Annotated in this window: 57 protein-coding genes, 2 rRNA genes and 1 pseudogene (2 of these 60 only partly in view); 41 read left to right on the top strand and 19 right to left on the bottom strand. The window is 45.4% G+C overall.

Features of this window, described 5'->3' with window-relative positions; genetic code table 11:
* Nucleotides 1–179, bottom strand: the 5' portion of a protein-coding gene (locus ACMX2I_RS17620) for a WXG100 family type VII secretion target (RefSeq protein ID WP_289346704.1). The gene continues 136 nt to the left of window position 1, outside the view; the window shows 179 of its 315 coding nt (coding positions 1–179); its start codon is at nt 177–179; its stop codon lies off the left edge, out of view.
* A 335-nt stretch (nt 180–514) separates the two neighbouring features.
* Between ACMX2I_RS17620 and glvA the strand changes: the two genes are divergently transcribed.
* From glvA to ACMX2I_RS17560, 12 genes are all read left to right on the top strand, one after another.
* The gene (gene glvA / locus ACMX2I_RS17615; RefSeq protein ID WP_414957713.1) at nt 515–1864 is read left to right on the top strand and encodes a maltose-6'-phosphate glucosidase; all 1350 of its coding nucleotides are present in this window, start codon (nt 515–517) and stop codon (nt 1862–1864) included.
* Between the two features lie 65 nt (nt 1865–1929).
* Nucleotides 1930–2694 (top strand): MurR/RpiR family transcriptional regulator GlvR, encoded by a 765-nt coding sequence (gene glvR / locus ACMX2I_RS17610; RefSeq protein WP_202328276.1) that lies wholly within the window; start codon nt 1930–1932, stop codon nt 2692–2694.
* A gap of 16 nt (nt 2695–2710) precedes the next feature.
* Nucleotides 2711–4297: a PTS maltose transporter subunit IIBC gene (gene malP / locus ACMX2I_RS17605; protein WP_087992584.1), complete on the top strand. Its 1587-nt coding sequence runs from the start codon at nt 2711–2713 to the stop codon at nt 4295–4297.
* Between the two features lie 105 nt (nt 4298–4402).
* A complete protein-coding gene (locus ACMX2I_RS17600; protein ID WP_414957711.1) occupies nt 4403–6124 on the top strand; it encodes an ABC transporter ATP-binding protein in 1722 nt (573 codons plus the stop codon).
* Nucleotides 6118–7932 carry an ABC transporter ATP-binding protein gene (locus tag ACMX2I_RS17595; protein ID WP_414957709.1) on the top strand — a complete coding sequence of 605 codons (1815 nt, stop codon included), beginning with the start codon at nt 6118–6120 and terminating at the stop codon, nt 7930–7932. Before ACMX2I_RS17600 ends, ACMX2I_RS17595 begins: the two co-directional genes overlap by 7 nt.
* Before the next feature lie 153 nt (nt 7933–8085).
* On the top strand, nt 8086–8490 hold the full coding sequence (gene catD / locus ACMX2I_RS17590) for a DoxX family oxidoreductase CatD (protein WP_414957708.1): 405 nt from the start codon (nt 8086–8088) through the stop codon (nt 8488–8490).
* Between the two features lie 17 nt (nt 8491–8507).
* Entirely contained in the window at nt 8508–9365 is an 858-nt protein-coding gene (locus ACMX2I_RS17585; RefSeq protein ID WP_414957706.1) for a VOC family protein, read from the top strand.
* 117 nt (nt 9366–9482) lie between these two features.
* Nucleotides 9483–10685 carry a sensor histidine kinase gene (locus ACMX2I_RS17580; RefSeq protein WP_414957704.1) on the top strand — a complete coding sequence of 401 codons (1203 nt, stop codon included), beginning with the start codon at nt 9483–9485 and terminating at the stop codon, nt 10683–10685.
* Nucleotides 10682–11344, top strand: a complete 663-nt coding sequence (lnrK, locus tag ACMX2I_RS17575; RefSeq protein ID WP_414957702.1) for a two-component system response regulator LnrK — start codon at nt 10682–10684, stop codon at nt 11342–11344. The genes ACMX2I_RS17580 and lnrK overlap by 4 nt, the downstream gene beginning before the upstream one ends.
* A gap of 143 nt (nt 11345–11487) precedes the next feature.
* The gene (gene lnrL / locus ACMX2I_RS17570) at nt 11488–12423 is read left to right on the top strand and encodes a linearmycin resistance ATP-binding protein LnrL (protein WP_414957700.1); all 936 of its coding nucleotides are present in this window, start codon (nt 11488–11490) and stop codon (nt 12421–12423) included.
* Between the two features lie 12 nt (nt 12424–12435).
* Nucleotides 12436–13626, top strand: coding sequence for an ABC transporter permease (locus ACMX2I_RS17565; RefSeq protein WP_414957698.1), 1191 nt, complete (start codon nt 12436–12438; stop codon nt 13624–13626).
* A gap of 14 nt (nt 13627–13640) precedes the next feature.
* On the top strand, nt 13641–14798 hold the full coding sequence (locus tag ACMX2I_RS17560; protein WP_414957696.1) for an ABC transporter permease: 1158 nt from the start codon (nt 13641–13643) through the stop codon (nt 14796–14798).
* Between the two features lie 37 nt (nt 14799–14835).
* On the opposite strand, the gene ACMX2I_RS17555 is transcribed toward ACMX2I_RS17560, so the two are convergent.
* A complete protein-coding gene (locus ACMX2I_RS17555; RefSeq protein WP_414957694.1) occupies nt 14836–15435 on the bottom strand; it encodes a GNAT family N-acetyltransferase in 600 nt (199 codons plus the stop codon).
* A 50-nt stretch (nt 15436–15485) separates the two neighbouring features.
* Nucleotides 15486–16034, bottom strand: a complete 549-nt coding sequence (padR, locus tag ACMX2I_RS17550; protein ID WP_222143824.1) for a transcriptional regulator PadR — start codon at nt 16032–16034, stop codon at nt 15486–15488.
* Nucleotides 16035–16308: 274 nt separating this feature from the next.
* Here padR and estB point away from each other — a divergent pair.
* Nucleotides 16309–16940 (top strand): annotated as a pseudogene (gene estB, locus ACMX2I_RS17545) (esterase EstB).
* Nucleotides 16941–17160: 220 nt separating this feature from the next.
* A complete protein-coding gene (locus tag ACMX2I_RS17540; RefSeq protein WP_414957693.1) occupies nt 17161–18249 on the top strand; it encodes an acyltransferase family protein in 1089 nt (362 codons plus the stop codon).
* A 36-nt stretch (nt 18250–18285) separates the two neighbouring features.
* Here ACMX2I_RS17540 and ACMX2I_RS17535 read toward each other — a convergent pair whose 3' ends face one another.
* Nucleotides 18286–18903 carry a TetR family transcriptional regulator gene (locus ACMX2I_RS17535; protein ID WP_289346718.1) on the bottom strand — a complete coding sequence of 206 codons (618 nt, stop codon included), beginning with the start codon at nt 18901–18903 and terminating at the stop codon, nt 18286–18288.
* Complete coding sequence (locus ACMX2I_RS17530) at nt 18869–20122, bottom strand: MFS transporter (protein ID WP_414957691.1); 1254 nt, start codon at nt 20120–20122, stop codon at nt 18869–18871. Before ACMX2I_RS17530 ends, ACMX2I_RS17535 begins: the two co-directional genes overlap by 35 nt.
* 123 nt (nt 20123–20245) lie before the next feature.
* Between ACMX2I_RS17530 and bstA the strand changes: the two genes are divergently transcribed.
* Nucleotides 20246–20782 carry a bacillithiol transferase BstA gene (gene bstA / locus ACMX2I_RS17525; RefSeq protein WP_414957689.1) on the top strand — a complete coding sequence of 179 codons (537 nt, stop codon included), beginning with the start codon at nt 20246–20248 and terminating at the stop codon, nt 20780–20782.
* Here bstA and ACMX2I_RS17520 read toward each other — a convergent pair.
* A complete protein-coding gene (locus ACMX2I_RS17520; protein ID WP_414957687.1) occupies nt 20779–22335 on the bottom strand; it encodes an MFS transporter in 1557 nt (518 codons plus the stop codon). The two genes, bstA and ACMX2I_RS17520, sit on opposite strands and share 4 nt — an antisense overlap.
* Nucleotides 22336–22445: 110 nt before the next feature.
* Nucleotides 22446–22928, bottom strand: coding sequence for a MarR family transcriptional regulator (locus tag ACMX2I_RS17515; RefSeq protein ID WP_087992603.1), 483 nt, complete (start codon nt 22926–22928; stop codon nt 22446–22448).
* 171 nt (nt 22929–23099) lie between these two features.
* On the opposite strand from ACMX2I_RS17515, the gene mprF reads away from it, so the two are divergent.
* Nucleotides 23100–25670 carry a bifunctional lysylphosphatidylglycerol flippase/synthetase MprF gene (gene mprF, locus ACMX2I_RS17510; protein ID WP_414957686.1) on the top strand — a complete coding sequence of 857 codons (2571 nt, stop codon included), beginning with the start codon at nt 23100–23102 and terminating at the stop codon, nt 25668–25670.
* Nucleotides 25671–25687: 17 nt separating this feature from the next.
* Here mprF and ACMX2I_RS17505 read toward each other — a convergent pair whose 3' ends face one another.
* The gene (locus tag ACMX2I_RS17505) at nt 25688–26665 is read right to left on the bottom strand and encodes an ABC transporter substrate-binding protein (protein ID WP_414957684.1); all 978 of its coding nucleotides are present in this window, start codon (nt 26663–26665) and stop codon (nt 25688–25690) included.
* A gap of 130 nt (nt 26666–26795) precedes the next feature.
* Here ACMX2I_RS17505 and ACMX2I_RS17500 point away from each other — a divergent pair, with 130 nt between their 5' ends.
* The 4 genes from ACMX2I_RS17500 (at nt 26796) to ACMX2I_RS17485 (ending at nt 30489) form a co-directional block, all read left to right on the top strand.
* Nucleotides 26796–27797 (top strand): FecCD family ABC transporter permease, encoded by a 1002-nt coding sequence (locus ACMX2I_RS17500; protein ID WP_414957683.1) that lies wholly within the window; start codon nt 26796–26798, stop codon nt 27795–27797.
* Nucleotides 27794–28825, top strand: a complete 1032-nt coding sequence (locus tag ACMX2I_RS17495) for a FecCD family ABC transporter permease (protein WP_414957682.1) — start codon at nt 27794–27796, stop codon at nt 28823–28825. The genes ACMX2I_RS17500 and ACMX2I_RS17495 overlap by 4 nt, the downstream gene beginning before the upstream one ends.
* Nucleotides 28826–28936: 111 nt before the next feature.
* On the top strand, nt 28937–29818 hold the full coding sequence (locus ACMX2I_RS17490; protein ID WP_414957680.1) for a PhzF family phenazine biosynthesis isomerase: 882 nt from the start codon (nt 28937–28939) through the stop codon (nt 29816–29818).
* A gap of 86 nt (nt 29819–29904) precedes the next feature.
* Entirely contained in the window at nt 29905–30489 is a 585-nt protein-coding gene (locus tag ACMX2I_RS17485) for a nitroreductase (RefSeq protein ID WP_087992609.1), read from the top strand.
* Nucleotides 30490–30527: 38 nt separating this feature from the next.
* Here the strand turns inward: ACMX2I_RS17485 and ACMX2I_RS17480 are convergent, their stop codons facing one another.
* The 3 genes from ACMX2I_RS17480 to ACMX2I_RS17470 form a co-directional block, all read right to left on the bottom strand.
* Entirely contained in the window at nt 30528–30719 is a 192-nt protein-coding gene (locus ACMX2I_RS17480) for a YfhD family protein (RefSeq protein WP_087992610.1), read from the bottom strand.
* A gap of 66 nt (nt 30720–30785) precedes the next feature.
* The gene (locus ACMX2I_RS17475) at nt 30786–30896 is read right to left on the bottom strand and encodes a YfhE family protein (protein WP_003223230.1); all 111 of its coding nucleotides are present in this window, start codon (nt 30894–30896) and stop codon (nt 30786–30788) included.
* Nucleotides 30897–30949: 53 nt separating this feature from the next.
* Nucleotides 30950–31861, bottom strand: a complete 912-nt coding sequence (locus ACMX2I_RS17470) for a TIGR01777 family oxidoreductase (RefSeq protein WP_414957677.1) — start codon at nt 31859–31861, stop codon at nt 30950–30952.
* 88 nt (nt 31862–31949) lie between these two features.
* Here ACMX2I_RS17470 and recX point away from each other — a divergent pair, with 88 nt between their 5' ends.
* The 3 genes from recX to ACMX2I_RS17455 all read left to right on the top strand — a co-directional run bounded on the left by recX (nt 31950) and on the right by ACMX2I_RS17455 (nt 34400).
* Nucleotides 31950–32741: a recombination regulator RecX gene (gene recX, locus ACMX2I_RS17465; protein WP_414957675.1), complete on the top strand. Its 792-nt coding sequence runs from the start codon at nt 31950–31952 to the stop codon at nt 32739–32741.
* Nucleotides 32742–32748: 7 nt separating this feature from the next.
* Nucleotides 32749–33069, top strand: a complete 321-nt coding sequence (locus ACMX2I_RS17460; protein ID WP_414957673.1) for a YfhH family protein — start codon at nt 32749–32751, stop codon at nt 33067–33069.
* Between the two features lie 137 nt (nt 33070–33206).
* Entirely contained in the window at nt 33207–34400 is a 1194-nt protein-coding gene (locus tag ACMX2I_RS17455; protein ID WP_414957671.1) for an MFS transporter, read from the top strand.
* Nucleotides 34401–34433: 33 nt separating this feature from the next.
* On the opposite strand, the gene ACMX2I_RS17450 is transcribed toward ACMX2I_RS17455, so the two are convergent.
* Nucleotides 34434–34586 (bottom strand): small, acid-soluble spore protein K, encoded by a 153-nt coding sequence (locus ACMX2I_RS17450; protein ID WP_010330867.1) that lies wholly within the window; start codon nt 34584–34586, stop codon nt 34434–34436.
* Nucleotides 34587–34710: 124 nt separating this feature from the next.
* On the opposite strand from ACMX2I_RS17450, the gene ACMX2I_RS17445 reads away from it, so the two are divergent.
* Together ACMX2I_RS17445 and ACMX2I_RS17440 are read left to right on the top strand one after the other, a co-directional pair.
* Nucleotides 34711–34980, top strand: a complete 270-nt coding sequence (locus ACMX2I_RS17445) for a YfhJ family protein (protein WP_087992615.1) — start codon at nt 34711–34713, stop codon at nt 34978–34980.
* A 111-nt stretch (nt 34981–35091) separates the two neighbouring features.
* Nucleotides 35092–36242 (top strand): IS3 family transposase gene (locus tag ACMX2I_RS17440; protein ID WP_414957669.1). Its coding sequence is split into 2 segments (ribosomal slippage): nt 35092–35365 and nt 35365–36242, totalling 1152 coding nucleotides; the frame shifts between segments, so codons are not numbered across the junction.
* A gap of 59 nt (nt 36243–36301) precedes the next feature.
* On the opposite strand, the gene ACMX2I_RS17435 is transcribed toward ACMX2I_RS17440, so the two are convergent.
* Together ACMX2I_RS17435 and ACMX2I_RS17430 are read right to left on the bottom strand one after the other, a co-directional pair.
* On the bottom strand, nt 36302–36685 hold the full coding sequence (locus ACMX2I_RS17435; protein ID WP_414957667.1) for a hypothetical protein: 384 nt from the start codon (nt 36683–36685) through the stop codon (nt 36302–36304).
* A gap of 1 nt (nt 36686) precedes the next feature.
* Complete coding sequence (locus ACMX2I_RS17430; protein WP_087992617.1) at nt 36687–36899, bottom strand: helix-turn-helix transcriptional regulator; 213 nt, start codon at nt 36897–36899, stop codon at nt 36687–36689.
* A gap of 191 nt (nt 36900–37090) precedes the next feature.
* Here ACMX2I_RS17430 and ACMX2I_RS17425 point away from each other — a divergent pair, with 191 nt between their 5' ends.
* The 5 genes from ACMX2I_RS17425 to ACMX2I_RS17405 all read left to right on the top strand — a co-directional run bounded on the left by ACMX2I_RS17425 (nt 37091) and on the right by ACMX2I_RS17405 (nt 42740).
* Nucleotides 37091–37609 carry an SH3 domain-containing protein gene (locus tag ACMX2I_RS17425; protein ID WP_414957665.1) on the top strand — a complete coding sequence of 173 codons (519 nt, stop codon included), beginning with the start codon at nt 37091–37093 and terminating at the stop codon, nt 37607–37609.
* Nucleotides 37610–37694: 85 nt separating this feature from the next.
* Nucleotides 37695–38027: an SdpI family protein gene (locus ACMX2I_RS17420; RefSeq protein ID WP_414958351.1), complete on the top strand. Its 333-nt coding sequence runs from the start codon at nt 37695–37697 to the stop codon at nt 38025–38027.
* Nucleotides 38014–38874, top strand: a complete 861-nt coding sequence (locus tag ACMX2I_RS17415) for an alpha/beta fold hydrolase (protein WP_414957664.1) — start codon at nt 38014–38016, stop codon at nt 38872–38874. Before ACMX2I_RS17420 ends, ACMX2I_RS17415 begins: the two co-directional genes overlap by 14 nt.
* Before the next feature lie 228 nt (nt 38875–39102).
* Complete coding sequence (locus tag ACMX2I_RS17410) at nt 39103–40092, top strand: glycosyltransferase family 2 protein (RefSeq protein ID WP_414957663.1); 990 nt, start codon at nt 39103–39105, stop codon at nt 40090–40092.
* Between the two features lie 62 nt (nt 40093–40154).
* On the top strand, nt 40155–42740 hold the full coding sequence (locus tag ACMX2I_RS17405) for a YfhO family protein (protein ID WP_414957662.1): 2586 nt from the start codon (nt 40155–40157) through the stop codon (nt 42738–42740).
* Here the strand turns inward: ACMX2I_RS17405 and ACMX2I_RS17400 are convergent.
* Nucleotides 42733–43716: a metal-dependent hydrolase gene (locus tag ACMX2I_RS17400; protein WP_414957660.1), complete on the bottom strand. Its 984-nt coding sequence runs from the start codon at nt 43714–43716 to the stop codon at nt 42733–42735. The two genes, ACMX2I_RS17405 and ACMX2I_RS17400, sit on opposite strands and share 8 nt — an antisense overlap.
* 215 nt (nt 43717–43931) lie before the next feature.
* Here ACMX2I_RS17400 and mutY point away from each other — a divergent pair, with 215 nt between their 5' ends.
* Nucleotides 43932–45041 (top strand): A/G-specific adenine glycosylase, encoded by a 1110-nt coding sequence (mutY, locus tag ACMX2I_RS17395; RefSeq protein ID WP_414957659.1) that lies wholly within the window; start codon nt 43932–43934, stop codon nt 45039–45041.
* A 6-nt stretch (nt 45042–45047) separates the two neighbouring features.
* Here the strand turns inward: mutY and ACMX2I_RS17390 are convergent, their stop codons facing one another.
* Nucleotides 45048–45272, bottom strand: a complete 225-nt coding sequence (locus ACMX2I_RS17390; RefSeq protein ID WP_087992624.1) for a hypothetical protein — start codon at nt 45270–45272, stop codon at nt 45048–45050.
* Nucleotides 45273–45353: 81 nt separating this feature from the next.
* Here ACMX2I_RS17390 and fabL point away from each other — a divergent pair, with 81 nt between their 5' ends.
* From fabL to ACMX2I_RS17365, 5 genes are all read left to right on the top strand, one after another.
* Nucleotides 45354–46106, top strand: a complete 753-nt coding sequence (gene fabL, locus ACMX2I_RS17385; RefSeq protein ID WP_087992625.1) for an enoyl-[acyl-carrier-protein] reductase FabL — start codon at nt 45354–45356, stop codon at nt 46104–46106.
* Nucleotides 46107–46173: 67 nt separating this feature from the next.
* On the top strand, nt 46174–46428 hold the full coding sequence (locus ACMX2I_RS17380) for a gamma-type small acid-soluble spore protein (RefSeq protein WP_148963673.1): 255 nt from the start codon (nt 46174–46176) through the stop codon (nt 46426–46428).
* A gap of 172 nt (nt 46429–46600) precedes the next feature.
* On the top strand, nt 46601–46861 hold the full coding sequence (locus ACMX2I_RS17375) for a YgaB family protein (RefSeq protein WP_087992627.1): 261 nt from the start codon (nt 46601–46603) through the stop codon (nt 46859–46861).
* Between the two features lie 144 nt (nt 46862–47005).
* A complete protein-coding gene (locus ACMX2I_RS17370) occupies nt 47006–47536 on the top strand; it encodes a DUF402 domain-containing protein (protein ID WP_289346740.1) in 531 nt (176 codons plus the stop codon).
* An 85-nt stretch (nt 47537–47621) separates the two neighbouring features.
* A complete protein-coding gene (locus ACMX2I_RS17365) occupies nt 47622–49364 on the top strand; it encodes an ABC transporter ATP-binding protein (protein WP_414957655.1) in 1743 nt (580 codons plus the stop codon).
* 74 nt (nt 49365–49438) lie between these two features.
* On the opposite strand, the gene ACMX2I_RS17360 is transcribed toward ACMX2I_RS17365, so the two are convergent.
* Complete coding sequence (locus tag ACMX2I_RS17360) at nt 49439–50500, bottom strand: aromatic acid exporter family protein (protein WP_414957654.1); 1062 nt, start codon at nt 50498–50500, stop codon at nt 49439–49441.
* Between the two features lie 218 nt (nt 50501–50718).
* Nucleotides 50719–52008: a glutamate-1-semialdehyde 2,1-aminomutase gene (locus ACMX2I_RS17355; protein WP_414957652.1), complete on the bottom strand. Its 1290-nt coding sequence runs from the start codon at nt 52006–52008 to the stop codon at nt 50719–50721.
* A 152-nt stretch (nt 52009–52160) separates the two neighbouring features.
* Between ACMX2I_RS17355 and bcp the strand changes: the two genes are divergently transcribed.
* Nucleotides 52161–52634 (top strand): thioredoxin-dependent thiol peroxidase, encoded by a 474-nt coding sequence (gene bcp, locus ACMX2I_RS17350; RefSeq protein ID WP_414957651.1) that lies wholly within the window; start codon nt 52161–52163, stop codon nt 52632–52634.
* 114 nt (nt 52635–52748) lie between these two features.
* Complete coding sequence (perR, locus tag ACMX2I_RS17345) at nt 52749–53186, top strand: peroxide-responsive transcriptional repressor PerR (protein WP_003223285.1); 438 nt, start codon at nt 52749–52751, stop codon at nt 53184–53186.
* A 34-nt stretch (nt 53187–53220) separates the two neighbouring features.
* Here the strand turns inward: perR and ACMX2I_RS17340 are convergent, their stop codons facing one another.
* Nucleotides 53221–53574 carry a YgzB family protein gene (locus ACMX2I_RS17340; protein ID WP_414957645.1) on the bottom strand — a complete coding sequence of 118 codons (354 nt, stop codon included), beginning with the start codon at nt 53572–53574 and terminating at the stop codon, nt 53221–53223.
* A 207-nt stretch (nt 53575–53781) separates the two neighbouring features.
* On the opposite strand from ACMX2I_RS17340, the gene ACMX2I_RS17335 reads away from it, so the two are divergent.
* From ACMX2I_RS17335 to ACMX2I_RS17325, 3 genes are all read left to right on the top strand, one after another.
* On the top strand, nt 53782–54666 hold the full coding sequence (locus ACMX2I_RS17335) for a nucleotidyltransferase-like protein (RefSeq protein WP_414957643.1): 885 nt from the start codon (nt 53782–53784) through the stop codon (nt 54664–54666).
* 285 nt (nt 54667–54951) lie between these two features.
* Nucleotides 54952–56501 (top strand): 16S ribosomal RNA (locus ACMX2I_RS17330).
* Nucleotides 56502–56734: 233 nt separating this feature from the next.
* A 23S ribosomal RNA gene (locus ACMX2I_RS17325) occupies nt 56735–57010 on the top strand (it continues 2652 nt past the right edge of the window).
* The 16S and 23S rRNA genes sit together here, the layout of an rRNA operon.

Genomic DNA, 57010 nt, shown 5'->3' with positions numbered 1-57010 from the left:
AATTGATCGTAGGCCGATTTCGTTTCCTCGAAATCCTGGTCGAACGAATCTCTTGCTTTCCCCTGCCAAGCATCCCCTAATGCAGATAACCGGGATTCAAGGAGCATTTTGGAGCTTCTGACCTCTTCCGCGGCCGCACTGTACTTGTTTGCCAGCTCAATGACTTTATATGAGTCCAACTTTTGTCCCCTGCCTTTCCTAAATTCACGCACAAATGGATGTTTTCTATAAATGATTATAAATAATTCGGCATGTATCCGAATCGTACAAAAGAACCTTTTCATAAGAACTGGAAGGGTGTATATTCACTTAAATTTCACAGTTGATGAGACTTTGAGATTACAAAAAAGGTAAAAAAAACAAATCTCTCGGACGTAAGGCAAGCGAGAAATTTCCCGCCCTATGGGAAAAAACACTAAAGTTGATCAAATGACCTAAGTGCGCCAAACGTGTTACGGGACGGGCCTTCCCATGGTATAAATGGAATTGTAAACGTTATCAAGGAGGTCGTCATATGAAGAAAAAATCATTCTCAATCGTAATAGCGGGCGGAGGAAGCACTTTCACTCCAGGGATCGTTCTGATGCTCTTGGATCATTTGGAGGAGTTTCCGATCAGAAAGCTCAAGCTGTATGATAATGATAAGGAAAGACAGGATCGCATTGCGGGCGCCTGTGATGTTTTTATTAGAGAAAAAGCGCCGGACATTGAATTTACAGCGACGACTGACCCGGAAGAAGCTTTTACAGATGTCGATTTTGTCATGGCGCACATTAGGGTAGGGAAATACGCGATGCGTGCGCTCGATGAGCAAATTCCGCTGAAGTACGGAGTTGTCGGCCAGGAGACATGCGGGCCGGGCGGTATCGCATACGGCATGCGTTCGATCGGCGGCGTGCTTGAAATATTAGATTACATGGAAACATACTCGCCTGATGCATGGATGCTTAATTACTCCAACCCGGCGGCGATTGTAGCCGAAGCTACGAGACGCCTCAGACCGAATTCGAAAATTCTTAATATCTGTGATATGCCGGTCGGAATCGAAGACCGGATGGCGCACATTCTCGGCCTGTCCTCAAGAAAAGACATGAAGGTCCGCTATTATGGTTTAAATCATTTCGGCTGGTGGACATCGATTCATGATCAAGAGGGCAACGATTTAATGCCGAAGCTGAAGGAGCATGTATCTCAATACGGGTATATTCCGAAGACGGAGGCTGAAGCTGTAGAGGCGAGCTGGAATGATACATTCGCCAAAGCGCGTGACGTACAGGCCGCAGATCCTGACACACTGCCGAATACGTATTTGCAATATTATTTGTTCCCGGATGATATGGTGAAAAAATCAAATCCGAATCATACGCGGGCAAACGAAGTGATGGAAGGGCGCGAAGCCTTTATTTTCAGTCAATGTGACATGATCACACGCGAGCAGTCCTCGGAAAACAGCGAAATCAAAATAGATGATCACGCATCATATATCGTTGATCTGGCCCGGGCAATTGCCTACAACACAGGTGAAAGAATGCTGTTGATCGTTGAAAACAACGGCGCGATTGCGAACTTTGACCCGACTGCGATGGTCGAGGTGCCATGTATCGTCGGCTCTAATGGGCCTGAACCGATCACCGTCGGCACCATTCCGCAATTCCAAAAGGGGCTGATGGAGCAGCAGGTATCCGTTGAAAAACTGACGGTTGAAGCGTGGGCAGAGAAATCGTTCCAAAAGCTCTGGCAAGCGCTGATTCTGTCAAAAACAGTGCCGAACGCGCGTGTGGCAAGGCTCATTCTCGAGGATTTAATAGAGGCCAACAAAGACTATTGGCCAGAGCTTGATCAAAGCCCAACCCGCATTTCATAACTGAAATTCCCCCATTTTTGAATCTGTAATTGTATATAATAGAAAGAAAATGGGGGGAATCTGATATGCAGCTCGAAGAACTGATTAATCAGCACTATAACAAATTAAATGACAACGATTTTCATATTTTAAAATATATATTGAATCACAAGCACACGTGCTATCACCTTGGAATCGACGCAATGGCCAAAGCCTGCAGCGTATCGCGTTCCTCGATTTTGCGGCTTGCCCAAAAGCTCGGTTTCAGCGGCTACAGTGAATTTCGCGTCTTTTTAAAGTGGGAAGATCAGCCGGAAGAAGGCGAGAATATGAGTTTTCAAAAGCTGCTTGACGATATTGAATCAAATCTGAAGTTCTTGAGGACAAAGGACATGACGGACATGTGCCAGCTGATTGATGAAGCAGACCGCATTTTCGTGTACGGATCAGGAAATGCGCAAAAGATCTGCGCTCGTGATCTGCAAAGAATGTTTATTCCGCGCCATCGGTATCTCATTATGATTGAAGACAGAAATGAATTTAATCTGATGCGGGACGATTTTAAAGTAAACGATCTGTTTATCATCATTTCTCTTTCCGGAGAAACACCGGAGCTGATTCCTCAGGCAAGAATGCTTTCTGCAAAGGGTATTCCCTTTATTTCCATTACGAATTTAAAAAACAATGTCCTCGCCCAGCTGACTCCGCACAATCTTTATGCGACAAGCAAACCTGTGACATTAAGCGATAAAACGGAAATTGTCGCTTTTACACCTTTTTTTATCGTTGGCGAAGCATTGTTCCGCGCATATGTTGATTACAAAGAGGCAGAAAAAAATGACATTGAGTAACAGGGGGGGTTCTGGTATGATGCAAAAAATTCAGCGCTTTGGAAGCGCGATGTTTGTGCCTGTTCTTTTATTCGCGTTCGCCGGCATCATCGTCGGGGTTAGTACGCTATTTAAAAATCAAACCCTCATGGGTCCGCTCGCCGATCCAGACGGGTTGTGGTATCAGTGCTGGTATATCATTGAGCAGGGCGGCTGGACAGTATTTAATCAAATGCCGCTCTTATTCGCCATCGGAATCCCGGTTGCTTTGGCGAAGAAAGCTCAGGCTCGCGCTTGTTTGGAAGCGCTTACGGTTTACTTGACGTTCAATTACTTTGTGAGCTCGATCTTGACGGTATGGGGAGGCGCGTTTGGCGTCGACATGAACCAAGAGGCCGGCGGAACGAGTGGGTTAACGATGATCGCGGGCATCAAAACGCTTGATACCAACATTATCGGGGCCATCTTTATTTCTTCGATTGTCGTCTATTTGCATAATCGTTATTTCGATAAAAAACTGCCCGATTTTCTCGGCATCTTTCAAGGCTCAACGTATATTGTGATGATTTCCTTCTTCATTATGATCCCGATTGCCTTGGCCGTGTCTTATATTTGGCCGATGGTTCAGACGGGAATCGGCTCGCTGCAAAGCTTCCTGGTTGCTTCGGGGGCGGTGGGCGTTTGGATTTATACGTTTTTAGAACGGATTTTGATTCCGACCGGGCTTCATCACTTTATTTACACGCCGTTTATTTACGGGCCTGCTGTAGCGGAAGGCGGGATCGTCACGTATTGGGCACAGCATCTCGGGGAATATTCGCAAAGTGCCAAATCACTGAAGGAGCTCTTCCCGCAAGGCGGCTTCGCGCTCCACGGCAACTCGAAAATCTTCGGCATTCCGGGGATCGCCCTGGCGTTTTATGCCACAGCCAGCAAGGAAAAGAAAAAACTCGTCGCAGGACTGCTGATTCCTGTCACGCTGACGGCGATTGTCGCCGGTATTACAGAGCCGATTGAGTTCACTTTTCTTTTCATCTCTCCTTTCTTATTTGCGGTTCACGCCGTGCTTGCGGCATCAATGTCGACCGTCATGTATTTGGCTGGTGTCGTCGGAAACATGGGAGGCGGGCTGATCGAAGCGGCTACCTTGAACTGGATTCCGCTCTTTGGCAGCCACGGTATGACGTATGTGTATCAAATTTTGATCGGGCTCTCTTTTACAGCTATTTATTTTTTCGTCTTCCGATTTTTAATCCTCAAATTCAATATCGCCACACCAGGACGGGAAAAGGATGACCAGCAGGAAACAAAGCTGTATTCGAAACAAGAATACAAAGACAGAAAAAACAAGAGGGACGAAACGGCCGCCGCTGCTGAAACGGCAGATGACACCGCTTTTCTGTATGTTGAAGCGCTGGGCGGAAAAGACAACATCACTGAAGTGACAAACTGCGCCACCCGCCTTAGAGTCAGCGTCAAGGATGAAACAAAGGTTGAGTCCGACAGCGTATTCCGCGCGCTTGGCGCACACGGGGTCGTCAGGAATGGAAAGGCGTTTCAGGTGATTATCGGATTAAGCGTTCCGCAGATGCGGGAGCGTGTGGAAAAAATATTGAATCAATAAAGCCAGCCCTCCTTCTTGGGAGGGTTTTCGTTTGCCGTCAAAAAGACCATCATAGTAAAGTAAAGAAAGAGACAATCGAGTAAAAAGGGGTTTGGAGGCTTTTACATGCAAAAGGCTTTATCGTTTTTAAAACCACATTCATTCCTGGTGGGAATTGCCCTGGTTCTCATGCTGACGGAGCTTGCGGTTGAACTGGTGCAGCCTCTATTGATCGCAAAAATCATCGACGATGGGATATTGAAGCAAGATCTCCGGCATGTGTGGACATGGGGCGCGGTCATGATTGGACTGACCGTGTTATCATTTGCGGCGGGAATGCTGAATTCCTTTTATGCCGCCCATGTCAGTCAAAGCTTTTCCTATGATACGAGAAAAGGGCTTTTTCAAAAAATCCAGTCCTTCTCCTATTCGACATTTGGACAGTTTTCGTCCTCTTCTTATATCACAAGGCTGACAAACGATGTCACACAGGTTCAAAATATGATTTTTATGAGTTTGCGGTTTATGCTGCGGGCTCCGTTAATGATTGCAGGCGGCATTGTGCTGTCGCTGGCCGTTAATGTGAAGCTCGGCTTTTTTCTGCTTGTGACCATCCCGATCTTGATCTTGTTTTTGCTATGGGTATTAAAGAAAGGCGGGGCGCTGTTCCGCTCAGTGCAGAAACGGCTGGATCAGGTGAACACCGTCATGCAGGAAAACTTAACCGCAATCAAGCTGATCAAAGCGCTGCTTCGCGGCAGCCACGAGGTCAAAAGATTTATCAAAGCCAACACAAGGCTGATGGAAAAAACAGTTTCAGCATTTCAGCTTGTGGAATTCACGATGCCTGTGCTGATGCTGCTGATGAACCTCTGCATTCTTTTGATTTTGTGGGCAGGGGCCCACAGTATCACGAGCGGAAGCACTCAGGTCGGTGATGTTGTCGCGATTATTAACTACGCAACACGAATGACGGGCGCGCTTTCGATGTTTCCGTTTTTGATTATGATTTTCACCCGGGCTAAAGCTTCTGGAGATAGAATCGGCGAGGTGCTTGAAACGGAGGGCGATGAAGGAGAGGAAGGGATCATACCTGATCGTTTGTCGGGACGGATTGTGTTTCAGCGTGTATCCTTCCGTTATCCTGACATGGACAGAGAAGCGCTGCGAGATGTCTCATTTTCCGTAAATCCAAGGGAAACCATCGCGATTCTCGGAGCGACGGGAGCGGGCAAATCCACGCTCTTTCAGCTCATTCCGCGGCTTTATCAGTCGGATTCAGGCAGCATTTACATAGATGAAAAGCCGATTCGTGATGTTCCGGCCGAGGGGCTTCGCAAGCAAATTGGATATGTACCGCAGGAAGTGCTCCTGTTTTCCGGCACAATCAAAGAAAATATCGCTTGGGGCAAAGAAAATGCTTCACTTGATGAAATAATGGAAGCGGCCAAACATGCGCAAATTCATGAAACGATTATGAAGCTCTCGAATGGATATGACACTGTATTGGGGCAAAGAGGCGTCAACCTGTCCGGCGGCCAGAAGCAGCGGATTTCCATTGCGCGGGGTCTGATCAGAAAGCCGGCCATCCTTCTTTTAGATGACAGCACCAGTGCACTCGACCTGCAAACGGAGGCGAAGCTGCTTGAGGCGATCAGCGCCTATGAGTGCACAACTTTGATCATTACGCAAAAAATGACCACGGCGATGAAAGCTGATAAGATTTTGCTGCTTGAGGATGGCGAACTGATTGAAAAAGGTACGCACAGTAAGCTGCTTTCTGAATCTCAGTTATACAAGCGCATTTACGAGTCGCAATTCGGAAGGGAGGGGAGTGAGTCGTGCTAAAAGACATCCGCAAGCCTTTCCAATATCCCAAACTGCCAATCGACAAAAAAGAAAGCGCGAAAAAGCGGACGAAAGCAAAGGATGCAAAAGGCACACTGAAGCGAATCTGGTTTTACTTGGCTGAACGAAAAGGACTGCTCATCCTTGTCATGCTGATGGTTGTCATCAGCGCGATATTCGGGCTTCTCGGCCCCTTTGTGATCGGAAAGGCCATCGACCATTTTATCGTCGGGCGCACGGTCAACGGACTGATTCCCGTTTTGCTTCTTTTGCTCGTCATTTATGTGATTCAGTCTCTGTCGCTCTGGTTTCAAAACTATTGGATGATTACGATTTCGCAAGGCACTGTTTTCAGAATGAGAAGCGAGTTGTTCACTCATCTGCATGAGCTGCCGATTCCGTTTTTTGATAAACAGCGGCACGGCGAGCTGATGAGCCGGGTGACAAATGACATCGAAAATGTCAGCTCGACCTTAAACACGTCAGTCATTCAAATATTGTCAAGTGTCATCACCTTTGTCGGGACGGTTGCGGTCATGCTGTACTTGAGCCCGCTCCTTACAGTGATTACCCTGACCATCATTCCGGTGATGGCTGTGAGCCTGAAATGGATCACCAACCGGACGGGAAAGCTGTTTAAAGAACAGCAGAAAAACCTTGGTGAGCTGAATGGATATATTGAGGAATCCGTTTCCGGCGCAAAGGTCATCAAAGCCTATTCGCGTGAAAAGCAAATCACAGCCGAATTTCTCGAAAAAAACGCCGCGCTCAAGACGTCGGGCTTCTGGGCACAGACGATTTCCGGCTTTATCCCGAAAGTCATGAACTCTTTGAATAACCTAAGCTTTACGATGATTGCGGCAATCGGCGGTCTGTTCGCGCTGAAAGGCTGGATCTCGATCGGCTCTATCGTCGTCTTTGCCGAGTATTCAAGGCAATTCACACGCCCTTTAAACGATCTGGCCAACCAGTTTAATACAATGCTGTCCGCCATTGCCGGTGCTGAACGGGTGTTTGACGTACTTGATGAAAAAGAAGAGCGCGAGGATGAAAAGAACGCCGTTCATCAGCCGATCCAAACAGGCAGTATTGAATTCCGGGATGTGTCCTTCGGTTACGATGAAGGGCAGCAGACACTGAAGCATTTACAGTTTACCGTGCCTGCCGGACAGTCCATCGCGTTTGTCGGCCCGACGGGAGCGGGGAAAACAACCGTCACGAACCTGCTCGCCCGTTTTTACGAACCTAATGAGGGAAGGATTTTAATCGACGGTACAGATATTAAAACCCTTACTAGAGCAAGCCTTAGGAAAAACATGGGGTTTGTGCTTCAGGATTCGTTCTTGTTTCAGGGAACGATTAGAGAAAATATTCGCTACGGCAGGCTCGATGCTTCTGATCAGGAAGTCGAAGCCGCTGCAAAAACAGCGAACGCCCATAGCTTTATTGAAAGGCTGCCAAAAGGATACGAAACCGTGTTGACGCAAAACGGATCAGGCATCAGCCAAGGACAGAAACAATTGATTTCTATAGCGAGGGCGGTGCTTGCCGACCCGGTTCTTCTCATATTGGATGAAGCGACAAGCAACATTGATACCGTAACAGAAGTCAACATTCAAGAAGCGCTCGCCCGTTTAATGGAGGGGAGAACAAGCGTCATCATTGCCCACAGGCTGAATACCATTCAAAGAGCGGATCAGATTGTGGTGCTAAAAGACGGCGAGATGATTGAAAAAGGCAGCCATAGCGAGCTGATTCGGCAAAAAGGATTTTACAGTGACTTATATGAAAGCCAATTTGAGAAATAGACCTTTGTCCTGCACAAAGGTCTTTTTTGTTACAGTTTTATAGTTCTTTTATTTCATTTTTGTAAAATGTAACGAAATTACTTGACGTAAATAAGTTATGTATATATACTAACTTACATTAAGTAACTGATAACATTTATCAAGGAGGATAAAATGAATAATTCATTTGAAATTGGCACATTACTTTTAAGAGTTATGACAGGTATTATCTTTTTTGTTCACGGTTTATCAAAGTTTCAGGGAATGGAGGGCACCATCCAATTTTTCGGCAGCATAGGCCTTCCAAGCTTTATGGCGTATGTCATCGCAGCAATTGAACTCGTTGGCGGCGTGCTCGTCTTCTTCGGATTGGCTACACGTATTGTCGGTGTTCTGTTTGCTCTCACGCTGATCGGAGCCATCATCACAGTCAAGCTGAAAGCGCCTTTCATGGGCAATGCGGAATTTGATTACCTTCTGCTTTTGACATCCATCCACCTGGCGCTTTCAGGAAGCCGTTTCTTGGCACTGGATCCATTTGTGTTTAAAGGAAAAAAGAGCGAAAACGTAGCAGCATAAGAAAAGAGGCATTCAGCATGACCAGCATTCATGATGATACAAATATTGGCTATGTCAAACTCACAATCCGCAGTCTGGAGCGTTCTCTTCAGTTCTACTGTAACGTCATCGGCTTTCAAGTCTTACAAAAGACGGATCGGCAAGCTGAATTAACGGCTGATGGAAAACGCGTACTGCTTATTCTTGAAGAAAATCCGAGCGCCGTCGTCTTGCCTGAACGGTCTGTGACGGGCCTATATCACTTTGCGATTCTTCTTCCGAACAGAAAGGAACTTGGTATCGCGCTTGCCCGGCTGATTGACTATGGTATTGCGATCGGACAAGGGGATCATGCAGTCAGCGAAGCACTCTACCTGTCTGATCCTGATGGGAACGGCATTGAAATGTACGCTGACCGCCCCCGCAGCACGTGGCAGCGTGATCGTGAAGGAAACTACGTCATGACGACAGCCGCTGTTGACATCGAAGGTCTATTGGAAGAAGCCGGAGATGAGCGGAAAGCAGCGCTTCCGAACGATACAATTATCGGACACATTCATCTGCATGTCAGTGATTTGAAAGAAGCAAAAGCGTTTTATACAGATGTGCTGGGCTTTGACATTGTCGGGAACTATGCGGGCATGTCTGCTCTCTTCGTTTCAGCCGGAGGCTACCATCATCATATCGGCTTAAATATTTGGGCGGGAAGAAACGCGCCGCCTAAACCGACAAATGCCAGTGGATTAGACGATTACACTGTTGTCCTGCCTCATCAAGAGGAACTGGATCGAGTGGCAGACCGAGTCAAACATGCCGGATATTCGATCGAAGAAATGGAAAACAGCTTCCGTGTGAAAGATCCTGTTTCCGGCGTCCATATTATGTTTGTTAGTTAACTGTAATCTCCTTGCCGAAAAAATGGCAGGGGGATTTTTTGATTTCCAGAAACTCCTGTCAAAAATACCTTGAGGCAGGTATGATAAGAAGGGAATTGGGTAACGGGAGTGATGAGCGTGAAGGCTCTGTTTTTTACGAGAATGTTCACCTTGATGGTGAGCTGTTTGATGTATCTGTCCATTGTGAAAGAGAATAACAGGTTTGAATATGCATTTATAGCAATAGGTGCTGCTGTGTATGCAGCCAATCATTTTTTACAGAAGCCAGAGACAAATGCAATTTGGTTTTGTTTAATTGATATCGCGGTCGGCTTTTCGTTCGGATTTATCTTTCCCGGCACGGGTTTATTCATTATCATGCTTTGTCCGGTTGCAGTCGCCTTTTTTCTGTGTGGGTTTCATAAAAGAACCGGTTGGTCTGTCTTATGTCTATGCTCTATTTTGTTTTTGATCGTCCTCATCCGTACATATTTGATGTTCGGTAATGAATCTGTCATCGATCATTTGTCGAGCATGACATTCGTCGTCTTCTGCGGAGTCGTCGGCAAATTAATCCGCAAGCTGCTGGATGCGCAGGAAACGGCAAAACAGCAGTATCAGGAATTGACGGAATCCCATCTGGCGCTGTCTGCTGCGCACCAGGAGCTGCATTTATATGCGAAGCAGGTTGAAGAGCTGACTGCCATTTACGAGCGGAACAGAATGGCAAGGGAAATCCATGATACAGTGGGGCATAAAATGACGGCGCTTCTCGTCCAGCTGCAGCTTCTGCGTGAATGGCAAAAAAGAGACGGCCAAAAAGCTGAGGAGACGGTCGGGGTATGTGAAACGCTTGCCCGTGAAGCGCTTGATGATGTCCGCTTATCAGTGCGCACTCTGCAAACGGAAAATGCTCCTTCGGTCATCGATTCACTAAAACAGCTGACAGAAGACTTTTACAAAAATGCGGGCGTCACAACCGAATTTGCGGTCAGCGGCGATCCGGCGACGATCCCGCTGTCTCTTCATCCGACTCTGGTCAGGACGGTGCAGGAAGCTCTGACCAATGCCAAACGGCATGGCGGCGCCACAGCCTGTTCGATCCAGCTTGCCTGCACAACAGACAGCATCAGCCTTGTCATTAAGGATGACGGAAAAGGAAATCCCGAGGCGATACTCGGCTTTGGTCTTTTGAATATGAAAAAACGGACAGCGGAGCATGGCGGAATGATCCGCTTTGAGAGCGAACGGGATCAAGGATTTACTGTAATCGCGGAATTTTCACTTGCCAATAAAAAATGGAGTTTCGGGCCCGCGCAGCAAAAGGAGAGTTTATCATGATTAAGATCATCATTACCGACGATCAGGATATCGTCAGAGAAGGCCTGGCATCTCTGCTTCAGCTTAGAGAAGAGCTTGAGGTGATCGCAACAGCGCGAAACGGGCAGGAAGCCTTCGAAAAGGCGAAAGAATTTGAGCCGGATATTGTGTTAATGGACATCCGAATGCCGGTGTCCAACGGAGTTGAAGGGACAAAACTGATTACAAGCTCGCTGCCCGGCGTAAAGGTTTTGATGCTGACAACCTTCAAGGATTCAGAGCTGATTGCGGAAGCACTTGAAGAAGGAGCGAGCGGGTACCTGCTGAAGGACATGTCAGCCGATACGATTGTCAAAGCGGTGATGACCGTTCAATCTGGCGGAATGGTGCTTCCTCCGGAACTGACTGCCCAAATGCTGAATGAATGGAAGCGTGAAAGACAGCTGAAAGGAATAAACGACAAAGAAAAACCTAAGGAGCTGTTCGACCTGACCGATCGTGAAATGGAAGTTCTGGCTGAGCTGGGGTACGGGCTGAATAACAAAGAAATTGCCGAGAAGCTGTACATTACAGAAGGCACAGTGAAAAATCACGTTTCGAACATTATCAGCAAGCTGTCTGTCAGAGACAGAACCCAAGCCGCCATCTATTCAGTCAGATATGGTGTATCTGTCTTTTGACATATGACATTCAGCATATACATTTCTCTGAAAAGGCCTTTTACAGGCTTTTTTTTCATGCCTTATGTTCTATCCGGCGCTACATGCCGCACGCCCTTCTTTTTTCTACAATGGCAATGGGATTAAAAAAGGAGTGAAACGACGTGCTGCAAGCAGAAAACATCAAAAAGGCCTATGGGAAAAAAAAAATCGTGAAAGGCATTTCTTTTTCCCTGCAAAAAGGGGAGTCGTTCGGGCTGCTCGGACCAAACGGCGCGGGGAAGTCCACAACCATCTCGATGATTTCCGGCCTCGTGCCGCATGATAGCGGGAATATCACAGTGGGCGGCTATATAATTGGCAAAGAAACCACCAAAGCGAAACAAAAAATCGGCGTTGTCCCGCAGGAAATTGCTTTATATCCGACGCTGACGGCTCATGAGAATCTTCTGTTTTGGGGGAAAATGTACGGACTTACGCATGGCGAGGCCAAAAAAAGATCGGCAGAGGTCCTTGAATATGTCGGCCTGACTGAGCGGGCCAAAGATAAAATTGAAACATTCTCAGGCGGGATGAAACGGAGAATCAACATTGGTGCCGCCTTAATGCACAAGCCTGAGCTGCTGATCATGGATGAACCGACTGTCGGTATCGACCCTCAATCGAGAAATCATATTTTGGAAACGGTGAAACAGCTCAATGAAACGGGCATGACGGTGATCTATACGAGTCATTACATGGAAGAGGTCGAGTATTTATGCGACCGGATCGGAATTATTGATCAGGGAGAAATGATTGCGATCGGCACAAAAACCGATTTGTGCAGCCGCCTTGGAGGCGATACCATCATTCAGCTCACGGTCAGCGGAATTGATGAAGCGTTTCTTTGTGCGATCCGTTCCCTGGCTCATGTGAATGATGTGACAGTACATGAGTCAGAGCTCAAAATTGGCATTGCTGCGGCTCATCATGAGAAAGTCGTCACCAGTTTGCTTGCGGAAGCCGCTGCCCATCATACAAACCTGCTGTCTCTTCAGGTGCAGGAACCGAATCTGGAGCGCCTGTTTCTGAATCTGACCGGCCGCACTTTGCGGGATTAAGGAGGGACGGCTATGAAAAAAAGCATATGGATCGCATGGAAGGATGTCAAAATCAGAATCACGGACAGAAAAGGGTTTATGATGCTTATCTTAATGCCGCTGATCCTGACCTGTATTTTAGGGGCAGCGCTTGGATCGGTTGTTGACGGAGGCAGCCAGATTGACGACATCAAAGTCGGCTATTTCCGATCAGGCCAGTCAGATGCAGCGAATATGTTTAAAACAGATGTGCTCAAAAAAATGAAGTCGATAAAGGTCACACAAGCCAGCAGTGAAGAAGAGATGAAGAAACTGCTTGATGAAAAGAAAATCGATGTCGGTATTGTTATCCCGAGCCATTGGGAAGCCGGCAAAACGTCAGCTTTTGTCTATGCTGACCCTGATCAAACATTAAAAAGTTCCATCATCGAAACAGCCGCCGGCTCTTTTATAGAGCAATATAAAGCGGTTCGGGAAGCCGCATCAGCCTCAATGGACTACGTCAGCAAAACGGCAGCTGTAAAGCAAGGAAAACTTGATCCTTCACAGATTGCAGAAAAGCTGGTAAAGACGCTTGAAAAAGAAACGGGTGACAAACTGACTATTGCGGAAAAATCAGTCGGCAACAAGGCCGTTACGAGTTTTCAATACTATTCCGCGGCAATGCTTTGCATGTTTATGCTGTTTCATATGACAGTCGGGGCGAAATCATTCTTACAGGAAAAGGATACGGAGACGCTTGCCAGAATGCTGATGACGCCTGTGCAAAAATACGCCATTCTCTTCGGAAAATGGCTTGGGACCTATCTGTTTGCCATCATACAATTTTTTATTTTTCTGATCGTCACGATCAATGTATTCGGTGTGGACTGGGGCGATAATCTGCTGTTTGTGAGTGTACTCGGGCTTTCATACGCTGCAGCTGTATCCGGCATTTCCATGCTGCTTGCGTCGTGCATCAGCGATATGAAATCGGCCGATGCGATAGGCGGCTTCGGCATTCAATTGCTTGCGGTTCTCGGCGGGTCCATGCTGCCGCTGTACCAATTTCCTGACTTCTTGCAGTCTGTATCCAAAGCGGTGCCGAATCGATGGGCGCTTGACGGCTTTCTTTCTTTAATGGAAGGGGGAGGCTGGGCTGACCTTCAAAAGCCTGTGCTTCTTTTTGCGGCGATCGGCCTTTGTTCGCTCGTGCTTGGTATCAGACGGCTTCATACAAGATAAGGAGGTACACCAAGGTGAAAAAAATCATAGCCATTTGCGGCATTGAGCTTTCTCTCATTTTCAAGAAGCGGCAGAACTATTTGATGATGTTTGCTGCCCCGCTTTTGCTGACCTTTGTATTTGGGGGGATGCTCGGCGGCAATGACGACAAGCTGCGGTTTGCGATCGTTGATCAGGACGACACGATTCTCTCACAGCATTACATTCGGCAGCTGAAGTCACACGATGATATGTATACATTCGAAAACATGTCTGAAAGCAAAGCGTCAGAAAAGCTGAAACAAAAGAAAATTGCCGGGATCATCATCATATCCCGCTCATTTCAGGCACAGCTGGAAAAAGGAAAAAATCCTGAGCTGATCTTCGGCCACGGCCCGGAGCTGTCGGAAGCGCCGATGGCCAAACAGTACGCGGAAAGCACATTGGCAAAGCTCAATATTCAAGTTGCCGCGGCGAAAACGGCAGCTCAGGCAGCGGGAGAGAACTGGAAGGCGGCTTATAAAACGGTTATCGCCAAAGATCACGAAGATGCAGCGCCAGCCGTAAAACGAAAGACGCTCAGCAATCAAAAAGAGGGTGCAGACGCAAGTGACACAGCTTCCAGAGCAGCAGGCTTTTCCATCCTGTTTGTCATGCTGACCATGATGGGGGCGGCGGGAACCATTCTTGAAGCAAGAAAAAACGGCGTCTGGTCCAGATTGCTTACAGCCTCTGTCAGCCGGGCGGAAATCGGTGCGGGGTATGTGCTGTCCTTCTTCGTCATTGGCTGGATTCAATTCGGCATCTTGCTTCTCGCTACCCATTGGCTGTTTGGCATCAGCTGGGGCAATCCGGCTGCGGTGATTGTGTTAGTGTCGCTTTTTCTGCTGACCGTTGTCGGCATCGGATTGGTAATTGCGGCCAATGTCAGAACGCCGGAACAGCAGCTTGCGTTCGGTAACTTGTTCGTCATCGCAACGTGTATGGTAAGCGGAATGTATTGGCCGATAGACATCGAGCCGAAGTTTATGCAGTCCGTTGCTGAATTTCTTCCGCAAAAGTGGGCGATGAGCGGGCTGACTGAGATTATCGCTAACGGTGCACACGTCACAGATATTCTCGGGATCTGCGGCATCTTGCTTGCGTTTGCGGCGGTTACCTTCGCAGCGGGGCTGAAAGCGCTCCGAGCGTAAAAAAGCATCTGCCTTCGGGGCAGATGTTTTTTTAGGATCATTTTGCTTTTTCTGTAAGCTTCAGTCTCTGTTCCAAATGTTGTTTCACGGACGGCCAGTCACTGTCGATAATGCTGTAAAACACCGAATTACGGAATGTTCCGTCTTTTCTGATCATTTGGTTTCGCAATATGCCTTCTTTGACTGCTCCCAGCCGTTCAATCGCCTTTTGCGATCTGACATTCCGCTCATCTGTTTTAAACTGCACCCGAATCGTGTTGAGCTGTTCAAAGCAATACTGTAACAGCAAATATTTGCATTCTGTGTTGACTGAGGTGCCCCACACTGAAGGGTGCAGCCATGTCCAGCCGATCTCAAGGCTCCTTGAAGCGGATGACATATACAGAAATCGCGTCGTGCCGACGATTTTGCCAGTTTCACGATGAATCATCACGAATGGAAATTCTGCTCCGGACGCTTTCATTTGCAGCGCTTCCTCTATAAAAGCCTCCATATCATGCAGTGTTGTAATCGTTTTTGGTAAATGGGCCCAGATGATTTCATCATTTGCAGCTTCATATAAACCTTGAATATGGCTTTTGTCCATTGGCACCACCCGGATCAGTTCCCCTGTTAATTCACGCAATGTCACATTCATCGTTCGTCCCCCCGCATAAAGTATGGGAACAGCCTGAAGGCCGCTCCCGATTAATCCCCATCTATTATCGCTAAAATCGATTCCAGCCAAGAAACGTAATTTTTCTCCCGCTCCAGCGCTTTCGTCAGCACGAGATAGTGCCCGAAGTCCGGTGAAGTAAATGACATCGGCTCCGCTGAAACCATAAGCTTTTCATAGCTTTCCTGCAAATCAGACAGCTTGGCTTTGCGTTTTCGCAGCTGGTCTGTGAACAAATCAGAAGCCTCCTGCCGCGATAGGGAAGAAATGAAATAAGCCTTCAGCATAAATTCATCCTTCACCGTCTCCGGTATCGGCTGATGACGGATCAGCCAGTCATGCAGCTCCTGCTTTCCGCTGTCTGTCAGAGTGTACATCTTTTTCTCCAGCTTCGTGCCCTGAATCGTTGTCCGGAACGTGATAAATCCTTCTTCCGTCAGCTTTTTGAGCTCAGGGTAAATCTGGCTGTGCTTGGCGCTCCAAAATTGGCCGAGCTCCTCTTTAAAATAACTCGTAATATCATAGCCGCTCAATTCGCCTTTTCGCAAAAGCCCTAATATGGCGTATTTTAATACTCTCATGCTATCCTCCGTGTCTATGGCTGTTTCATAAAAAAGATGAGCCAGCGCTCACCTGTGATCCTAACTGCCTATTCCCCTTATTATAGAAAAGGGAGGAAGGGAACACAACCCGGTCTGCTTGTAAAATAAAGATAACAGGTAATATGAAATTCATCTCCCTCAATCATATCAAAAGGCTATGCTCAAATTTGATTTTTCTGAAAAATATTAACAATATTGATTTTATATATATAAGAGGAAATTGGTGGTATCAATTTTTTAAGGGGGAATGAATGTGAAAAAAGTACTTATTGCATCTGTCATCTGTTTATCGCTGATTCTATCTGTTCTAGCCGCTCCGCCGTCAAGCGCAAAAGCTGAATCAGTGCATAATCCTGTTGTTCTTGTTCATGGAATAAGCGGTGCCTCATACAACTTTTTTGCTATTAAAAACTACTTAATTTCTCAAGGCTGGCAAAGCAACAAACTGTATGCAATTGATTTTTATGATAAAACAGGGAACAATCTAAATAACGGCCCGCAGCTCGCTTCATATATTGACCGTGTTTTAAAAGAGACGGGAGCCAAAAAAGTAGATATTGTGGCTCATAGTATGGGAGGCGCACACGCTGTACTATATTAAATATCTAGGCGGGGGCAACAAGATTCAAAATGTCGTAACGCTTGGAGGGGCTAATGGTTTAGTGTCATCTGTTGCGCTGCCAGGTACAGATCCTAATCAAAAAAATTCTCTATACATCTATCTACAGCCTAAATGATCAAATCGTAATCAATAGCTTGTCTCGATTACAAGGAGCGAGAAACATCCAGCTTTATGGCATCAGCCATATTGGCTTGCTTTCGAATAGCCAAGTGAACGGCTATATCAAAGAAGGTCTGAATGGCGGAGGCCTCAATACAAATTAATATCATCCTAAAAAAAACCTGCCGTCTCCGTGACAGCAGGTTTTTTGGATTCTCTTAGCAATTTCGTCTGAGAAAGATACACCAAAAAGTCAGAGGTTTTTATGGACGTAGTCAATAATACATACGCCAATTTATGACATCAGCCACTTTTTTAAATAGAGCAGACATGTTAAGGTACAACCAACGATTTCTAAAAATTTGAAATAAAAGGAGCGCTGTTATGCAAATTAAAGAAATTTTTATGATCCGTTGCATTTCGTGCTTATGTGTTGTCCTGCTCCATATCATTTCAATGGTCCTGATGCTTCAGGCAGAAGCTCTCGCTAATATTTCTCACACTATAGATTCTTTTCGCACACTCCTGATGTTCAGCACGCCTGCTTTCATTTTCATCTCTGAATTTTTGCTGGCCCGTTCTTATCCTGATGGGGTTCCGGACGGTTTTTTAAAGAAACGGGGAAAAGTGATTTTCGTTCCTTTTTTATTTATCGCGTCTATTGACGCACTGTTGATGACCAGTGCGATGGGAGGAGAGGTGACCTTTCTCGCGTTTGTGCAAAAATACCTGGCGAACGTATTGTTGGGAAACTTTATCGGATACTTTATTCTCGTTATCTTTCAATTTTACATTTTGCATATAATTTTTCACGAGCATTTGAAAAAAGCATCGCCGAAATGGGTGCTGTCCATCTCATTTGTGGTGACAGCCGCTTATTTAAGCTATTTCTCAGCAGTCAGCCCGGCTCCTGCTTCTGAAGAGGGAGGGGCGTTTCCGTTCTTCTGGGTTCCGTTCACAGGCTGGCTTTTCTACTTTTGTCTGGCCTACTATTGCGGAAAAGAGTACAAGCGTTTTTTAGCGCTGCTGAATCAATACCGCCGGGTGATATACGGCGCCGCGCTAGCTTCTGCTGCGCTGGTTGTCACTGTTTCTTATGGCGGAGAAACCGGCATGATCAGTTCGAAACGGCCTGATATTATGCTGTATTCGACAAGCATGATTTTCCTGTGCTTTCACTTGTTTTCTAACATGAAGCATGTGCCGAAAATCGTGATGTTTATCAGCAACTATTCCTTTTCGATTTATCTTCTGCATGCCTATTTTATGATCATAGGCTATGTTTTGTTTACAAACATGCCAGGAATTCCTGCCGTACCTGCTGTTCTTCTGTTGTTTGCCGTGTGCACAGCCGGCCCGATCCTGACCTCATGGGCATTGAATAAATTCAAATACGGTTATTTATTTGTGGGGAAGGTCTATCAGCCAAAACAGAAGAAAGCAATAGTAGAAGTGGGTGATCACGCAGGGTAAAAAAACACGGCAGGAGCCTCTCTCCTGCCGTGTTTTTTATTTCTCATCCACTTGCAGTACCGTTTTGAAATATAATTTTGCAGATTCAGCAAGTCCAGATACATCAGCCTTTTCCTCATCAAAATAAAGCGCGTTCTGGATGATGCCGTCATTCATATTGAGGAAAAACTTCGCAATCGTCGCCAGCGGCTGCAGAGGCTGAAATTCCCCCTGGTCGATTCCTTTTTGCAATAGCTTTGAAAACCTTTCTACAAAAAGATCATATCGTTTCTCCAAATACTGCCGCCGCTCTTCATTGCGCCAAGCTGTCACTAAATATTCAAACTGCACCGGCGCCAATGTATCCGCTGCATCAAGCAGGCCATCAGCCAGTTCATCCAAGTAGCTGGAAATGGCGGCCCAAACGCTTTGGTGTTCAGCTGATTCATCAAGCTTCTGGAGCCCTTCATCAAGCCCGGCTTCAATGATGCGGCGAAACATCTCCTCAGTGCTTGAAAAATAAAGATAGACACCGCCTCGGCTAAAACCTGACTCTTCCACAACGTCTTTCATTGTCGTTAATTCGAATCCTTTTCGTTTAAAAACGGTTTTGGCAGCCTCTAAAATCTCGGCCTGCCGTTTATCCTTGTGCTCCTTTGTTACTTTCGGTGACAAGATATCGCCTGCTTTCTGCAATTTTCTTACCTACAAGTGTAATCAACCCAACCATGATCAGCAAGCAGCCGCAGACAAGAAATGCAAGTGATACACCGATCCATTCCGCCAGTACACCCCCGCCCGCCATGCCGAGGATGGAGGCGAGGGTCGTCGCGCTCTGAATGGCGCCAAACACTCTGCCGCTGTAATCGACAGGCACTGTTGTCTGCACGAGAATTTGAAATGGAATATGGACAAGACCGAAAGCCGCTCCCATGATGAAAAAAGCGAAAATAAAAAGAGCAATGCCGGCAATTCCCATTCCGCTCAGAAATGGCACGCCTCCAGTTGCTAGTCCAAGCAGAAAGGTCCCAGCTGAGAAATAAAGAAAATAAGAGGTGATTCGCCGTCTGCCGGCAATTGCCGCCGTAAGGAGCATGCCGGCTCCGCTGACGGCCATGCACCAGCCTGCAAGCTCAGGCGGAGCGCCTGAAAAAGAACGGATAAGAATGATCGCCTGCGAATCACCAATCTGCAAAACAAAGAGAACAATACAAGCGGTGAGCAAGCCTGTTAAAAGAAGCGGCACCCGTTTCATAAACTGAAGGCCTTCTTTTATAGAAGCGAGTGCCGATGTTTTTTCTTGAGGTGTATGGGCTTTTGGTAAAAAAGCATCTTTGGGGAGAAAAAACAAAATAACAGCGGATAGAAGAAAGGCGCCGGCGTTGATATAGAAAACAGAATGAATAGAGACTGTGCCGATCAGCATGCCGCCGAGGGCAGGACCGAAAATTTTAGAGCTGTTATCAATGATGCTGCTGACGGAAACGGCCTGCTGAATGTGCGCTTCTGGAGTCAATTCCTTAAGCTTCCCGTTTTTAGCAGGTGAAAAAAGTGAAGAAAAACAGCTCTGGAGGCTTAGCAATACGTAAAGCTGCCAAAGCTCACTGACATAAACGCAGCTGATAACGGTGAGGGCACGGCCGATTTCAGATAGAAACATGATCGTTTTTCTGTCAAAGCGGTCGGCAAGCAAACCCGATACCGGACCGAGTACAATGACAGGCAAAACGAAGGACATCATCAAAAATGACATATCTAACGGTGAAGCGTGAAGCTGAAAAGCGGCTAACGTTAGCACGGCCAAAATGTGAAGCCAGTCTCCAAGTGAAGAAATGGTTTGCGAGGCTAACAGTGTTATCAGCCCTTTTTGATTGCGAAACAACGGTTTTTCCATGATTTATCCTCCTGTTTAATAAAAATGACACTAGTGTCGTTTTTATTGTATGAGAAATAATCGCAAGATACAATCTTTTTCTTGTAAAATAAAGGAGAAGATGAATCAGAAGGGAGAACGTACATGACTATAGCCAATCTAAGCTACCCAATTGGAGAATACAAGCCGAGGAAATTCGTATCGAAGGAGCAAAAAGCAGAATGGATTCAAGCCCTTGAAGAAGTGCCGGCAAAACTGAAACAAGCCGTTGAAGGCATGACGGACAGCCAGCTTGACACACCGTACCGGGACGGGGGATGGACCGTTCGGCAAGTTGTTCACCATCTGGCTGACAGTCATATGAACAGCTATATTCGATTTAAACTGAGCTTGACGGAAGAGACACCGGCCATCCGTCCATATGATGAAAAAGCGTGGTCGGAGCTAAAGGACCCGAAAACAGCTGATCCGAGCGGTTCACTCGCACTTTTGCAGGCGCTTCACGGGCGATGGGCGGCTCTTCTTCGCACCCTGACGGATCAGCAATTTCAATGTGGTTTTTATCACCCCGACACAAAAGAAATCATGACCCTGGAGAACGCACTGGGGCTGTATGTCTGGCACTCACATCATCATATCGCCCATATTACGGAGCTTTCCAAACGGATGGGGTGGTCTTAACGCTTTTGCCGGCGGAAAGCCGGAAGAGTCATAGTGGCAATCACCAGCAGTGAAATCACAGCCGCCGCTGCATATAAATGATCATAGCCGCTGGCGACACTCGCGTGAATGGCATCGCTTATCGCGGTTTTGACTTCAGGCACGGGAATGCGTTCGATTTGTGCTTGTAAAGCAGAAACATCAGAACTGTCGATCTTCGGAATCGCTTGCATCGCCGTTTCTGATTGTCCGCTATCCGATAAGCGGTTTTTGATTTCATCACCGATTTGGTCAAAAGCGGCTGTGATAAAACCTGCATAAAGAGTAGGCGCCAATGTCAGTCCGATTTGCCTCACCAATGAAAGCGTGCCAAGCGCTGTGCCTTTATTCGTTTTCGCCGCCTCTGATACAAGGACGTTTAGCGGGGCGCCTAACAGAAAGCCAAAACCGATGCCTGCCGCCACACTAGCGATTACAAACTCCCATTTCTCCGTCACCCAAAGCGGAAATAAAGCAAATCCCGCACATGAAATGATTCCCGAAAGAATAACGGTTTTCACCGGACCTTTTTTGTCGGTGAGCGCTCCGCCGAGCCAAGCGCCGATTCCTGAAGCTAACGCAAGCGGTGTCATCCAATAGCCTGCTTTTACAGCAGGGACACCCAAATACTGCTCAACATATGACGGGATAAAAATGACCGCCGCCAAGAGTCCGCCAGATAACAAACCGATAATAAGCGTGCGCTGAAACATGTGGTTGCGCAGCAGAGAATACGCCAAAATCGGATCGCCCCCGCGCATTTCAACCCGCCTTTCAAACAAGATAAGCCCTGCAAAACAAAGAATGCCAAAACCAATACATCCATAAACCTCTAGATCTCCCAAGCTTTTTAAGAGATTTGCCCCGTCAAGATTCGTCATGCCGTACATCACAGCTAAAATCGACAGGGATAGAAGGAGGATTCCCGCTGTATCAAGGCGTTTAGCTTCAGGCGCTTTTGTTTCTGCAATAAAACATGCACCGAAAACAACCAATAACACGGCAATCGGCAGATTAATCAAAAACAGCCAATGCCAAGATCCGGTCCAGTCAAGCAGAAAGCTTCCGATATTCGGCCCGAGAACAGCGGCCATCCCGTTCATCGCACCAAGCAGCCCAAGCGCCTTCCCCTGTTTTTCTTTTGGAAGAGTAGCGAGAATGTGTGAGCTGCCGATAATGAAAATCCCGCCGCCCCCAAGCGCCTGAATCAGCCGTGAGATCAGAAAGAGCGGGAAGCTTTGGCTCAAAGCAACAAGCAAAGAACCAAGTCCGAACAGGCAAACCTCAATGAGAAAGAGTTTCTTTCTGCCGTAGCGATCGGAAAGCTTTCCGACGATTGGCACACTGACGCTAAGGCCGAGCGTATAAAGGGTAATGCCCCACGACCCCCAGGAAGGAGAAACGGCAAACGATTCGTTTATCGTTGTTAAAGCTGCCGAAATAATTCCATTATCCAGCGCAGCCATAAACACACCGATGGTAAACAGGCTGATCGCCCACTTTTGGCTTTTCTGCTCTACCGATGCTTCAGACATATTCATCAACCCCTTTTTATTCACTTTGAATATATTATTCATTCATAATGAACTAAATGTCAAATAAAAAAAGCCTGCTTCCGCGGTTTGCGGAGGACAGACTTAAAAATTTATTCTTTTTTCACTTTCTCTAATGCTTTTGAAAGGATAGAAAGCCCTTCGGAAACAGCCCGCTTTTCTTCAGGAGACAGCAGTTCCAGGGAACGCTTTAATTTCAGGTGGCCCTTTTCATAAAGACCACGAAAAATATTTTTTGCATTCTCAGTCAACTGAACAACTACTGAGCGGCGATCCTCTTCAGAATGTGAGCGTTTGACAAACCCTGATTTCTCAAGGCGGTCAAGCAGCCCTGTTGTATTGGACAGGGAAGCCCCCATTTTTTCAGCAATGTCGCTTACTTTCAGTGTTCCATGGTTGTTTAATAGCATCAGCACTTTCATTTGCGGCATGCTCATATCCAGCTTCATCCACTCGGACACGTCACCGAGCCCGGCAGAGGTTAAGACTTTCATATAAAGCACCCATATTTCCCGTTCCTCAGATGAAAGAATGTTTTCGTTTAATACCGTTGTATCGTGTAAATTATATTCCATTTTATCACTTCCTCATCATTCGCTCCTCTTACCATATTACTCGATTTTCACTCCCGAAAGAAAGTGAGCAGAAACCGCATGCGGGACTTTGTCCGAAAAATAACGGTAGTGTATAATGAGTGGGAGATTATTAGGGAAGCAGATTGAACTAGAATATGATTGGAGAGACCATTGCTGATTAAAAAGAATGCTTTATCCGTTTTAAAAATTGTTTTTCCTATTGCGGTTTTACTATTTGTTATTTATCAATCAAAAAAAGAACTGACAAATCTGTCATTCAAACGCACGCTCATGGTCATCAACGGCCTGGAACGTACGGACTTATTTATCCTTGTATTGGTCGGCTTGCTGGCTGTTGCGGCCATGTCGCTGTATGATTACGTCCTGAAATACTCACTGCGCCTTTCGATTACAAACGGAAAGGTATTCAGGGTTTCCTGGATCGCCAATTCATTTAATAATGTGCTCGGGTTCGGCGGTTTAGCCGGAGTCGGGTTAAGAATGATGTTTTATAAAGAGCATACGAAAGACCATAAGGCGCTCGTAAAAGGAATCGCCTGGCTTACATCCTCAATGCTTCTCGGGTTATCTGTTTTCAGCATTTTCGTCGCCGCACGAGTGCTGCCAGTGGATGAAGTGATTCATGAAAAGCCTTGGCTGTGGGCGGTCATTATCGGTTTCGCGCTGTTATTGCCGCTATCACTAGCGGTTTCTAAAATAAAAGGCCGTAAAACCGGAGACGAAGAAAATGCGGACAAAGTGAAAAATCCGATTTTCGCTTATATCGGCGCTTCCGTTGCCGAATGGCTAATGGCTGGAGGCGTCATCTATCTGTCTTTGTTCGCCATGGGCATTCATGCTGATATCCGGTATGTGTTCGGGGTATTCGTCATTGCGGCGATCGGAGGGATGATCAGTCTCGTGCCGGGCGGCTTCGGCTCATTTGATCTTTTGTTTTTGCTCGGGATGGAGCAGCTTGGCTATCATCAGGAGGCCATTGTGACATCTATTCTCTTGTACAGGATCGTCTATTCATTTATCCCATTCGGTCTGGGATTGTTCTTTGCTGCCGGCGACCTGACCGAAAATACAATGAGACGGCTCGAAACGAATCCGCGCATCGCACCGGCAATTGAGACGACAAACGTTTTGCTTGTCGTCCAGCGGGCGATATTACTAAGAATTTTGCAGGGCTCGCTTTCCCTTATTGTGTTTGTTGCCGGGCTGATTGTACTGGCTTCAGTATCTTTGCCGATTGACAGGCTGACGGTTATTCCGCACATTCCGCGCCCGGCCCTTTTGCTGTTCAACGGCCTGTCCTTAAGCTCAGCGCTTATATTGCTGATTTTGCCGATCGAGCTTTATAAACGGACAAAACGCTCCTATACGATGGCGATTACAGCGCTTGTGGGCGGTTTTGTGTTCAGCTTCTTAAAAGGACTCAACATCAGTGCGATATTCGTACTGCCGGTGATTATTGTATTGCTTGTGCTATTGAAAAAACAATTTGTTCGAGAACAGGCATCCTATACGCTCGGACAAATGATTTTCGCTGCAGCGCTTTTCACTGTGGCGCTCTTTAACTATAACGTCATTGCAGGTTTCATTTGGGAACATATGAAGAAGGTGATGCGCCACGAATATTTCGTCCACAGTACCTCGCATATTACCTATGCAACCATCATGGCGATCATCATTGTGCCGCTGTTCTTCTTTTTATTTACAGTGGTGTATCATAAAAAGACAAAACCAATCGGGGAAAAAGCTGATCCCGATCGCCTTGCTTTATTTTTAAATCAAAATGGCGGGAACGCGCTGAGCCACCTCGGCTATCTTGGAGATAAGCGGTTTTATTTTTCAAGTGATGGGAATGCACTGCTTCTGTTTGGGAAAATCGCTAGAAGGCTGGTCGTGCTCGGCGATCCATCAGGCCGAAGAGAATCGTTCCCGCTCGTGCTGGAAGAATTTCTGAACGAAGCGCATCAAAAAGGATTCAGTGTTCTGTTCTATCAAATTGAACGAGAGGACATGGCGCTGTATCACGATTTCGGCTATAACTTCTTTAAACTGGGCGAGGAAGCCTATGTGGATTTAAATACATTTACCTTGACCGGGAAGAAAAAAGCCGGTCTTCGGGCAATCAATAACCGCTTTGAGCGGGAGGGATATACCTTCCATATCGATCATCCCCCATTTTCTGATGCGTTTTTGGAGGAACTGAAACAAATCTCGGATGAATGGCTCGGCTCGAAAAAGGAGAAGGGGTTCTCGCTCGGATTTTTTGCTCCTTCATATTTACAGAAAGCGCCGATCGCCTACATGAAAAATGCAGAAGGAGAGATCGTTGCCTTTGCAAATGTCATGCCGATGTATCAGGAAGGGGAAATCTCAGTCGATCTGATGCGCTACCGTGATGACGCCCCGAACGGCATTATGGACGCATTGTTCATCCGCATGTTTTTATGGGCGAAGGAGGAAGGCTGTACGTCGTTTAACATGGGAATGGCGCCCTTGGCCAATGTCGGCACCGCCTTTACATCCTTCTGGTCAGAAAGATTTGCCGCTGTCATTTTTAATAATGTCAGATACATGTACAGTTTCAGCGGGCTCAGGGCCTTTAAAGAAAAATATAAACCGGAGTGGCGCGGCAAATACTTGGCGTACCGGAAAAACAGATCTCTTTCTGTCACCATGTTCCTCGTTACGCGGCTGATCGGTAAAAGCAAAAAAGACTCCGTCTAACCAGACGGAGTCCTTTTTTATTTCGCCTTTAAGAAATAGGTTTCAATATCATCAAGCAGATAGTTTGCCGCTTTAATTCCGCCTGCGGTTGTCCATACGACGTCATCGACTTCATGGGCGTTACCTGACTTCACGGCCTTCAGGTTTTTCCATAGTGAACTGCTTGTCCACTGACTGGCCCATTTTTCATTTTCTTTTGCGTTATCGGCTTTATACGTGAAATAAAACAGCACATCGGCATCCATATCTGGAATGGACTCTTTACTGTCTGTTGAGAACGTAAATTGATCTTTCTGTTTCTTAAACAGCTCCACCTGTTTTTCAGGGCGTTTAAAGCCAAGCTGGTCTAAAATAATCCCCGAGAATGAATCGGTATAATAGATTCTTGACTCGCCGGATAAAAAGCGTACGACAGAAACGGTTTTATTTGTCTGATCGCCAAGCTTTTCTTTTAAATTGGCAGCGCGTTTATCAAAATCGGCAATGACTTCCTTGCCTTTGTCCGCCTTATTCACCGCGTTGGCATATAGAGTCAGGTTTTCCTTCCAGTTCCCAGCCAAAGATTCGGCGAAAACGGTCGGCGCAATCGCATTTAACTGATCATAAATTTTTTCCTGGCGCACTTTGTTGCCAATAATCAAATCAGGCTTTAATTCTGCGATCGCTTCCACATTCGGTTCCGTTTCAAGACCGACGTTTTTAACACCTTTCATGTCATCTTTCAGATAGTCATACCACGGGTCGCCCTTCCATGACTTTACGGCTCCGACAGGCTTAATGCCAAGCGCTAAGAGCGCCTCTGTTCCTTCATTTGTTAAAACAACAATCCGTTTTGGATTGGCGGGAATGTTGTCTGATGTCCCCATTGCATGTTTAACCGTTCTGGTTTTGCTACTTGTCCCCTCGCTGTCGCTTGAACTTTCTGAACTATTACAGGCAGAAAGCACCATAAGGGCCATTAAAAATACGAATAGCGTGCTGATGCGCTTTTTCATCTTTTTCCTCCCGATATTGAAATTCATTATCATTTAGATCATAATAAGCAGTGTTGAGAGTGTCAATCCCTAATTGAGGATTATTCTCAAAAACAAACATGACATAGTAAAAAACTAGGAGAATTAGATCATGATCTGCAAAAAGGCATCTTCAAAATGGATTGTGTTAGTATGTCTGATTTTGACTTTACTGGCGGCTGTCTGTGCAAGCGTTGTTTACGGCTATACAGATACGTCATGGGGACAGGTCTATCAGGCGTTTACTTCTTTCAACGGTACAAATGAACATGTCATCATCAAAGACGTCAGACTCCCGCGTGCAGTGGTTGCCACAGTTGTCGGCGCCTCGCTTGCAGCCGCAGGCGTTCTCATGCAGGCGCTCACAAAAAATCCGCTCGCGTCACCGGGGATTTTCGGAGTTAACGCCGGCTCCGGCTTTTTTATTGTTGCCGGATCGTTTTTTCTGCATATTCAATCACCTCAGGCGCTAGTATGGAGCTCTTTTATCGGTGCAACATTTACCGCTGCGATCGTCTATGCCGCAGGCTCGCTTGGAAGGGAAGGGCTGACGCCAATCAAATTGACGCTGGCGGGGGCTGCCATGGCGGCCATGTTTTCTTCTCTGACACAAGGCTTGCTTTCTGTCAATGAACTCGAGCTCGCTCAGGTGCTTTTTTGGCTGACCGGCTCTGTGCAGGGCAGGAGTCTGGATCTGCTGATGACAATGCTTCCATATGCAGCCGCAGCGCTTGTGATCAGCTTCTTTCTTGGCCAGAAAATGAATCTTCTCGTTATGGGAGAAGATGTGGCAAAAGGACTCGGCCAAAAAATTGGCCTGCTGAAATTTGTGATGGCGCTTTGTGTTGTCTTGCTTGCCGGATCTGCTGTGGCCATTGCCGGGCCGATTTCCTTTATCGGCATCATTATTCCGCATTTTGCGCGGTTTATCGTCGGCAATGATTATCGCTGGATTCTGCCGTTTTCCGCTGTTTTGGGTGCGGTTTTGCTTGTTGCCGCGGATATCGGGGCCCGATATATCATTATGCCTCAGGAAGTTCCTGTCGGGGTCATGACAGCCATCATCGGTATGCCTGTGTTTGTATACATCGCAAGAAGGGGGGCAAAACTATGAAACTTCATTTTGGCGTTACCGCGGCTGAAAAGAAAGCATGGATCGTCTTTTTCGTTTTACTGGGATTAACAGCGGCTGTACTGATCCTTAGCGCCGGTCTCGGACAAAGGTTTATTCCTCCCTGGGATGTGGCAAAAACATTTTTTGGTGCAGGCTCCAAGCTGGATGAACTGATGATCATGTCATTCCGCCTGCCAAGAATTTTGACCGCTTTATGCGCCGGCGTTTGCTTGGCGGCGGCAGGCGCGATATTGCAGGGGCTCGTCAGAAACCCTCTCGCATCTCCGGATATTATCGGAATAACGGGGGGAGCGGCGGTAGCAGTCGTGCTTGTGATGATGTTTTTTACAGACCGCAGCAGTTCACTTACGATCAGTCTGTCATGGCTTCCGGCGGCTGCATTTATCGGTGCCTCAGCTGTTGGGCTTATCGTCTATTTACTGGCATACAAAAATGGCGCCTCCACATTTCGGCTGGTGCTTATCGGGATCGGATTTTCAATGTCGGCACAGGCGCTGACCACCCTGCTGATGATCAAAGGCCCAATTTACCGAGCATCACAAGCCAATGTGTATATCACTGGATCAGTTTATGGATCAAACTGGCAGCATGTAAAAATAGCAATTATCTTATCTGTTATTCTCATTTTTATTTGTTTTATCGCGCTGAAAAATATGAATATACAGGTGCTGGGCGAAGATATTGCGGCGGGTGCGGGAAGCGCCGTGCAGCGCAATCGTTTTTTCTTGCTTCTTTTGAGCACGGCTCTTACGGGTTGTGCGGTTTCGGTTGCCGGCACAATCGGTTTTGTCGGGCTGATGGCGCCCCATATTGCAAGACGCCTCGTCGGCTCGTCTTATGGTGCGCTCCTCCCGGCGTCGGCACTCATCGGGGCGTTGCTCGTCCTAACAGCTGACATCGTCGGCAGAACCTTATTTGCTCCGGTGGAAGTGCCAGCCGGCGTTTTTACAGCCGCTATCGGCGCCCCTTATTTTATTTATTTGCTCTATAAAACGAGAAACACTTGATGGCTACGCCCATTTTCTAAAGAAAATGGGTTTTTTTGATAATAACTGAAAATTCATAATCGTTTTTTGCTATACTGACAGAGACATTGATAAAGAAAGGGCGGCAGACAAGTGAAAGAAATAGAGGTATTAAAATATGAAGCATTTACAAGCAGTCCCGGCAAAGGAAACCCCGCAGGCGTTGTATTGGAGGGAGACCATTACACTGACGAAGAGATGCAGATCATAGCTGAGCGTGCCGGATATTCAGAAACCTCCTTTATCCGGAAAAGCGAGCCGGCTGATCTTGAACTCCGTTACTTTACCCCTGGACACGAAATGAACTTGTGCGGTCATGCAACAGTTGCTTCTCTTTACGCACTATGTGAAAAAGGAATGCTGGAGAGCGGTAAAACATACAGTATCCAGACAAAAGCCGGTATCCTGCCTGTGAAGACTTCTGAAAAAGAAGGCCGCATTCATATCACGCTTGAACAGGCATCTCCGCAATTCAAACCATTTACAGGCAATCGGGAAAAACTTGCGGGCGCGCTAGGAATCTCTGAAGAAGATTTGCATGAAGACCTTCCGATTGTGTTTGGGAGCACTGGCATATGGACAGCCATCGTTCCGCTTAAATCATTAGAGGCCTCCAAAAAAATGGTGCCTGATAACAAACAATTTCCGGAAGTATTAGTTGATTTGCCAAACGCTTCAGTCCACCCGTTTACCTTTGAAACCATTCATCCCGACAGCGACCTGCATGGACGCCACTTTTCATCCCCGTATTCGGGAACGATAGAAGATCCCGTGACGGGCACGGCATCCGGCGTGATGGGGGCTTATATGAAACAGTACGGCAATGCCGGGCAGCGAGAATTTATCATTGAACAAGGGCAGGAAATAGGAAAAGACGGGAAAGTGGAAATCGATATGAACGAAGACGGCGGCCGTGTGAAAGTGAATATGACAGGAACGGCTGTTTACTCAGAAACCCGTATTCTAAAAATCTAATACGGATGATGGTTTACAAAAAGATGCACTATCCGTTATCATTATGAATGATAATCATTTTCAATTGCTTAGGAAGGTGAGACGGTATGCCTCAAACCGAACAGATACATCAACATTCAGCCCTGCGGGACATCATACGCAGCAGAAGATCGATTCGAAAATTTAAACAAGAGCCAGTACCTTCAGCAGATATTCTTGACATGCTTGAAACGGCGAAATATGCGCCAAATCACAGAGTGACAGAGCCATGGAGATTTATTTACGTTTCTAGTGAGACGGGAAAAGCAAATCTGATCAACACATTTGCAGCATTCTCTAAGAAATCCAAGCCGGATATAACAGAGGAAAAGCTTCAAAATTTCAAAAACACACTTGGACGCGTACCGGGATTTCTGCTCGTCGTGTTTCAAGAAGATGAAAACGAAAGAGCGCGAGACGATGATTTTGCGGCAACCAGCTCATTAATTCAAAATCTTCAGCTTCTTGCCTGGGAAAAAGGAATCGGCATGGTTTGGAAAAGCGGAAAAATCCTTTACGACAAAGAGGTGCATCAGGCCTTTGGTTTACAGGATCATGAACGATTCGCCGCTATCATACAAACGGGCTATCCTGACGAAGCGCCGGAAGTGAAAAAACGCACGCCGATCCGTGAACGGTTCACCGACATGTAAAAAACCCCCTGTCTCAAACGGAGACAAGGGGTTTTTCGTTAACGAGTTTTCTTTTTCGCTCTGTTGTCTGCTGCTTTCGCACGCTCTTGCGCTTCGCGGTCATTCGCATCAGCAAGCTCGCTTGAATATTCTTCGTAAACACCGTCAGTTTCCCTTTTTAATGCGTCGGGAACTTGAGGAAGTTTTTGTTTGTTTTTATCACGGTTTTTGTGAATATGATTTCTGCCCATATCAAATTCCCCCTAAAAAGTGATATCAAACAAACATAGTATCTGGCATAAAGGGGCTATGTATTCCTACTTGCGCTTAGCAGCTTTTTCCGCTTTTTTAAATTCGCCTGAATAAAGAACTTCCTGCATTTTCTTCAGATTGGCGCCTTGCTGATGCTTCTCCCTCTTCTTTTCCATAAAAGGACCTCCTTCAACCATGTTATTCTTAAGGTTGACGCTTCCTTCCGTTTTTATACAGCCTTTCGGTCTGTAATCAGCTGTGAGAGCGCGAATTCAAGATCCGAATATGCAAAACGAAATCCGGAGGTCATCGCTTTTTTAGGCAGGGCGCGCTGTCCTTTCACAATCAGAAGACTCATTTCACCCAATGCCTTTGATAAAAAGAATTCCGGGACGGGGAGCCAGTGCGGGCTGTGCTTCACCCGCGCAATCGTTTTTCCGAATTGCTTCATTTCCACAGGGTTTGGCGCGGTGACATTCATGGGTCCTGAAATGCCGGTGTTTTCCATCGCATATCGGATCATCTGGGCCGCGTCCTCGACATGAATCCATGACAGCCACTGTCTGCCCGTTCCGATCGTTCCGCCGGCCAGAAGCTTATAGGGAAGAACCATAAGCGGGAGAGCGCCTTTTTCCCCAAGCATCACGCCAAATCTCGCATAAACCGTTCGGATGCCCATCGCCTCAATTTTCTGTCCTTCCTTTTCCCACAAATGTGCAGTATGGCTGAGAAAATCCTCATCTGACGTTGCGGAATCCTCTGTGAAGGTTTTCTCAAGACTTGTGCCGTATATGCCCACGGCACTGGCCTGAATCAGCGTCTTCGGTTTTTCCTTCTGTTTATGAATAAGCCGCTGCACTTCACGTGTCGCATTGATACGGCTGGAGAGGATTTGCTGCTTCGTTTTTTCTGTCCAGCGGCCAAAAATCGATTTTCCCGCAAGATTGACCCAGACATCAATATGAGGAAGTTCCTGCTCCGGCGCGGCTCCTTCCGTCAGCCATTGAACATATGTCATATTTTTTTGTTCAGTTTCCCTTGCGTTTCTTGATAAAATATAAACATGGTGTCCCTGGCGGGTAAGAACGCCTGTCAGATGCTGGCCGAGAAAACCGGTTCCGCCTGTCATTGCGATATTCATAAACATCTCTCCTCATCGTTCTAATAACAATACTTTACCTCATTTTAATCAAAGAAAACGCGTTTCAGGCCTGAGAAGGGAGATTAAGATGCCATTTATTACAAAAATATCAACACAAAAAAAGAATACGGAACGCTTCAATATTTTTCTGGATGAAAAATACGCCTTCAGTGTGGACGCGGACGTGCTCGTGAAATTTGAGCTCAAAAAGGGAAAAGAGCTTGATGACCTTGATCTCATTGAGATTCAATACGGTGATGAAGTAAAAAAAGGCTTCAACCGTGCGCTTGACTTTTTATCCTACCGAATGAGGTCAACGAAAGAGGTCGAGGACCACTTAAAGAAAAAAGAAACCTCAGCGCCTGCAATTGCGGAAGTCATCCATAAGCTCAACGACTATAAGTACCTAAACGACCAGGAATTTGCCGCGGCCTATGTCAGCACCCACAAAAAAACGAACGGAAAAGGCCCTGATGTTTTGTTCAGAGAGCTGAGAGCGAAGGGGATCGACGACGATACAATTAAGGAGGCATTAAGTTCCTTTTCTTTTGAAGATCAGACGAGAGAAGCAGTTAAGCATGTTGAAAAGCTTCTCAAAAAAGATAAAAAACTTTCGACGAAAGAACTCAAACAGCGCGCTCAGATGCAGCTTCAGCGCAAGGGCTTCTCATTTGATGTCATCAGCGCTGCGCTAGAGCAGATTGAATATGAAAATGATGAAGACACAGAGAAAGAAGCGCTGCGCCTTCACGCCGAAAAAGCGTTTAGAAAATACCGCTATGACGGCTCATATGAAAGCACCATGAAGGTCAAACAATTTTTATTCCGCAAAGGATTCTCACTCGATTTAATCGAGCAATTTCTGCAAGAAGAGGAGTAGCTGAAAAATGGAGAAACGATACAGTCAAATGACACCGCACGAACTCAATACCGAAATCGCATCACTTTCTGAAAAAGCAAGAAAAGCGGAACAGCATGGGATCATCAACGAACTGGCAGTGCTCGAACGGAAAATTACGATGGCAAAGGCATATTTGCTGACTCCGGAAGATTTCTCACCGGGAGAAACGTATCGTGTGGAAGACACTGAGGACGAGTTTACCATCAGTTATTTAAATGGCGTTTTCGCATGGGGATACAGAACCTCGTCTCCTCAGCGAGAAGAAGCGCTGCCAATCTCATTATTGCAAGAAAAGAAGCAAGTGTGACAGGGGGGCTGAATATCAGCCTCTTTTTATTTGCAGCACATTTACACTGAATCTTAAAGAAAAAATCATTGAATTCGCTCCAAAAATCTTTTAAGATGAAACTCGTTGTTTTTTAAAATCGAAGGAGGCGATTGACGTTGAGTATCAAAAACCCATCAGTGAAATTTATTATTTTTGTTCTTATGATTTGTACCTTTTCAATTGGATACACAGAATACGCTGTGATGGGGATTTTGACGTCGATTGCCAATGACTTTCATATACAGGTTTCATCCGCGGGGCTTCTTGTCACGGCCTACGCGGCAAGCGTCTGTCTGACAGGCCCGCTCGTCACCATCATTTCCGTCAAGCTCCCGAGAAAGCCTGTGCTGCTTGGGCTGATGGCGATTTTTATCCTTTCAAACCTGATGAGCGCGCTGGCACCTAATTTTGCGGTATTGGCCGTCTCAAGAATTTTATCCGCGTCCATTCACGGCGCTTTCTTTGCGATCGCCATGGTATTTGCCAGTGAAATGGTTCCGCCGGAAAAGCGTGCCGCAGCCGCAGCCTCAATGAACGGCGGACTGACAGTGGCTCTGATGCTTGGTGTTCCCTTCGGCTCTTATCTCGGAGATGTCCTGAATTGGAGAGCGGTATTTTCTATCATTACCGCACTTGGGGGCATCGGATTCTTGGGCCTCATGGCTGCCGTGCCGAACAGAAAACCAAAAGTGATCCCCATGCTTATGAATGAGTGGGGGGTATTTAAAAACAAACAAGTGCTGTATTCCTTCGCGATTACGATTTTAGGCTATTCCGGCGTCTTTATCGCCTACACCTTTATCGAACCCATTTTGAGACATTCAGCGGGATTCAGCACAGTCGGCATTACAGGCGCTCTCTTTGCGTACGGATTGGGAGGCGTTGCGGGGAATTTCTTTGCGGGAAAAGTGCCGCTTCCTCTGCTCACTCGGACGATGATCGGTGTGATGATCGGGTTGATCGGTGTCCTGACTGTATTTCCTTACATCGCCATTTACCCGGCCGCAGCCATTGTTGCAACATTCTTATTTGGGGCTTGCGCATTCGGCACACCGCCTCTGCTGCAAACGAAGGTCATTTCCTCTTCTGAGAGCGGCACAACGATTGCCGCCGCTGTCAGCGTGTCGGCGTTTAATCTTGCTAATGCGCTCGGTGCGTGGATCGGCGGGATGATTTTGAGCGGAACAGGTTCTTATTCCTGGCTATTTGCGGGCGGAGCGCTTATGACCGCATGCGGACTCGTGCTTTCAACCCTTGCCCACTTATCTGAAAAGAAGAACGTCTATGAGTATCAGGTCAATAAAGGGTGAAAAACAGCTGCAGCGCCATGCAGCTGTTCTTCTTTACCGTTTGCCGGAGGCTCTCATTTTTTCTTGAGGATGCTGATTGATTGAACCGTCAGCACGCTTTGAAGCATAGTCGTCCTTTGCTCTCGGTTCACCCTGAAATTTGTTTTCGTTTTCGTAAGGAAATCCTTTTTCTTTATTCCGGACCATGTCATTTCCCCCTAGGTTCGAGATCAAAAAGTTGCGTCTTTCCAGATGAAGACGTAAGGTTAGTATATGGAGAACAGCACGTTTTAAAGCGTCATTTTTTTCCTGAAGAAAGGAGACTGCACACATGAATACGTACATTGAGAAACTGACAAATCTGCTTCTGGAAAAGAACGAGATGATCAGCTATATACAGGCAAAAACATGGGTGGAGTTGTTATGGAGTGACTTCGAAGCAACCTATGCAAAAGCCGGACACGCCTATCAGGGTGAAAAAATGACCGAAAAAATCGTCATACAATGGATCGAAAACTATGGCGGCCAGCTCCACCTTTTCCAAAGCTCCCGTGACAACGTGAATGATTACTTAAACCAAAGCAGAGGCCTTTTGCATTAAAAAACCTGCCGTTATCAGGGACTGACCCCATAAGATGAGACAAATAAAAACACCTTCAAGTTTGAATACGGATGATTGTTATCCGAAATTAGACTTGGAGGTGTTTTTTCTATGGGGACAAGAGTGAGTTATCCGCTTGAAGTGAAACAGAAGGCTGTAGAAATGAGATTGGCAGGCGTACCTATGAAAGAGATCATGCAGGAGTTGAATATCAAAAATAATACGCAGATTAAGACATGGGTCAGATGGTATAAGGCTGGTGATACACATCGATTTGAACAGCCTGTTGGTAAGCAATACACTTATGGAAAAGGTCCGGAGTATTCTTCCGAATTAGAGAAACTGCAGGCAGAGAATCGTTACCTGAGACAACAGAATGAAGTTTTAAAAAAGTACAACGAATTGGAAAGGAAGTTGATAGCCAAACGTCAGTCGAACTTGTAGAAGTATTGCACCGATCAATGACCGTACAAGATATCTGTTTTCATTTAGGTATCTCCCGAGCGTCTTATTATCGTTGGAAGAAGAATCTGACGAAGGATCAACCTAAACAGCATTTAGAAAGACAAATCGGCATGTTGTGCCGAGAGCACAAGTATCGATATGGATATCGAAAAATTACAGCTATATTAAAAAAGGGAATGTGTATTAACCATAAAACGGTTCAGCGTATTATGCAGAAAAATCAGTGGCAGTGCCGGGTTAAGGTGAAAAAGCGCAAGAAGAATGGGCAGCCATATGCCGTGGTCGATAATATATTAGATCGGAACTTTCAGTCTGATCATCCTCTTGAAAAACTAGTAACGGACATCACGTATTTGCCTTATGGACAGAAGCAATTGTACCTTTCCAGTATATTGGATGTATACAATGGAGAAGTGATTGCTTTTACGATTGGAGATAAGCAGGACACAGACTTTGTCTTACACACACTTGATCAACTGCCAACACTGCCTGAGAACTGCGTGTTACATAGTGACCAAGGATCTGTGTATACATCTTACGAGTATCAGAAAGCTGTTAAAACAAAAGGCATTACCATGAGCATGTCCCGCAAAGGGACGCCCGCTGATAATGCCTCCATCGAATCGTTTCATTCCTCACTAAAGTCTGAAACGTTCTATCTTAACAGCATTGATCGAACCACGACCGCCATCGTAGAACGCACTGTCAAAGAATACATTTATTATTATAACAACATTCGTATTCAAACGAAACTAAACAACCAATCACCGATAAACTATCGGCAATTGGCTGTTTAAAAGGTGTTTTGATCCCTGTCTCAAAAACGGGGGTCAGTCCCATCATCCGGCAGGTTTTTTTATACATTTGTATTCAGTACATCTTTGACCACCATTCTAATTAAAAAACCAAGAAGAGCAGTATAAGTAATCAGCTGCAGATATGATAGAGGAAGCATAGACTGATGAATCAATATAACCCCTAGAAGTAAAACAACAATCATTACCCAATGAGATATGTAACCGGCAAAATGAGAATTTGATCGAGTTCGCTGGTCATTTTGCAAATGTACTTTTCTCCATAGTTTATTTTTATGGATACGCAGGGCAGAATAGAGAAACCTAGAAGTACCAATAACTGCCAATATAAGTGTCAACCTTGAAGGTGAATGCCAATAAAGGACATATAATAAAATAGGAAGCAGTGCTTGAAAAAATAATCCGGTACGATACGTCATGTTCATATTACCTTTCTCCTTCTATCCAGAATAATTGATCTAATGAGCAGTTCAGCACGGTAGATAATTTAATTGCAGTACCAATTGAAGGTTCATATCTTTGTTTTTCAATCGCGATAATTGTCTGTCTTGTGACTTGGATTTGTTCTGCAAGCTGGTCCTGTGTCCACCCTTTGTCTTTTCTGTATTCTTTTACGCAATTGCGCACCCCATGCTTCATCTTGATAGGTCCTCTCCATATGTAACGTCTACTTTACAAAAATAACGATACAGGAATTATTACGTAATGTACACCTTACATTCCTTAAAATTACCTTAACATGATAAAAAAATAAACAATATGTGTTTCACCCGCCTGTCAGTCAGGGAATACCACCTATATCTTGGTCAAATTGCGAGGAGGAGCTTTGTATGAAAAAGAAACAAGTAATGCTCGCTTTAACAGCTGCAGCAGGACTGGGTTTTACAGCACTTCACTCCGTGCCCGCAGCAAAAGCTGCGCCCCTTCACAACATATCTGTCAGCATGCCATCATCCGATTCTTACATCATAAAAGCAGGAAAGCTGAATGTCCGGACTGAGCCAAATTATAAAGGCAAAATTCTTGGCACTTTATCATCAGAACAAAAAGTTACAGTCAATGGTTTCGCAAATGCCGATTGGGCTCAAATTCACTTCAAAGGAAAAAAAGCATATATTTCAACACACTTCTTAATGAAAACCGCAAGCCAAGCGAAAACGGCAAAACAGACAGCCTTTTATGCACCGACACCCGAAAACGGAAAAGCCAAACAGCTCTCATCTGGAACAGAGGTAACATTACTCGGATGGGGATTCAGTGAAAACGGCGGATTTGACTTCACCTGGGCATTTGTTGATTACGGCGGAGTCATGGGCTATGTTCAGACAAAGGACTTACACCTACGATAAAAAAGGCAGGCCGAGGCTTGTCTTTTTGCCTGAGTATGAAACATTTCTTCTTTCTGCACGTAACAATGAGAAAGGAGATGATGATATGGTTGGTTTAGTAGGCGGAAGCCTTATGGTCATAGCAGGTATTATGACCAAGCTGTTTCCACCCAAATCCATCAACAGTGTGTACGGATATAGAACGAGACGCTCAATGTCAGATCAAAGATTATGGAATGAAGCGAACCGTTACAGTGCATCATTGATGATCCTGTCAGGCTTGTTGATAGCGGGAATGGGTGTGCTGCTGAAGTCAAACTTGATCATTCTTCAGCTTAGCCTTCTGGTAACATCCTGTGTCATCACAATGATGCTAACGGAGAAAAGGCTGAAAAACATGACGCACAGTCAAGGAGGAGATAGAAGTGGACGGAGTTAAATGCCAGTTTGTCAAAACAAATGGAATCACGCTCCACGTTGCAGCAGCAGGGCCGGAGGGCGGCCCGTTAATTGTCCTGCTCCATGGATTTCCTGAGTTTTGGTACGGCTGGAAAAACCAAATCAAACCGCTCGCCGATGCGGGTTACCGAGTCATTGCTCCTGATCAGCGAGGCTACAATCTCAGTGATAAACCGGAGGGAATTGAATCATATCGGATTGATACATTAAGAGATGATATCATCGGGCTTATCACCCAATTCACAGATGAAAAAGCAATTGTTATCGGGCATGACTGGGGAGGTGCTGTCGCATGGCATCTGGCTTCAACACGCGCCGAATATCTTGAAAAGCTGATCGCCATTAACATCCCGCACCCACATATCATGAAAAGTATAACGCCGGTTTATCCTCCACAGTGGCTGAAAAGCTCATACATCGCCTTCTTCCAGCTGCCTGACATACCTGAGGCATCACTAAAGGAAAATGATTATAAAACATTAGATCAAGCGATTGGATTATCGACACGTCCTGAGCTTTTTTCGTCCGAGGATGTCAGCAGGTACAAAGAAGCGTGGAAACAGCCTGGCGCGCTGACGGCTATGCTGAACTGGTACAGAGCCCTCAGAAAAGGAAGCCTATCAGAGAAAGCAACTTGCGAAACAGCACCTTACCGGATGATCTGGGGAATGGAAGACCGCTTTTTAAGCAGAAAGCTTGCGAAAGAAACGGCAAGGCATTGCCAGAATGGGCATCTCATATTTGTTGATGAAGCTTCCCATTGGATTAACCACGAAAAACCAGCCATCGTCAATCAGCTTATTCTCGAATATCTTAAAAAAACATAAGTCAGAATGCCTCCCAATCGTCTGTCGTAATGGCAGACTTTTTCTGTGCGTTTTTTTCATAGTCTGTTTTAAACATGACAAAATAACATTAAAAATCATGAATGTCACCATAAAATGTAACAAAAAACAGGTTTAAACGACTTTTAAAAAAGGAATAGCCTTACTGAAGATTTGTGTAAAACTCCCCTAAGGCAGTGATTAAAAAGAATATAAAAAGAAGGTGCCTTAATGAAACAAGGTTTAATCTCGATTATTATCCCGTCTTACAATGAAGGGTATAATGTCAAACTCATTCATGAATCCTTGAAAAAGGAATTCAAGAGCATTCATTATGACTATGAAATTTTCTTCATAAACGACGGAAGTGTTGATGACACGCTTCAGCAGATCAAAGATTTAGCAGCCATATCCAGCCGTGTTAAATACATATCTTTTTCACGGAACTTTGGAAAAGAAGCTGCGATTCTGGCGGGCTTTGAGCATGTTCAAGGCGAAGCGGTAATTGTCATGGACGCAGACCTGCAGCATCCGACCTATTTGTTGAAGGAGTTTATCAAAGGCTACGAAGAAGGCTATGATCAAGTCATTGCCCAAAGGAACAGAAAAGGCGACAGCCCTGTCCGCTCATTCCTGTCATCTCTGTATTACAAGTTCATCAATAAAGCGGTGGAGGTTGATTTGCGTGACGGTGTCGGAGACTTTCGGCTGTTAAGCCGCCAAGCTGTGGACGCTCTTTTGAAGCTGAGCGAGGGCAACCGCTTTTCAAAAGGTCTGTTTTGCTGGATCGGCTTCGATCAGAAAATCGTGTTTTATGAAAATGTTGAAAGAAAAAACGGCACATCAAAATGGTCGTTCAGCAGTCTGTTTAACTACGGAATGGACGGCATCGTTTCATTTAATCATAAGCCGTTGAGAATATGCTTTTATACCGGCATTTTCATCTTACTGCTTTCCATCATTTATATCATTGCCACATTTTTTAAAATTTTGACGAACGGCATTTCTGTGCCCGGATATTTCACGATTATCTCAGCAGTGTTATTTCTCGGCGGAGTACAGCTGTTAAGCCTCGGAATCATAGGCGAATATATCGGGCGGATCTATTATGAAACAAAAAAACGCCCGCATTATTTGATTAAAGAAGCGAATATCCCGAACAAAGACATGCCTGAAACGAACGAACTGAAAAGCATGCGGCGCCTGACAAAAATGCACTGAAATCACCGAGCGGTGCTTTTTTTGCCTGTTTACCATCTCAAAAGCAAGACTGGAGAATTCATATGAAAAGAAAATATGTCATGATCTATGCGGCCAGTCTGCTGGTTTCCGTTCTGGCACACGCTTTTTTTGTGAAAGAATGGACGGAAGGCAGATATATGACAGGTCCTGGTGACGGGCTTGCGCAAATGATCGTATTTAAAAAAATATTATTTGAACAATATACACATGGGAATTTTTTTTATAATTATTCATTCGGACTCGGCGGCGGCACGTTCAGTCAGCTTGGCTATTATTTTTCTGCTTCCTTTCTTTTTCTTGCGTCGTCCGCCGTCGTTTGGCTGCTTCAAGCCGTCCAGCTGATCGGAGAAGCGGATACGCTTTTTTGGGCGGAATCAGCTGTTTTTATCAGTATTTTTAAACTGAGCCTGATCATCTTTACGGCCGCTTCTGTTTTTCACTATCTTCTCAAACACAGAGCGGCGTCGTTTACGGGGGCCGTATTATATGGTACCTCAATCATTTATTTCCGACACGAAGCGTATTGGGAATTTTTTACCGATACAATGATCTGGCTTCCGCTGTTAGTGCTCGGAGCGGAAAAAGTCATTAGGGAACGGCGTCCGGCATGGTTTATCATTGCGTCTTCGCTGACGTTAATCAACAATTTTTACTTTGCATACATAAACTTGATATTCATCGGAATTTACGTGCTGTTCAGATGGCTCATCCGGCTGGAAAAGCATGAAGAGAAAAGGTGGATTCAATGCAGAATGTTTGTCGTTTCAGGCCTGATTTCTTTTGGTATTAGTGCGGCGGCGTTTATGCCGGTGGTATACGGGTATTTAAACAACCTGCGCCCTCCGTACAGCCAGAACATAGAGTGGCTTAATTTCGATGATAATATCTTATTTTCGAGCCGGATCATCATTTTGCCGGCTGCCTTTCTGCTGTTTTTATTTATTGTTTCTTTTTACAAAAACCGCGTGTTTCGTCTTTTTGCCGGATTGAGCCTGCTGTTTATTCTGTTTCATTTCAGCCCGTATGCGGCAAGCGCATTTAACGGCTTTTCCGCCCCGCAAAACCGGTTTGAATATGTTCTGGCCTTTACCATCGCGGGAGCCGCTGCGGCGGGCCTGACACAGCTGTCGGAACTGAAATGGAAAGAACTGCTCCCGGCTGCGTCCGTTGTCCTGCTTTTGTACTTATATCATATCCAAAGGGATAAGATTGATATATGGAAGCCTGCGAATGAATGGATTCTATTACTATTATTCCTGACAATCGCTGCCTTGTTTACTTCAGCCATTGCGAAAAAACAGGCAACGGTAGCTGTGTACGGTGTGGTCATTCTTTCCTCGCTGCTCGTCGCCAACACCTATCAAAAATACGCACTCTCAGAAGGCGGCGGTCTGGACAGAGTGACAAGAGCATATCTCACGGGTGAGGAGTACAGAGGGGAAGAATCTTCTGAGCTCATCAAGCGTTTACAGAAGGAAGACGATGATCCGCTCATGAGAATCGACTGGATGAATGGGGTCCGTAATAACACGCCAATCATTTACGGGTTTAATGGCTTCAGCGCCTATTCCAGCATTTTAAACAAAGATCTGCTGACCTTTTATTGGAATGATTTGAGCATCGATATGGGGAGGGAAAGCGTCAGCCGTTATGCGTCATTGGGAGACAGGGCGAATTTATACAGCCTGCTTTACGGAAAATATTACATGACGGAAAAAACAAACGAAGCCAATGTCCCGTACGGCTTCAAAAAGCACTTGGAATCAGAGCATTATGCGGTTTATGAAAATCAATACATGCTTCCTTTTGTCAAAACAGCCGATGCCATATACAGCGAAACCGAGCTGGACAAATTGCCCGCTCTTGCGAAAGAACAGGCGATGCTGCAAGGAATTGTAGTAGCAGATCCAGCGGAGAAAACGGAGCAGGCACCAAAACTGGCCAATCTAATTCACAAGTCGGACATCACCGCAAAGCATGCCCAGTATCAAAACGGACTGCTCACTGTGTCTGGAGAAAACGGAGGAGAACTGATCATAACCCCGCAAGAGGCGCCATCCTCTCCGGGAGACTACTATGTCAGCTTTTATTTAAAAAGCAAAGCAAAAGACAAAGGATTTACGTTAAGAGTCAATGATTATGCCACAACAAGGAAATCGAACCAATCGATTTATAAAACCGGAGTAAATGAGATCACGGTCAGAGTGCCTAAATCTGGGCATATCTCGATCAAGCTTCCGAAAGGATTATATGAACTGAGAAACATAGCGCTCTATGAAGAAAATTATCAAATACTGAAAAGCGCTGTTCGGAAAAATAAAACAGAAGAAGCAGACAATCTGAAATGGGATAAAAACAAACTGATGTTTGCCTATCATTTGTCAAAAGACAAGTACATCATGCTTCCCATCCCTTATGAAAAAGGCTGGGAGCTGAAGATTAACGGGAAACCACAGACGATCGAAAAAGCGGACTATGCTTTCATAGGCTTTAAGGCGCAAAAGGGAGACAATCACATTGAGCTGGCCTACTATCCGCCATACTTTAAACGATCGGCGCTCATATCTCTCGTCAGTCTGCTGCTTGCTGTTTTATATATAAGACGAAAAAAGCCCGGCTCTAAATAGAGCCGAGCTTTAATTTTTTCTGGAGCTTTTCTTCGCTGAATATCCATCCCGTATAGGATGAGCGAATCTTGAGATCATGGCCGATATGCACGATGGCCACAAACGGATAATGGCCTTTGCTTCGGTAACGCAGGTCAATAAATCTCACCTCATAATGATCTTTAAACGTATCCACTTCCCATCGGTAAACAGGAGAAAATGACAGAAACGCCGCAATGTTATCATCCTGCTTTGCCGCATGCATCACTTCGGTTTCAGGAACAGGCACCCGATTAAACGTATCCAGAATCACGACATGCCCTTCCATGCTTCTTCCCACATAGAAAGCATGGGCTGTCGTAACTGCGATCCGCCATTGCCTGAATTTCATCGTCGGAGAAATAATGATGCTTTCGATTTCATCATGAATCATCCCATGAAGCTTCCGTTTAATTCTCAGCTGCATGATCAGGCGCACCATATAATAACCTGCCAATATGATATATAAGCTGAGAAACGTGATGCCGGGACTGCCGCCCGCGTACCATATCGCAATAGCCGCCAGATGGCTGATAAAAATAAACGGATCAAATGTATTAATCAGCCCGAGCGCAACCCACTTTTTCGAAAACGGACGTATGGCTTGTGTTCCGTATGCGTTAAAAATATCAACAAAAACATGCAGAACGACTGCCAGCAGCGTCCACAGCCACAGATGCAGAAAATCGCCCTGCGGATAAAATAAATACAGAATGACCGGGATGATCACAGACCAAAACAAAACAGCGGGAATTGAATGGGTAAATCCTCTGTGATTTCTTATATAAACAGCATTATTTTTAAGCTTTAACACAGTATCAATATCCGGAGCCTGAGAGCCCGCAAGCGTTGCGATCATAACAGCGTGAGCCATTGCCGGATCTGATCCGACAACAGGGTCAAGCGTCGCAATACCGCCAAGTGCGATGCCCATGACGACATGTGTGCCCGTATCCATAGGTGACCTCCTTGCAGGATTGTCCTGCACATTGACTTTATAAGATATTCCCCATTTTCATATACCCAATTTTTCAACCGATTTAATCGTTCTCATATGTTTCCGCTTTTTCTTTACTTCTATTTAATGTAACATATTATCGTACTGTGCCCTTAGTGTACAACAAAAAACAGTCTAAAGAAAAGCGGGGCGCGAAAGACTGGGGAGAAACACATATGAACGTACTTGAAGACAAATTAAAACAAAAAGACATACAGCAATTTCGCGATGATTTAATCTCATGGTTCGAACGAGAGCAGCGCATTCTGCCGTGGAGAGAGGACCAAGATCCATATAAAGTGTGGGTATCTGAAGTGATGCTGCAGCAAACAAGAGTAGATACAGTGATTCCTTATTTTCTGCGGTTTGTGGAACAATTCCCGACAGTGGAAGCTCTCGCTGATGCTGATGAAGAAAAAGTGCTGAAAGCATGGGAGGGGCTCGGCTATTATTCGCGAGTCCGAAATCTGCAAAGCGCGGTAAAAGAAGTCAAACAGGAATACGGGGGCATTGTTCCTCCAGACGAGAAAGATTTTGGCGGCTTAAAAGGCGTCGGCCCTTATACAAAGGGAGCTGTGCTCAGCATCGCCTACAATAAACCCGTCCCTGCGGTTGACGGAAATGTGATGCGTGTCATGTCCAGAATTCTTTCCATTTGGGATGACATAGCCAAACCAAAAACAAGGACGATCTTTGAAGATGCAGTTCGTGCATTTATTTCAAAAGAAAAACCATCTGAATTTAATCAAGGCCTAATGGAGCTGGGAGCCTTGATCTGTACGCCGAAATCACCTTCATGCCTGCTATGCCCGGTTCAGCAGCATTGCTCAGCATTTGAAGAAGGCACTGAACGGGAGCTTCCGGTAAAAAGCAAAAAGAAAAAGCCAGGGGTCAAATCAATGGCCGCGATCGTTCTGACTGATGAAGACGGACAAGTGTATATACACAAACGCCCGTCAAAAGGTTTGCTCGCCAACCTGTGGGAATTCCCTAATCTTGAAACACAAAAAGGAATCAAAACCGAGCGTGAACAGCTCACTGCATTTTTAGAAAACGAATGTGGGGTACAAGCTGACATCAGTGATCTGCAAGGTGTAGTCGAGCACGTTTTCACCCACCTGGTATGGAATATTTCTGTGTTTTTCGGTAAAGTAAAACAAGTGTCGGATACCGCAGAGCTGAAAAAAGTAACGAAAGAAGAGCTCGAACAATTTGCGTTCCCGGTGTCACATCAAAAAATCTGGAAGATGGCAGTGGAAGCAGCCGAATACACGGCTGCTCCGTAAACGTTCTTAATCGTAAGTGACGCGCGTGCCGTGGGTGTAGTCCGCTTCATTTCGTTTCATCCCGCCGCGCGCTTCAATTTCTTGCGCTAATTCCCGGTATTTTGATTGGCCTTCTTCGTTTAAATAAGGCATAATTTGCTGAAAGGCATGATGAAAATAGGCGAGTTCACTGTTCTTCCAATCTTTTTGGGAAACCATGTTTAATTCGCTCATATCACGTCCGACATACATAACAGAAGACCCCCTTTACGTTCTTGCCATTATTGTTTGTGGAAATAAGAGAACTATACGCTACAAGGAGATGAGGAAAAAATGGAACAAAATAAATGCGCACTCGTAACAGGAAGCAGCCGAGGTGTCGGAAAAGCGGCAGCGATCAGGCTCGCTGAGAACGGTTATAACATCGTCATTAACTATGCACGCAGCAAAAAAGCCGCTTTGGAAACAGCGGAAGAAATCGAAAAGCTTGGTGTCAAAGTGCTTGTCGTAAAAGCAAACGTAGGACAGCAGGCAAAAATCAAAGAAATGTTTCAGCAAATTGAAGAAACGTTCGGCAGACTTGATGTTTTTGTTAATAATGCCGCTTCAGGCGTCCTGCGACCTGTCATGGAATTAGAAGAAACACACTGGGATTGGACGATGAACATTAATGCGAAGGCATTGCTTTTCTGCGCTCAGGAAGCGGCCAAGCTAATGGAAAAGAACGGGGGCGGGCATATCGTCAGCATCAGTTCACTAGGTTCTATCCGCTACCTGGAAAACTACACCACAGTTGGGGTATCTAAAGCGGCATTAGAAGCGTTAACCCGTTATCTCGCGGTTGAGCTTTCTCCAAAACAAATTATCGTCAATGCCGTATCGGGCGGAGCGATTGACACAGACGCGCTCAAACACTTCCCCAATAGAGAAGACCTGCTCGAGGATGCACGTCAAAACACGCCGGCAGGACGCATGGTTGAGATTAAAGACATGGTTGATACTGTCGAATTTTTAGTGTCATCTAAGGCTGACATGATTCGCGGACAGACCATTATCATCGATGGCGGACGCTCGCTGCTCGTTTAAAAATTTTAAAAAAGAGGAATAGCCATGCCGTCACCTGCACATTCTAATGACCGTGGAGGTGATAACAATGGCAAACCAAAATTTCAGCAAAACAAACGCACAACAAGTCAAAAAACAAAACCAACAATCAGCTGCTGGTCAAGGCCAATTCGGCACTGAATTTGCTAGCGAAACAAACGCTCAGCAAGTCAGAAAACAAAACCAGCAATCAGCTGCTGGCCAACAAGGTCAATTCGGCACTGAATTCGCTAGCGAAACAAACGTACAGCAGGTAAGACAACAAAACCAATCTGCTGAACAAAACAAACAACAAAACAGCTAATCACTGAAACAGAAAAAAGCACTTCATCTTCGGGTGAAAGTGCTTTTTTCTGTTTGTAAAACGACAAAACTTGTGCAAGGTCTACAGAATGAGTCAAAGGGTTTGCTTTCATAAGATCGAAATAATGAAAGGAGGAAACGTTTAGACTTTCGCCAAGCTGAAGGAGGAACCGATGACGGAATTTGAAAAGCTCGTAAGTGAACAGATGAAAACGATGGACAAGCTTCTCGAGCTCCAATCAGAGCTCGACCGTTGCAAACAAATTGAAGCAGAACTCCGGCATTTGGAAAGGGATGCAAGGCTGCGCGGTATTCAGAATGAAATTGCGGTAAAACGGAAACACCTTGCCGATATAAAGGATATGTTTCAAAAACAGACAGAGCAGGTGATTCGTTCATATCGCAGCTCAGAAAAGCCGTCTTCCTTTGTGTAGAGCAGGAATGTGCCATTCCCCGGCCGGAATGGCTCTTTTATTTTCATTTTTCAATTTGTAACGTTATAATAGGTAAAAGACGTTGTCGGCAAGCAAAATTTGGACATACTAACTGTAGGGCTTTATAGAAAGTAGGGGAGAAATATGGGCTATCCCAAGGAAGGAGAAACCATTCAAATTCACAGCTATAAGCATAACGGGCTGATTCATAGAATTTGGAATGAGACGACAATCTTAAAAAGTACAGAAATGTGTGTCATTGGAGCCAATGACCGGACGATGGTTACCGAATCAGACGGCCGGACATGGATAACCAGAGAGCCCGCAATCTGTTATTTTCACGCAAGACAATGGTTTAATGTCATCGGGATGCTGAGGGAAGACGGAGTTCATTACTATTGTAATATCAGTTCTCCATTTGCCTACGATGGCGAAGCAATTAAATATATTGATTATGACTTAGATGTTAAGGTTTTTCCTGACATGACCTACAATATTCTCGATGAAGACGAATATGATGATCATCGGAAAGCCATGAATTATCCAAAAGAAATCGACAGTATTTTAAGAGAATACCTAAACACGTTGCTCCATTGGATTCACCAGCGTCAGGGACCGTTTGCTCCCGAGTTTGTCGATATGTGGTATGAACGGTATTTGCGCTATACAAAATAAAGTTACGTAAAAACCTGTTGCGGGGTACAACAGGTTTTTCACATGGGCTCACACACATCGTGGTAAAGAGAGAGGGGGAATCAACGTGGGGGTTATGAAACGCTACATGCAGTTCGTCAAGCCTTATAAGAAGCAAATTTTCGTTACAGTGTTAATCGGAATCGTAAAATTCTCCATTCCGCTTGCTCTCCCATTGCTTTTGAAGTACGTAGTTGACGATATTATTCAAGGAGGCGGCACAGCAAGTGACAAAACAACGTCATTGTTGACCATTATGGCGATTATGTTCGCCTTATTTTTAATTTTGCGTCCGCCAGTTGAATACTATAGGCAATATTTTGCCCAGTGGACAGCCAGCAAGGTGCTCTACGATATAAGAGCCAAGCTGTTTGACCATATACAGAAACTGAGCCTTCGTTTTTATGCGAATACAAGAACAGGGGAAGTCATTTCCCGGGTGATCAATGATGTGGAACAAACAAAGGATTTTGTCATCACAGGTCTGATGAATATATGGCTTGATATGCTGACGATTTTGATTGTGATCTCCATCATGCTGACCCTGGATATTAAATTAACGCTGATCTCTATCGTATTATTCCCATTATACGGCATATCAGTGAAGTATTTTTACGGCCGTTTAAGAAAGCTGACAAGGGAGCGCTCCCAGGCGCTAGCTCAAGTGCAGGGGCATTTGCACGAGCGCATTCAAGGCATGCCGGTCATCAGAAGCTTTGCGATAGAAGATCATGAACAAGCTAATTTTAATGAGAAAAACAGCCATTTCTTAAATAAAGCCATCAGCCACACGAATTGGAATGCCAAAACCTTTGCGGTCGTTAATACCATTACAGATTTGGCACCGCTCATCGTAATTGCGTGCGCCGGCTATTTTGTCATTAATGGGCCGCTGACAGTCGGCACAATGGTCGCGTTTGTCGGATATATTGACAGAATGTACAACCCTGTCAGAAGGCTGATTAATTCCTCTACTACATTGACACAGTCAATCGCATCAATGGACAGGGTGTTTGAATTTATTGACGAGCCTTATGAACTCACTGACAAGCCAAATGCCATTAAGGCCGGCCGGATTCGCGGAGAAGTGGAATTTCAAAACGTTTCGTTTCAATATGAAAAGGAAAAAGAAAACATTCTACATGACGTCTCTTTAAAAGTACATAGAGGGGAAACTGTAGCTCTCGTTGGCATGAGCGGAGGAGGCAAATCAACACTCGTCAGCCTAATCCCGAGATTTTATGACGTGACAAGCGGCAGGCTGCTGATTGACGGGACAGATATTCGCGATTATGAAGCGAGAAGCCTTCGCAACCAGGTTGGTATGGTGCTTCAGGATACCTTTTTATTCAGCGAAACGATTCGGGAAAACATCGCAATCGGCCAACCTGATGCCACGCTGGAAGAGATTATCGAAGCCGCTAAAGCTGCCAATGCCCATGAATTTATTATGAGTTTTCCAGAAGGGTATGAGACCCGGGTGGGAGAAAGAGGCGTTAAGCTGTCAGGCGGACAAAAGCAGCGCATCTCAATCGCGCGTGTTTTTCTGAAAAATCCGCCGCTCCTCATTTTAGATGAAGCGACATCAGCTCTTGATCTGGAAAGTGAGCATTACATTCAAGAAGCGATGGACAAACTGGCAAAGGACAGAACAACCTTTGTTGTCGCCCACCGCTTATCGACTATCACACATGCGGATAAGATTGTGGTTATGGAAAACGGCACAATCACCGAAACAGGAACCCATCATGAACTCATGGACTATGACAGTCAGTACAAGCACTTATTTACCATTCAAAATTTGAGCTGAACATCAATCTTATATCCTTTCAACGAAGGGTATAAGATTTTTTTGTATATTAAAAACCCGGCTGTTCAACCGGGTTACTCTTCTGTCTCTATTTCGCAGTCTTTCGGATGATACGTTTGAAAACTTGTGATCAGAGTTTCTAAATGTTCAAGCTGATCACGATATTCTACGGCGCTTGCCATAATACTGAGCATATTGTAATCGATTAGCTCATCATCTGTGTTCTGCTGATTTTTTAAAAATGACTTTGTTAAAAGCTGTTTATAATGAATGCCTTCTTCATCTGCGTCATCATGCGGCTTGATTTTTCCGACAAACCGCATCAAAATCCGTTCATGCCAGTAAAGCAGGTAATCAAGTTCTTCAGTCAGTGTTTCTTGAAACTCTTCCGGCATATGATAGATGTCGTTTTCCAGACGATGCAGCTTCTTCAATGTATCAAGCGCTCTGTTTCCAGTAATAATTGCCTGTCTGAACAGGACAAGCTTTCTTGATTTCACATAAGTCGTTTTCTTAAAGTAACTTCTTTCTTCTTTATATAGAAGATAAGTCTGATCAAGCTTGATCATTTTTTCTTTCAGCTTTTCAATATCCTCTTTCAAAATCGAATGCTCTGTTGACTGCCTCATGCTCAGCCTGATCCATTTCATAATTTCCTCTGTGTTTTCAACTGTATTATGAATCAGCTTTGTTTCGTATTTAGGAGGCAAAAACACAAGGTTGACGATAAAAGAAGACAGCACCCCCAAGATGACTGTGCTTGTTCTGATCAGCGCGAACATTAAAAAGTCGTCACCGGCGGATTCTAAAATCGCGATAACTGTTACAAGTGCAATTGAAATGGTATGTTCAATTTTAAGCTTCAGCATGATTGTAATGACAATAACTGCTGTCAACCCGATCATAATCGGGCTGGGTCCAAAAATAAGGCCGAACACTGTAGCGATCACAGCTCCGATAATATTGGCCTGAACCTGATCAATAATAATAAGAAAAGAGCGGTAAATCGACGGCTGAATCGCAAATATCGCTGCAATCCCAGCGAAAATCGGCGTGGGAAGCCCGATCCACGAAGCCAGATAAAGGGCAAGTGTAATCGCAATCCCGGTTTTAAAAATGCGGGCACCAAGTTTCATTGGTTTGTGCGTGCATTCCTTTCTATAATAAATTATGTGACAAAGCAAATGGGCTATCCTTAAAATTCCCGGTCAGTTTATTTGCTAAACAATTAAGTAATATACAGGGATCAATACAAATATTCAAGCTATTTTTCAAGAAAAAGACCAAAATCTTACACGCTGTGGGAATGAATGAAAAAACAGGAGCTTTATGCTCCTGTCCAAGGGGTGTGATCCTAGTGTTTAAGATGTTTAAAAGCATCCTCGACAGCTGCAAGCGTGTCTTTAATATCCTGCTCTGTGTGTGCTGTTGTAATAAACCAGGCTTCATATTTAGATGGTGCTAAATTAATTCCGCGTTCCAGCATCAGCTTGAAAAACGTAGCGAATGTTTCCCCGTCACTGCGTTCAGCCTGCTCGTAATTTTCGATTTTCTCCTCAGAGAAATAAACCGTGAGTGCACCCTTTAACCGGTTGACAGTCATCGTGATGCCATGTGTTTCTGCGTGCTGTAAAATGCCTTCCTCCAGCATAGCGCCAAGATGATCAAGCTTTTCATACACGCCTTCCTCTTTGAGCACTTCCAAACAAGCGATGCCTGATAGGATGGAAGCGGGATTACCGGCCATTGTTCCAGCCTGATAAGCCGGTCCGAGCGGAGCTACCTGCTCCATAATTTCTTTTTTACCCCCATAGGCGCCAATTGGAAGTCCGCCGCCGATAATTTTTCCGAGTGCGGTTAAATCCGGTTTCACCTGTAAGAGATCCTGCGCGCCGCCATACATAAAGCGGAAAGCCGTGATGACTTCATCGTAAATAACGAGAGCGCCCGCATCGTGTGTCAATTCATTTACTTTTTCCAAGAAGCCCTCTTTCGGCTCAACAATTCCAAAGTTGCCGACAATCGGCTCAACGAGAACCGCCGCGATTTCACTGCCCCATTTATCAAGGGCTGCTTTATAGCTTGCGATATCATTAAATGGAACTGTGATTACTTCGTTTGCGATGCTTTTCGGTACGCCGGCTGAGTCTGGCGTGCCGAGAGTAGACGGGCCAGAGCCGGCTGCGACAAGAACAAGATCCGAATGCCCGTGATAACAGCCTGCAAATTTAATGATTTTTGTCCGGCCTGTATATGCGCGAGCCACGCGGATGGTTGTCATCACAGCCTCTGTTCCTGAATTGACAAATCTTACTTTGTCCATAGCGGGAATGGCTTCTTTGAGCATTTTTGCAAATGTAACCTCATGTTTTGTCGGTGTTCCATATAATACACCGTTCTCTGCCGCTTTTTTAATCGCTTCTGTAATATGCGGGTGGGCATGCCCTGTGATGATCGGACCGTACGCCGCTAAATAATCGATGTACTTATTGCCGTCAACATCCCAAAAATAAGCGCCGTTTGCTTTCTCCATTGCGACGGGAGAACCGCCGCCGACCGCTTTATATGATCTAGACGGGCTGTTTACTCCGCCGACAATGTGCGTTAATGCCTCGTTGTGAAGTTCAATTGATTTTGTATGCAAAAATAAAAACCTCCTATATCTCCATGCGTCCTTTCTATTGTAGCATGCTTCCCAATAAGAACAACGGATTCGGGCTTAAGATGGAGAGGACGATGGTTGTAATCTGGACAAGAATTGGATACGCTTAATAAAAAACATTCGGAGGTAAAGCAATGACTATAGAAATCGGACAAAAAGCGCCTGATCTTGAGTTAAAGGGCGATCATGGGGAAACAGTAATATTATCGGATTATAAAGGGAAGTATATCGTGCTTTACTTTTATCCAAAAGACATGACACCGGGATGCACAACTGAAGCATGTGATTTTCGGGACAGCCATGAAAGCTTCGCTGAACTTGATGCTGTTATTATCGGCGTCAGCCCGGACAGCCAGGAAAAACACGGAAAATTTAAAGAGAAGCATAACCTTCCATTTCTGCTTCTTGTTGATGACGAACATAAGCTGGCGGAAGCATTTGATGTTTGGAAGCTGAAGAAAAACTTTGGAAAAGAATATATGGGAATTGAGCGCTCTACTTTTTTGATTGATAAGGAAGGCCGGCTCGTTAAAGAATGGAGAAAGGTAAAAGTAAAAGACCATGTAGCCGAAGCGCTTCAGACACTCAAGGATATGTCGGAAAAGTAAACTGATTTGGTTACTTTCACTCTGATATCAATTGACAAATTATCGTAAAAAGAGTTACACTAATTATAAACATTACAATGTAAGAATTTTTTTTAGAAGAGAGGTGCATGACGGATGGCTGCACATGAACTAAAAGAAGCCTTAGAAACGTTGAAGGAAACCGGAGTTCGCATTACTCCTCAACGTCATGCGATTCTGGAATATCTCGTTAACTCTATGGCTCATCCAACAGCGGACGATATATATAAAGCTCTGGAAGGGAAGTTTCCTAACATGAGCGTAGCGACGGTATATAACAATTTGCGTGTGTTCCGGGAATCCGGTTTGGTAAAAGAGCTCACATACGGTGATGCTTCCAGCAGATTCGATTTTGTCACATCCGATCACTATCACGCGATCTGTGAAAACTGCGGCAAAATTGTGGACTTCCACTACCCGGGCCTTGACGAAGTGGAGCAGCTTGCTGCACATGTCACGGGCTTTAAAGTAAGTCACCACCGTTTAGAAATTTACGGCGTCTGCCAAGAGTGTTCAAAAAAAGAAAACCATTAAGAGTAAGCTGACCGTACGAAACGGTCAGCTTATTTTATTTGGACATTTTCTTTTTATTATAAGCCTCATCAAATTCTTTTCCTTCTAAGCCCCTATCTAAAGTCAGCGGCTCTCTGCAATGCATGCACATATCTACTCTTCCCAAAACCTTTGTCTCTTTTTCACAGCCCGGACATATGACGCGGACCGCTTTGGTCGAAAGCATACCGACCCAAAAGTAAACAACCGTGCTGAGCCCGATGGATAAAAGCCCTAGTATCATAAACAAACTAGAAAGCAAAACGGACTCCTTGAAAAAGATCCCGATGTACATAATGACAAACCCAACGAAAACCAAACTTAACGCAAATGTTCTAATTTTATTAATTTTGCTGGAGTATTTCGCCATGTCCATCCCCCTCTGACTTTAACTATAGCACAAACCCAATGGGATTTTCTTCATGTTTTCGGTTGAACTGGAATTTACATATGGAGACTTACTGTGAAATTGTTTATAATAGTTCAATGTGTTTAGAATAAAGGAATTTCGTTTTAACCATAGAATTGAATCAAATAGAAAATAAAAAAATTGAACATTTGCATTGGAGGAATAGTGATGGATAATCTTCTCCGTCCAATTTACCAAGAAAGAGCAAGTCATCCCAACACATTGGCTGTCATTATGATCGAGAGAAGAAACAAAACATCTTCCTTAACAGATAACTTTGATGCCGCTTTGCTTGTGATTGTAAAGGAGGCTGACGAGCCTGTTTTTATAAAGCATTATGAATTTGATCAAAAAACAGCTTCTTTGCATGTGGTAACAGATTCTCATATTCAAGAATGGATTTTGCTCGGGACAAATAGAAGAATCATAGATTGGATTGTAAATGGAAAAGTCATGTTTGACCGCAATGAATACATTGCCGAGCTGATTGACAGGCTGAATACATTTCCGTTTGCCGAACGCAAACTGAAGATCGGACTTGAATACGGCAAATTAATCAGAAGATATGTTGAAGGAAAAGCTTTTTTTGAAGCCAATCAATTTTTAGATGCCTACAACGCGGTTGTTCATGCGCTGCATCATTTAGCGCGTATAGAAGTAATCGACAGAGGATTCCATCCGGAAACCACGGTATGGAGCCAAGTGCGCCAGATGGAGCCTCAAGTATACAAATTATATTCCGAGCTGATTGAAAGTCACGAGAGCTTGGAAAAAAGACTTGAATTATTATTCTTAGCAAATGATTTCCTCATCCATTCTAAATCTGAAATCGGTTCGGCACATCTTTTCGAGGTGATGAAAGAAAGAGACATTTGGCAATTCGGTGAGCTTCTTCAGCATCCTGACTTAAAGCACTTTACCCAAGACCTTGGCGTTATACTTGATTACCTGACTGACAAGGGACTTATTAACGTCTGCCAGATAGAAACGAAAGGACAGGCTGTCTATCACCGGGGATATTCTTTTAAAAAAGGTGTTGACTCTGATTCTTGACCATGGTATATTATTAAACGTCGCTGATGCGCTTCTGAAAAAATAAGCTCACAGCGGCGGAGAAATAAAATAAAAAACATTTGACAAAAGAAAGTCGAAATGTTATATTAATAAAGTCGCTTCAACAAGAAGTGAGAATGATCTTTGAAAACTAAACAAGACAAAACGTACCTGTTAATTATTTTTTATAAATCGTACAGCAATGTGCGTAGTCAGGGGCCTGCACGATGCAGGTCATGCAGATGTTGTCACAGGATGTGACGAACTTAATCTGCACTCCATTACTTCATGGAGAGTTTGATCCTGGCTCAGGACGAACGCTGGCGGCGTGCCTAATACATGCAAGTCGAGCGGACAGATGGGAGCTTGCTCCCTGATGTTAGCGGCGGACGGGTGAGTAACACGTGGGTAACCTGCCTGTAAGACTGGGATAACTCCGGGAAACCGGGGCTAATACCGGATGCTTGTTTGAACCGCATGGTTCAAACATAAAAGGTGGCTTCGGCTACCACTTACAGATGGACCCGCGGCGCATTAGCTAGTTGGTGAGGTAACGGCTCACCAAGGCAACGATGCGTAGCCGACCTGAGAGGGTGATCGGCCACACTGGGACTGAGACACGGCCCAGACTCCTACGGGAGGCAGCAGTAGGGAATCTTCCGCAATGGACGAAAGTCTGACGGAGCAACGCCGCGTGAGTGATGAAGGTTTTCGGATCGTAAAGCTCTGTTGTTAGGGAAGAACAAGTACCGTTCGAATAGGGCGGTACCTTGACGGTACCTAACCAGAAAGCCACGGCTAACTACGTGCCAGCAGCCGCGGTAATACGTAGGTGGCAAGCGTTGTCCGGAATTATTGGGCGTAAAGGGCTCGCAGGCGGTTTCTTAAGTCTGATGTGAAAGCCCCCGGCTCAACCGGGGAGGGTCATTGGAAACTGGGGAACTTGAGTGCAGAAGAGGAGAGTGGAATTCCACGTGTAGCGGTGAAATGCGTAGAGATGTGGAGGAACACCAGTGGCGAAGGCGACTCTCTGGTCTGTAACTGACGCTGAGGAGCGAAAGCGTGGGGAGCGAACAGGATTAGATACCCTGGTAGTCCACGCCGTAAACGATGAGTGCTAAGTGTTAGGGGGTTTCCGCCCCTTAGTGCTGCAGCTAACGCATTAAGCACTCCGCCTGGGGAGTACGGTCGCAAGACTGAAACTCAAAGGAATTGACGGGGGCCCGCACAAGCGGTGGAGCATGTGGTTTAATTCGAAGCAACGCGAAGAACCTTACCAGGTCTTGACATCCTCTGACAATCCTAGAGATAGGACGTCCCCTTCGGGGGCAGAGTGACAGGTGGTGCATGGTTGTCGTCAGCTCGTGTCGTGAGATGTTGGGTTAAGTCCCGCAACGAGCGCAACCCTTGATCTTAGTTGCCAGCATTCAGTTGGGCACTCTAAGGTGACTGCCGGTGACAAACCGGAGGAAGGTGGGGATGACGTCAAATCATCATGCCCCTTATGACCTGGGCTACACACGTGCTACAATGGACAGAACAAAGGGCAGCGAAACCGCGAGGTTAAGCCAATCCCACAAATCTGTTCTCAGTTCGGATCGCAGTCTGCAACTCGACTGCGTGAAGCTGGAATCGCTAGTAATCGCGGATCAGCATGCCGCGGTGAATACGTTCCCGGGCCTTGTACACACCGCCCGTCACACCACGAGAGTTTGTAACACCCGAAGTCGGTGAGGTAACCTTTTAGGAGCCAGCCGCCGAAGGTGGGACAGATGATTGGGGTGAAGTCGTAACAAGGTAGCCGTATCGGAAGGTGCGGCTGGATCACCTCCTTTCTAAGGATATATTACGGAATATAAGACCTTGGGTCTTATAAACAGAACGTTCCCTGTCTTGTTTAGTTTTGAAGGATCATTCCTTCAAAAACATAGGAACACCTGCTAAATGCGCCACATCTGTGGGAACGCATGTGTTAGCATGTCCTATACGTTGTTCTTTGAAAACTAGATAACAGTAGACATCACATTCAATTAGTAATACAAGATATCACATAGTGATTCTTTTTAACGGTTAAGTTAGAAAGGGCGCACGGTGGATGCCTTGGCACTAGGAGCCGATGAAGGACGGGACGAACACCGATATGCTTCGGGGAGCTGTAAGCAAGCTTTGATCCGGAGATTTCCGAATGGGGAAACCCACCACTCGTAATGGAGTGGTATCCATATCTGAATTCATAGGATATGAGAAGGCAGACCCGGGGAACTGAAACATCTAAGTACCCGGAGGAAGAGAAAGCAAATGCGATTCCCTGAGTAGCGGCGAGCGAAACGGGATTAGCCCAAAC

This window comes from Bacillus sp. SW14 (assembly GCF_047608225.1).
In the GTDB taxonomy this organism is placed as follows: domain Bacteria; phylum Bacillota; class Bacilli; order Bacillales; family Bacillaceae; genus Bacillus; species Bacillus subtilis_G.
The sequence above is the reverse complement of the archived record's forward strand: the minus strand, read 5'-3'. Positions and strand labels throughout refer to the sequence as shown.

Bases quoted from the DNA above. Each gene is read 5' to 3' on its own strand.
- ACMX2I_RS17500 (WP_414957683.1), top strand. From the start codon at position 26,796: ATGATCTGCAAAAAGGCATCTTCAAAATGGATTGTGTTAGTATGTCTG.
- ACMX2I_RS17600 (WP_414957711.1), top strand. From the start codon at position 4,403: ATGCAAAAGGCTTTATCGTTTTTAAAACCACATTCATTCCTGGTGGGA.
- ACMX2I_RS17425 (WP_414957665.1), top strand. From the start codon at position 37,091: ATGAAAAAGAAACAAGTAATGCTCGCTTTAACAGCTGCAGCAGGACTG.
- ACMX2I_RS17540 (WP_414957693.1), top strand. From the start codon at position 17,161: ATGCAAATTAAAGAAATTTTTATGATCCGTTGCATTTCGTGCTTATGT.
- bcp (WP_414957651.1), top strand. From the start codon at position 52,161: ATGACTATAGAAATCGGACAAAAAGCGCCTGATCTTGAGTTAAAGGGC.
- ACMX2I_RS17340 (WP_414957645.1), bottom strand. From the start codon at position 53,574: ATGGCGAAATACTCCAGCAAAATTAATAAAATTAGAACATTTGCGTTA.
- ACMX2I_RS17530 (WP_414957691.1), bottom strand. From the start codon at position 20,122: ATGGAAAAACCGTTGTTTCGCAATCAAAAAGGGCTGATAACACTGTTA.
- ACMX2I_RS17435 (WP_414957667.1), bottom strand. From the start codon at position 36,685: ATGAACATGACGTATCGTACCGGATTATTTTTTCAAGCACTGCTTCCT.
- glvR (WP_202328276.1), top strand. From the start codon at position 1,930: ATGCAGCTCGAAGAACTGATTAATCAGCACTATAACAAATTAAATGAC.
- ACMX2I_RS17480 (WP_087992610.1), bottom strand. From the start codon at position 30,719: ATGGGCAGAAATCATATTCACAAAAACCGTGATAAAAACAAACAAAAA.
- catD (WP_414957708.1), top strand. From the start codon at position 8,086: ATGAATAATTCATTTGAAATTGGCACATTACTTTTAAGAGTTATGACA.
- perR (WP_003223285.1), top strand. From the start codon at position 52,749: ATGGCTGCACATGAACTAAAAGAAGCCTTAGAAACGTTGAAGGAAACC.
- bstA (WP_414957689.1), top strand. From the start codon at position 20,246: ATGACTATAGCCAATCTAAGCTACCCAATTGGAGAATACAAGCCGAGG.
- ACMX2I_RS17505 (WP_414957684.1), bottom strand. From the start codon at position 26,665: ATGAAAAAGCGCATCAGCACGCTATTCGTATTTTTAATGGCCCTTATG.
- ACMX2I_RS17405 (WP_414957662.1), top strand. From the start codon at position 40,155: ATGAAAAGAAAATATGTCATGATCTATGCGGCCAGTCTGCTGGTTTCC.
- ACMX2I_RS17450 (WP_010330867.1), bottom strand. From the start codon at position 34,586: ATGGTCCGGAATAAAGAAAAAGGATTTCCTTACGAAAACGAAAACAAA.
- ACMX2I_RS17360 (WP_414957654.1), bottom strand. From the start codon at position 50,500: ATGAAACTTGGTGCCCGCATTTTTAAAACCGGGATTGCGATTACACTT.
- ACMX2I_RS17460 (WP_414957673.1), top strand. From the start codon at position 32,749: ATGGAGAAACGATACAGTCAAATGACACCGCACGAACTCAATACCGAA.
- ACMX2I_RS17445 (WP_087992615.1), top strand. From the start codon at position 34,711: ATGAATACGTACATTGAGAAACTGACAAATCTGCTTCTGGAAAAGAAC.
- mutY (WP_414957659.1), top strand. From the start codon at position 43,932: ATGAACGTACTTGAAGACAAATTAAAACAAAAAGACATACAGCAATTT.
- lnrK (WP_414957702.1), top strand. From the start codon at position 10,682: ATGATTAAGATCATCATTACCGACGATCAGGATATCGTCAGAGAAGGC.
- ACMX2I_RS17520 (WP_414957687.1), bottom strand. From the start codon at position 22,335: ATGTCTGAAGCATCGGTAGAGCAGAAAAGCCAAAAGTGGGCGATCAGC.
- ACMX2I_RS17410 (WP_414957663.1), top strand. From the start codon at position 39,103: ATGAAACAAGGTTTAATCTCGATTATTATCCCGTCTTACAATGAAGGG.
- ACMX2I_RS17370 (WP_289346740.1), top strand. From the start codon at position 47,006: ATGGGCTATCCCAAGGAAGGAGAAACCATTCAAATTCACAGCTATAAG.
- ACMX2I_RS17420 (WP_414958351.1), top strand. From the start codon at position 37,695: ATGGTTGGTTTAGTAGGCGGAAGCCTTATGGTCATAGCAGGTATTATG.
- ACMX2I_RS17565 (WP_414957698.1), top strand. From the start codon at position 12,436: ATGAAAAAAAGCATATGGATCGCATGGAAGGATGTCAAAATCAGAATC.
- padR (WP_222143824.1), bottom strand. From the start codon at position 16,034: ATGAGAGTATTAAAATACGCCATATTAGGGCTTTTGCGAAAAGGCGAA.
- ACMX2I_RS17475 (WP_003223230.1), bottom strand. From the start codon at position 30,896: ATGGAAAAGAAGAGGGAGAAGCATCAGCAAGGCGCCAATCTGAAGAAA.
- ACMX2I_RS17470 (WP_414957677.1), bottom strand. From the start codon at position 31,861: ATGAATATCGCAATGACAGGCGGAACCGGTTTTCTCGGCCAGCATCTG.
- ACMX2I_RS17515 (WP_087992603.1), bottom strand. From the start codon at position 22,928: ATGGAATATAATTTACACGATACAACGGTATTAAACGAAAACATTCTT.
- ACMX2I_RS17390 (WP_087992624.1), bottom strand. From the start codon at position 45,272: ATGTATGTCGGACGTGATATGAGCGAATTAAACATGGTTTCCCAAAAA.
- ACMX2I_RS17485 (WP_087992609.1), top strand. From the start codon at position 29,905: ATGCCTCAAACCGAACAGATACATCAACATTCAGCCCTGCGGGACATC.
- ACMX2I_RS17430 (WP_087992617.1), bottom strand. From the start codon at position 36,899: ATGAAGCATGGGGTGCGCAATTGCGTAAAAGAATACAGAAAAGACAAA.
- fabL (WP_087992625.1), top strand. From the start codon at position 45,354: ATGGAACAAAATAAATGCGCACTCGTAACAGGAAGCAGCCGAGGTGTC.
- glvA (WP_414957713.1), top strand. From the start codon at position 515: ATGAAGAAAAAATCATTCTCAATCGTAATAGCGGGCGGAGGAAGCACT.
- ACMX2I_RS17495 (WP_414957682.1), top strand. From the start codon at position 27,794: ATGAAACTTCATTTTGGCGTTACCGCGGCTGAAAAGAAAGCATGGATC.
- recX (WP_414957675.1), top strand. From the start codon at position 31,950: ATGCCATTTATTACAAAAATATCAACACAAAAAAAGAATACGGAACGC.
- ACMX2I_RS17380 (WP_148963673.1), top strand. From the start codon at position 46,174: ATGGCAAACCAAAATTTCAGCAAAACAAACGCACAACAAGTCAAAAAA.
- malP (WP_087992584.1), top strand. From the start codon at position 2,711: ATGATGCAAAAAATTCAGCGCTTTGGAAGCGCGATGTTTGTGCCTGTT.
- ACMX2I_RS17555 (WP_414957694.1), bottom strand. From the start codon at position 15,435: ATGAATGTGACATTGCGTGAATTAACAGGGGAACTGATCCGGGTGGTG.
- ACMX2I_RS17400 (WP_414957660.1), bottom strand. From the start codon at position 43,716: ATGGATACGGGCACACATGTCGTCATGGGCATCGCACTTGGCGGTATT.
- ACMX2I_RS17375 (WP_087992627.1), top strand. From the start codon at position 46,601: ATGACGGAATTTGAAAAGCTCGTAAGTGAACAGATGAAAACGATGGAC.
- ACMX2I_RS17585 (WP_414957706.1), top strand. From the start codon at position 8,508: ATGACCAGCATTCATGATGATACAAATATTGGCTATGTCAAACTCACA.
- ACMX2I_RS17335 (WP_414957643.1), top strand. From the start codon at position 53,782: ATGGATAATCTTCTCCGTCCAATTTACCAAGAAAGAGCAAGTCATCCC.